The sequence below is a fragment of the Capnocytophaga sp. oral taxon 336 str. F0502 genome (assembly GCF_000411575.1).
GTDB classification, from domain to species: domain Bacteria; phylum Bacteroidota; class Bacteroidia; order Flavobacteriales; family Flavobacteriaceae; genus Capnocytophaga; species Capnocytophaga ochracea.
This window is the reverse complement of the sequence record NZ_KE150488.1, coordinates 408,701-466,371: the sequence shown is the minus strand read 5'-3', so window position 1 is coordinate 466,371 and position 57,671 is coordinate 408,701. Positions and strand designations below refer to the sequence as shown.

Here is a 57,671-nt window from a genome sequence, read left to right as displayed (position 1 = left end):
AATCACTGTATTTACTACAAGACCCGACACCCTCTTCGGTGTTACTTACCTTACCCTTGCTCCCGAGCACCCCTTAGTATTGCAAATTACTACTGAGGAGCAACGCGCTGAGGTAGAAGCCTATATCGCAGCTACTGCCAAACGCTCGGAGCGCGACCGTATGGCAGACACCAAAACCGTATCAGGAGCTTTCACAGGGGCGTATGCTCTGCACCCACTTACCGGAAAGCAAATTCCTATTTGGATAGGTGATTATGTGTTAGCAAGCTATGGTACGGGAGCTGTTATGGCAGTGCCTGCTGGCGACGACCGCGATTATGCCTTTGCTAAACACTTCAAAGGGGCTAAAGGAATGCCAGAAATGATTAACATCTTCGATAAAGATATTTCAGAAAACGCCTTTACCGACAAAGAGGGAATGACTTACCAAAATTCGGATTTCCTCAATGGTTGCAATAACTTTGACGAAGCGGTTGACAAAGTGTTAGCTGCCTTAGAAGCCAAAGGAGCAGGCAAAGCCAAAGTGAATTACCGTCTCCGCGATGCTGTCTTCTCACGTCAGCGTTATTGGGGCGAACCTTTCCCAGTATACTATGAAAACGGCTTGCCACAGATGATAGGAGAGGAGCACCTCCCTATTCTCCTACCCGAAGTAGAGAAATACCTCCCTACCGAAGAGGGCAACCCGCCATTGGGCAATGCAACCACTTGGGCGTGGGATACCGCAAACCATAAGGTAGTGAGCAACGAGTTGATTGATAATCAAACCATATTCCCATTAGAATTGAATACAATGCCAGGTTGGGCGGGCTCTTCTTGGTATTGGTTAGAGTATATGATGGAAAAAGACGCACGTGGAACCTTCCCTACCAAAGCCGTAGTAGACTATTGGCAAAGCGTAGACCTATACGTAGGAGGTAGCGAACACGCCACAGGGCATCTCTTGTACTCTCGCTTCTGGAATAAATTCCTCAAAGACCGCGGTTTTGCTCCTACTGAAGAACCATTTAAAAAGCTGATTAATCAGGGTATGATACAAGGGTTTATAGAAAGTTGTTTTAGAGAAACAAATAGCAATGGTAGAGTACGTGGTAATGATTATAAAATTTATAGCGATAGTGTTCCTGTTGTTCCAGATAAAGTAAAAGGATCGTTCACTATAATTTTTGACAAAAATAGTTTGGAGAAATCTTTTCAGTTTGATCTTGATACTAAAATATCTGAAAATATTCAGAAGTTACCAATACCTATTGAATATGTTTCAAACTACGAATATCCTGATAAGCCTTCCTATCTTGATATTGAAGGAGTTTCAGAGTATGCTAAGTGGATGAGATTTGAGTATCCTATCTTTGTAACAAAAGAAGGATTTTTACGCTTAACTGATAAGCAGTATTTGAATTATAATGGAGAACCATTACCTTTAGAAGATTTCAAGTTTTATACAGAAGAAGAATTAGGTAAAATTTCGAAATCCAAATACAATGTGGTAAACCCCGATGATATTTGCGAGCAATACGGTGCTGATACTTTGCGCTTGTATGAAATGTTCTTAGGTCCTTTGGAACAAGCCAAACCTTGGAACACGGCAGGTATTTCGGGGGTATATAACTTCTTGCGCAAGCTATGGCGTTTGTATTTCAATGATAACGGCTGGCAAGTAACCGATGAAGCCCCTACACCCGAAATGCTCAAAGCACTGCATAAAACGATTAAAAAGGTAAATGAAGATATCGAGAATTTCTCATTCAATACCTCGGTGAGTCAGTTTATGATATGTGTGAATGAGTTATCATCGCTAAAATGCCACCATAGAGACGTTTTAACACCTCTTGCGGTATTGGTAGCACCTTTCGCTCCACATATCGCCGAAGAGCTCTGGAAAAGGCTTGGAAATACTGAAAGCGTAACTTATGCACCTTATCCCGTACACGAGGATAAGTATTTGCAAGAGGACAGTAAGGAATATCCCGTATCGTTCAATGGCAAAGTACGCTTCAAACGCGCTTATGCTACCAGTATGAGTGTGGCAGAGATAGAGCAAGCCATCCTCGCCGATCCTCAAACCGCAGAACAGCTACAAGGCAACACCCCTAAAAAGATAATTGTAGTGCCTAATAGGATTATCAATATTGTAATGTAATAATACAAAGAGGCTTCTCCTCAGTAGAGAAGCCTCTTTTTTTGTTGTAGTCCTATTATTGAGGGTTTAAAAAATAAAACTTCGCTCTAAATTAAAATAAAAGTATATATACAATGAATTCCATAATCATTCTCATATTCGTACTTGTAGTTGTTTCGGTATATTTTATTGTGCAGTACAAAAGTAATTTCGAAAAACGCTTAGCCTATCATACCCCCCGCCTTCTTTCCTCCGAAAGACGGGAATATATAAAGGGTGCAGAACGATATATCAAAAAAGCGAGCGTAGTTATAGGCTTGTTTGTTAGCTTTCCGTTAATGGTTATATGTGCTTTTCTATTAGCTGATGTTGGTATTCCTATCATTTTTCTTCTTCTAATTTTTCTAATAGCAATAGAGTGTTTGGCTATTTATTTACTATATCGTATTTTAAAAAGAAATATAAAAAACCAGCAAGCACTCTTAGAACAAATGAGTGATAGCGACTTTCGGCTATTGCAGAGTGTACAAAAAGAATTATTTCTCTTCAAATACTTTCCTCCTTTTATACTTTGTAAAGATAAGCTGTACTTATTTGTTTCTCTTACCGTTGAGGAGATTGATCCTACAACAATAAAAGAAGTAAGTTTTGTTTATGCTAGGGGAGGGAGATTATTTCTACATATTAAATCGATAAAATCTATTCGAATTACTATGTATAGGAATATATACCCTCTCTTGGTAGAGATTATCGAGAAATACAATCCTAATGCTCAAATAAAAACTTTAAAATAACCTATTAACTAAATAAAAAAAAATGAACGATACTATCATCATTCCGTTCAGCAAAAAGAAAATGCTGAAACTCACAGGCATTTATGTTCTTATAATCCTTGGTGTAGCAGGTGTTATCGCTCTTATTTTATCAGCTGATACCCTAAACCTATACTATTTAGCATTCTTTTTAGTTTTATTGATAGTAACCATTATTCTCTTTTTTATGGGAATAAAAGGACTATTATCGTTAAAGAGAAGCAAAGGAGGTGTAATACTCACTCCTGAGTACCTCAAAAGCAATGTGAGTCTTGTAGGTAAATGGGTAGGTGAAATTCCTTGGAACGAAATAGCTGCTATAGGCAGAATGAAATTCTATGGAATACACATCCATATCAAACTCAAACACCCTGAAAACTACTTGAGCAGAATCAAAAGTGAAGAGATAAGGAATAGGTTTGAAGGAATTCAAATCGACAATAGCGAACTCAAAATCACTTTTGAGGAATTAGAAAGGCTTATCAATGAGTATTTTGCTAAATACGGCAATTCTTAATTCTTACCTAAAAAAATGGACACAGTTTACATTATCTGTTTGGTACCCTTAGTGATTTTTATAGGCTTCTTTCTGTACCTTACGATAATACGGAAAAACGCCTTTGAAGAACGATTAGTGCTTTTCCGTCCTACTCACCAGCTTTCACAAAAGCGTGAAACCTATATGCAGGGGGCGCACAAATACCGCAAATATGCTTCTATTGTTTTGCTGGTGCTATTTTCTTTTCTTTTATTAATTTTGATTTTTGTAATGTTCAAAGAGGATTTTGAGGAAATAGGCAGTGTATATATGGTAATCTTTAATAAAATTAAGAAACTCATATTGTTTGTCCTTCTTGTCCTTATACCTATTGTTCTGGCGTATTACCTTGCTACCTATGTGCTGAAGCGCAATGAAAAAGCTCAACGTATGTTTTTGGAACAAATGAGTGATACTGATTTTGAAACACTCCTCAAGGTAAGAGATAGTTTGTCATCTATCAGTAAGTATAGTCCTCCGTTTGTATTGTGTAACAATCAGTTGTATATTTTTCTCTTCTATGCAATTAGAAAAATTGACCTTACTCAAATAATCGAGATAAATTGGGAAAATAATAAGAATAGTATTTTTATACGCCTCAAATCTCCTAAGAGAACGATGTTTACCCTATCCCCCACAACGTTTTCTTATTTCTTGCCAATCGTTGAACAATATACAAAGTCCAAATAAATAACTCTTACTTAAAATTATGGACATAATTTATTTACTCTGTTTTATTTCGTTGGTGCTTCTCTTGGTTTTTATGTACTTTACGATGTTGCGCAAAAACGAATTCGAAGAGCGCTTGGCACTTTATCGTCCTCAGCACCAACTGTCACAAAAGCGGGAGGCTTATTTGAAAAAGGTACGTAAGTTCCGCTTGTGGGTTACCGGTATTATTATCGTGATTTTTTTAGCGCCTTTGTTTCTTTATCTTGTGCTGATGATACAAGAAGGTGTAGAGGTGCTACACTTGTTGTTTCCTGATGAAATAATAGGGGAAACCCTCCTTTCTTTACTTATTCCCTTTTTGGTGTATTACCTCCTTTCTTATGTGTTCAAGCGCAACGAAAAAGCTCTGCGTATGCTGGTAGAACAAATGAGCGATAGTGATTTCGACTTGCTGTTAAAAGTAAAAGATAGTCTATTTGTTCTCACTCGCTACAATCCGCCGTTTGTGTTATGCAACAAGCAACTGTACTTCTTTATCTTCTATGCAATTCGTGAAATTGACCCTGCTAAAATCACAGATATAGATTGGGGTTATAGCAAAAATGGTTTATATGTAAAAATCAAATCGCCTAAAGTCACAAGGATTACAATGTCGCGCGAGACATTGTCTTATCTCTTGCAAATCATTAAAAAATATAACCCGAAAATACGAACTTTCTAATTAGCAAATGAGGTGCGAGCTTGAATTAGAGGAATGAGGCTGTGCCTCAGAAATTAAACAAAAATCAAACAAAATTAAGGCTACGCCTTGTGAAATGGGAAGAGAGTTTGGTCGGAGTTTTCGGAGAGGGTTGAAGAGTTCCTGAATTATCAGAGAGAAACGAAAAACATCAAAAGAGAGTTGTAGGGAATTTTGGCGGTTGGGAATTAGTTTGTATTTTTGCGCATCAATCGAGATAGGACAGAGGGAAGAGAGAGGCTGGTGAGATTTAGAAACTAAAAAATAAAACAAACAAAAATGAATGATTTTTCGACTGCGGATTTTGAAGGACTCATTAAAGAGTGGATTACTGGACTTATTAAATTTGCACCTACACTATTGTGGGCAATTGCGCTTTATTTTATAGGGCGATACATTATTCGGTTTATTGCAAAACTCCTTAAAGGCTTGATGGTACGCCGTGGAGTAGACCTCGCTTTGCAGGGATTCCTCTTGCAAGTAGTACGGTGGATCCTCTATATTGCTCTGTTCCTTACTATCGTGCAAGTGATAGGTTTGCCTGCGACTCAGTTTATCGCGATTATTACCAGTGGTTTTGTAGCAGTGGGGTTAGCCTTACAGGGGTCGCTATCCAACTTTGCGAGCGGGATAATGATTCTTATCTTTAAACCTTTCCGCGTAGGCGATACCATTGAAGGTAATGGCGAAAAAGGGACAGTAAAAACCATTGGACTCTTTGCTACAACCCTTAACAAAGCCAACAACGAGCAGGCGATTATCCCCAATACCCAACTTTTTAGCAATAGTATTATCAATTACAGTAGGGAAGAGAAGCGCAGGGTGTACGTGTTAGTAGGCATAGGTTACAGTTCGGATATTCAAAAAGCTCGCGAAGTGCTCCTGCAAATTGCTAAAGAAGAGCCCAAAGCCTTGCCTGACCCTGAACCTGTGGTGTATGTAGAGGAATTGGCTGATAGCTCGGTGAACCTTTCACTGCGCTATTGGTGCTTGACTTCCGAGCACGCAGGGTGTATATTCCGTACTTTAGAGACTATCAAAAACCGCTTCGACGAAGCTGGTATAGAGATACCATTCCCACAAGTGCAAGTGCATCAGTAGAGAGGCAGTGATTAATGGTTAATGATTAGTGATTAATGGTTAATGATTAGTGATTAAAATTGTCTTTTATTCATTGTTAATTGTTCTTTATTTTATATTTTTGCAACGTAAAAACATAAAAGACTATGGACGCAGAGCTTATAGATAATATCTTAACTGAAGACGACCTCCTTCTTAAACAACAAAAAGAAGCGAAAAAGTATAGTATACAAAAAGGTTTGGAGGAAGATAAGGCAGGGTTACATATTCCTCAAGAAGATGTAGAACAAGAAATGAATGCGATATTATGGTCGTAGTTTGGACTTCTAAAGCAAAGGAGGAGCTGAAAGAAATTCTTGTTTATTGGAAAAAACGGAACAAAAGTAATACTTATTCAGTAAAACTGAATACAGAGGCACAAAAAGTAGTTAAATCTCTTATTGATAATCCATACATCTGGCCTATAGAACAAGGATATGAAGATGTCCGTTCTGTTTTAGTATTTTATAATTACTCTATTTTTTACAGAGTAGAAAACAATATTATTCGTATTCTTTCTTTTTGGGACAATCGAAGAAATCCTAATAGCTTAGATTTATTTGATTTTTAAAAAGAAAAAACATACAGATACCGGCTACAAAGATAGTCGGTATTTTTTTTGTGAATATTTCGTTGTTAATTGTTCTTTATTTAGTACCTTTGTGGCGTCTTTAACATCATAAAAATGATTTTACAATGAGAAAATTCTTCTTTTTTGCCTTCGTGGCTATTGCTTTGGTGAGTTGTCGTAAGAACGATGACAACGGTAACGAGGTAAACGTATCGCCTAATGACTACACTCTCAGTGCTGATGGTCTTACCTTAATAAAATGGACTAATAGTAGTACTATTTCTATTGATATGCAAGGGGATAGCAATTTGCGGAAAATAAACACTATTGCCGAAAATGCTTTTAAAGACCTTAAAAGTTTAAGAGCGATTACTTTTTCGGATAATTTAAAAGAAATAGGTTCTGAAGCCTTTTCAGGAACAAACCTCAGTGATGGCGTAAACTTCAACTCTTATTCAAACGTTGTTTTTGGCGAAAGGGTTTTTTATCGTTCGAATATTAGAAAAGTGGTGCTCCCTAATACTAAAGCGTTATCTAACCGGATTTTTGCTGATTGTAGAAACTTGAAAGAAGTTACTTTTAAAAGGACGGGTATTATAGGAGATGGGGCTTTTTCGTCTTGTGGAACTCTTGAATTAGTAGATTTAACAGATGCGGGAGTTACTCATATAGGGAAAGAGGCTTTTGCTAACTGTAAAGTTTTGAAAAAGGCAATCCTTTCGGTAACTATGAACTTAAAGACGATAGGAGATAAATCGTTTGCGAACTGTACTTCGTTAGAGAGTGTTACTATTCTTGCGCTTTACCCGCCATATTTAGAGGGAGATCCTTTTTCTGGGATAGCTAAAACTAAGTTTCCTACTTTTTATATCCCCAGAAAACCTAAGGATTTATTGGATATATACAAAGGGGATAACAATTGGAAAAATTTAGTTGATAAGATTCAGTTGATACCAAAATAATTAGGTGCGAGCCGCACAGGCAGTCGTAGCACGACGGGCGGTGTGAGCCACACAGGCGGGGGAGAAATGAGAGAATGAGAAAATGAGGAAATTAACAGATTAGTAAATGGAGTAAATGTCAATAATACCAGAAATGTTAATAATACCTACCGATAATCAACTTTGGCAAAGTTTAAAACTTTGCCAAAGTTTGAGATGAAAAAGTGATATACTGGGACTGTTAGGAGCTTTCGAAAGATGTCGGAAAAGAACGGAAGTGAGCTGAGAGAAGTTTTGGTGAAAAAAGGCTATAAGGAGGGTGGGGTTAGCTTATAGAGAGCTTATAGGAAGCTTATAGGAAGCTTGGACGATTGGTATAGAAAGGGTATATAAAAAGTTGATTAATAGTATAATACAACAAGGCTAAAAATGGTAAAAATAGGGTTTCGAGGCGAAAGAAAGAGGAATAGGTGATAGGCCTTAGGCCATAGGCACTAGGGGGAGTATGACGGAAAGGAAAAGGGATAATTAGAGAATTAACAAATTAGAAAATTAGCAAGGGAGAGCACGAGCTAAAAGCTCGCGCCAGCGGAGGGGAAGAAATGACGAATGACAAGAGACGAATGACGGAGGTAATGTGAGGTTATAGTGCGACGAGCTGATGGGAAATTAGTGGATTAGTAAAATTGAAAATGAGAAAATTAGTAACTTACAAAAATTGATAAATACGATAAAAAAATAATTATACAATGAGAAAAGTTTTATTATTGGCTTTGGCAATGGTTGCTTTTATGGGCTGTCGGAAGAGTGATGATGACAGCAATGGTAACTCTACCGCTGATTATGAGCTCAGCGCTGATGGGCGCACGCTTATCAAATGGAAAAATGCGAATACTACGGTGCTTGATATGCAAGCTGATGAGAAGCTCAGAAACGTAAACACTATCGGGAAAGGGGCTTTTAAAGAGCATCAGAACCTCCAATCGATTACATTCCCGAATAACTTGAAGGAGATAGAAGAGAGTGCTTTTGAGGATGCAAACCTCAGCGGTGAGGTTGTCTTTAACACGAAAACTACCGTTGATTTTGGCGAAAAGTGCTTCTACCACACTCATCTGAAAAAGATAACATTCCCCAATATGAGTGTGTTAGGTATCAATGCTTTTTCAGTTTGTAGGGATTTAAAAGAGGTTACTTTTAACAAAGTAAAGAAATTAGGTGATTTTGCGCTGAGAGATTGCAATGCTGCCTCGCTTACCTTTGAGGAAACGGGGCTTACTGAAATAGGACACGGCACTTTTGTGGGGATGTGGAAGCTAAAAGAGATTACTTTACCTGAGACGCTTGCCAGAATAGAATCGGATGCTTTTTGGCAATGCATAGTGCTGAAAAAGCTTACTATTAAAGCGGTAAATCCACCTGCCTTACATATTAACAGTATCTTTGGCACTAACGATAAAAGTGTGATACCTACTATTTATGTGCCTAAGGGTTCGGTAGAACAATACAAAAAAGCGGCAGGCTGGAAAGATTTCGCGGAGAAAATACAGGCAATTAATTAAATTAAAGAATGAGAAAATTAGGAAATTTAAAAATGAGAAAGGTTTTATTATTAGCTCTTATAGGGATTGCTTTGGTGGGCTGTCGGAAGAGTGATGATGACAACAACGGTAACTCTACCGCTGATTATGAGCTCAGCGCTGATGGGCGTACACTCATAAAATGGAAGAATGCGAATACTACAGTGCTTGATATGCAAGCTGATGAGAAACTCAGAAATGTGAACACTATCGGGAAAGAGGCTTTTAAAGAACATCAGAACTTACAGTCGATTACTTTTCCGAATAACTTGAAGGAGATAGAAGAGAGTGCTTTTGAAGAAGCAAACCTCAGCGGTGAGGTTATCTTTAACACGAAGGCTACGGTAGTTTTTGGTGAAAAAGCCTTCTTCAAGACAAAAATCAGAAAACTTATCCTGCCCAATGTAAAGGAACTGCCTTATAGCGTGTTATCAATGTCTTATAATCTCGAAGAATTACACTTCAATAAAGTAGAAATATTAGGATTTGGCGCTATTGGGTGGAATTATCTAAAAGAAATTAACTTAGAAAATACTGGACTCACTGATATAGAAACTGTGGGAATTTCGGGGTGTACGGAGATGAAGAGTGTTGTCTTGCCTGCAACACTGAAGACTATAGGGTATGATGCTTTTTGGTATTGCCAACAACTTAAAACAGTAACGATTAATGCAGTAAACCCTCCTGCCTTAGTGAATAACCCGTTTAGGGCTACTCGTATAGAAAAGATATACGTACCTAAAGGCTCGGTAGAGCAATACAAAAGAGCTACTTTTTGGAGTGCTTTTTCTGATAAGATATATCCCAAACCATAAGTATAAGTGTGAGCCACACAGGCGATTAATAGGGGTACAATTATACTATATTGAAGAGACGTTAATTATTAACACTATTTGAAAATTATGAACTTTACCACAGCACGTGAGCACCTCAAGAGTGTGCTCCTCCCTACACACCTTATTTATAGTCCGCTCTTCTCAGAAGAATCTAGCAACAAAATCTACATCAAGCCCGAAAACCTTCAAAAGACAGGAGCTTTTAAGATTCGTGGCGCTTATAACAAAATCCTTAAACTCACCGAGGAAGAGAAAAAACGAGGAGTTATTGCTTCTTCAGCAGGAAACCACGCACAAGGCGTTGCCTACGCAGCACGTGAATTGGGTATCAAAGCCGTGATTGTAATGCCTAAAACTACGCCTCTTATCAAAGTGCAATCTACCAAAAAGTACGGTGCTGAAGTAGTGCTCTACGGCGATGTATACGACGATGCTTACCAAAAAGCGAAAGAGCTAGAAGAGAAAGAAGGCTACGTGTTTGTACACCCTTTCAACGACCCTGATGTGTTGGAAGGACAAGGTACTATCGCCTTAGAGATATTGGAAGAACTGCCTAACACCGATGTGATAGTTGTACCTATAGGTGGTGGTGGACTTATCTCGGGGATTGCTTGCGCTGCTAAACAGCTCAAACCCGATATTAAGATTGTAGGTGTAGAACCCTCAGGAGCTGCTTCGGCAACTGAAGCGCTCAAGAAAAATAAGCTTGTTAGCCTACCCGAAGCCAATACCATTGCTGATGGCACTGCTGTAAAGCGCATAGGAGAGTTAAATTTTGACTTTATCAAGAAGTATGTAGACGAAGTGGTGACCGTAGATGACTATGAACTTACGGAAGTTTTCTTGCTATTGGCAGAAAAGCACAAGCTTATCGCTGAGAACTCAGGCGTATTACCTTTGGCTGCACTCAAAAAACTCACTGACCGCGGTAAGAACGTTGTCCCTGTAGTAAGTGGGGGCAATATAGATGTGCTAATGATATCTTCGATGATAGGCAAAGGATTGGTGAGTAGAGACCGAATTTTCAACTTCTCGGTAAGCATTCCTGACTACCCCGGTGAACTCGCTAAGATTACTCAAATTATTGCAGAAGTGGGAGCTAATGTAGTTAAACTCACTCACAACCAGTTTAAGAATCTCTCTCGTTTCCGCGATAAAGAAGTGCTTATTACGGTAGAGACCAACGGTACCGACCATATCCAGCAGTTGGTAAGAGCTTTTAAAGATAAAGGGTACGAAATTACCGCTAAGTAGTTGTTAGTAAGACAAACGCTTTTAGATTTACTAAAAAAGACTTTGCCAAAGGGTCGTAGCACGACAGGCTATTAACCCCTTGGCAAAGTCTTTTTATTTTCTGTTAAGCTATACAACTTATTGACTTCAGACTTTTCTCAAAGAGAATTCTGCTTTATATTCTTTGCCGTTTTCTTCTATGAGTACATAGCCTTTGGGCAGGTCTTTTAATAAATAGTCGTATTCACTATCAGATAGTCTACGTGTACTTACTGCTGCTGGATATCTAGTCATATTTTCTATTTTCAGATTAGGAAATACAATAGCTTTTATAGTGGCATTACCTATTTCTTCATTAAAGAAAATATTAATTTGTTTAGCGAAAAAAGAGGCGTCTTTGTCTATAAGTTCAGCAGTACCTTTAACTTTCAAGCGTGGAGGAGTTTCAGGGACAACTTTTTGAATAGTAACTTCTTGACCAAAGACCTCTGATTTCAGCTGTATTTGAGAGGACAACACTACCTTATAAGTACCTGACTCTACATTATTATCTATTTTAAAGGTTGCGGTGGCACCTCGGTGATTATAAGTACTTAAAGTTGCTTTTGTTTCTCCGTTTTTAATTAAAAGTAACTCGCAATATCTGTAATTAGTATTAAAACCTACGCTCATATAGGTAAAGTTTTCTCCTGTTATGGTTAATTCATCACCTGTTTTTAGGGTAGTTGCAGAGAGAGATTTGATTACTGGGGCATAGGTAGGCAATATGTTTATCGCTTGTCCGTCGCTGTTTACAAAAGGAAGTATTTGCTCTTTAGCACCCCCTTTTACTACAAACTTAAAGTCATTTCCTCCGCTGAAAGCTCCAGCAGGTGTATTGAACATCTTAAATTCGAGATTGTAACCAGATATTTCTGCAACTGTAAGCTGGTAATCTTGTCCGTTTTTACGTAGGTAATAGGTGTATTTCTTTAAGGCTTCAGCATTAGCGTATACTAGCACTTTAAAGACTTGCAAGTTGGTAGTTGCTAATGTTTGTACAGGACCTTCAAAAAGATTAATATCTAAAACATCTAAAACAATCTCACTACTATCTAAGGTAAAAACACCACTTTCCACTTCTTCTTTGTCGAAGGTTGCTTTAAAGCGATATTGACCGTTTTTATAAGTTGCAGGCAAGACCACATATACACGTCTTTCTTTTTTGTCTATCTTTTGTACTTTGAGGTCGTAAGAGAGTGCGCTTCTGTATTTAAGGAGCTTTACTTTTATTTGCTCTTTTTTGACGGGTAATGTATTTACCTCGAAGAAAATCACCTCGCCTCCTGCTTTGTTTACCGTATATTCATTAGGAACGTGCCCAATTTCTATTGGGACTTGCGGTTGTTCGGTTTTTTCGGTGGTAACCAATACTTTGTAGGTTTTAGTACTTTTGTTTTCGGCGGTTACAGTGTAGGTTACTTCCTTAGAGAAGTTTTGAGCTACCCCTGTATTGGGGCTTACGGTAGCGCCCTTAGAAACCGTGATGGTAGGAGTAAGGGTGGCAACATCGGTGTCTTCAGGTAATTGGGCGGTGATAGTGGTATTGCTGATAGTACCACTATAAGTGTTACCCTCTACGGTAAAGACAAACGAAAGAATGTCTTTTTCAGCGCTCAGTGGGAGCGTTTCATCATTGTCTTTCTTGCACGCAAAAGCGATGAGCAAGATGCATAAAACGTACAATTTTTTCATTGTAGATAAATTTTTTTGAATTGCTTGCTATTAGAAAGTGCAAAGATAAGACGTAATTAGCAAATGAGCAAATAAGGGAATGAGAAAATGAGGTACTACATCTCTCCTCGTTTCATCTTTTCGAGATTAGCTTTTACCTCTTGGCGTTGGGACTCAAATTCATCATTAGTTTTTGAAAGGAGTTTTACGGCTTTTTCTTCGAGCTTAATAGCTTCTTGTTTTTCACCGCGTATGTACAAGAGGTGAGCGAGGGTATCTAAGTAATAAGGATTTTCAGGTTCTAACTGTACTGCCGAGCTTGCCCACTGATAGGGTTCTGCTAATTTAGCGGGGTCGTTTTTATGTTCTTCGTACACTTTCCAAGCGATGTTATTAGCGCGGTTAGCAAAGCGCATTTTGTAATACTTCCAACTGTTTTCTTCATCGCTTTCGGAAAAAGCCTTATCGAGTGCTGCAATGAGATTACTATCTCTCTTCAATAGGCTTTTATAGTATTCGCCGAAATAAGCACTGGCTTCTTCTACGTTGTTTTCATAGAGAAAATCGATGTAATCATCAGCGGTAAGTACGTTCTTTTTGACACCTTCGATATAAACGGCTTTTACAGGTTCAAAAAGAGTTTTGTCGTTGAATACAAGGCGGTCGAGAAGAGTACTGAAGTGTCCATAGTTTGCTTCTATTACGCCTTTCTCTAAGCGTTGTTGATAGTCTGCATAGTCATCGTTTTTAGGAATGAGTTTTTCGTTATGTGCTTTAATTTCCTCGCTGAACTTCACCAAATAAGCGATTGCATCTACATCAGCAGGAGAAGCAGGCTTTTCGGCATTGAAAATTCGGTAATAATAATCGCTATCATTGCTATTAAGAGCGAGCAAGAAAGCATATGTGGAATCGAGTTTGCTATCGTTTTTATGAGCGTTTACGATGCGCTGCCATTGGGTAGTTACTTGCTCAGGGGTAAGTTGCATTTGGTAGATGCCTTTTTGGTTTTTAAAATCGGAGAAGTAATCTTCTTGCTCTTGCGCTATATAGTCGAAGGCTTCTTCCTCATTAGAGTCGCCTGTTTTTTGCACGGGACGATTTTTAGCTAACAAATACACACGCTGGCTGTCCTTTTTGAGGAAAGTGGTAAAAATAGCTTGTAGGTCTTTTACAGAAAGTTTAGGGTTACCCAAAGCTTTGTCGAGCGCACGAGCCATTGCTATTGTACCGAACTGCTGTCCGTAAGAATCACTTGTTACTATTTCGTCATTGGCAACCTCTTCGATAGTAGAGGGCTGATTGTAGAGCAGATTACCGGCTACGTCAAGCACAGCCATTTGGTTACCTGTAGGTACGCCTTTGGCTTTGAGGGTTTTCATATCTTTGGTAGTAGCCAAATAGAGTTCATACGGATAGCCATTGCTACCGTCTTCTTCTTTATATTTGGCAAAAAGGGCAGCGAATTGTTGTTGAGCCTCTTTGTTATCGGGTTGTTGGAAAACTATTACCAAACGGCTATATTTATCGGCTGAAGCAAGGGCAGTTTTCAAGTTCTTGGGTAGTGAAATATCTGCTTGGCTTTTCTGCTTAGCTCTTTTTTCAGGATTGTATTCGGGGATATCCTGTTCTTCCTCAAAAGCGATGAGATATTTCCAATTCTTTACATTTTCCTTATTGCTACGGGCTACTTTTGCTGGATTAGGAGTGCTTGCTTTGTTACTGAACAGAATTGCGTTATCGGAATCGCCTTCGGTAAGAGAAATCGTTCCTTTATTGGGGTTGTAAGTGCCTTTTAAATTAAGCATATTATTGGTTCCTAAAAATTCTACTTCGACGGCATTGGTTGTCTTTCCGATAGGATATTTCTCAATAATTACTTCTTTGGATTTATTGTTGAAAGCTACTGAATGGGCATTCACTAAGTAAAGGTTTTCAGTACGTGGCACTTCAAAACTTTCTAATACGTAGTAACCAACTCCATTGCTGTCTTTTGTTTTTTCTACATTTTCCAATGAAGTGATTTTGTTATGTACACACACATATTCCACTTCACCTTTGTTGTTTTGGTAACCTACATATAAGAAATGTGGGTCGCCAAAGAGCCCTGTTCCTATTTTAAAGGTAATTTGCAACTGAGAGCTATTGCTCTGTTTCTTCTCAACCAAAAAAGACGACGCATCGGAAGAGAACTCTATTTTTTTATCCTTTAAGGTATAGTTGCCCGAAGCGCCTACCAATTCGTAAGTGTTGTTATTACCAATCCTAAGCTCCAAAGCATTGCCAAGAGAGCTGGCTTTGTAAGAGCCAGCAGGAATAGGGTTTTGGGCTATAAGTGATAGCGGAAATAGTGCTAATAGGGGAAGTGCTTTCATTTGAGTAAAAAATTAAGAGTTAAAAAGCTGAGACTTGTGTAGCAAAAAGTGAGCCAGATCATTCTGTATACTTTTTGATAAGACGAATCATTAAGTCGCTGAGTTTTTCGACTTGATACTCCCCTACACTGGGTTCTAAATGGGCGTTACCTATACCGCTGTCGTCGGTGATAAAGACATAGGTACCATTGGTATATATTGCCATAAAACGCATTAAGAACTCGGTGGGCTTATCGATACCACTGGCTACGATAGGAATGAGTTTGATACCTTTCTCGGCAGCGGTTTTAACTGATGCTTGTACGCTTTTGAGTATCTTATCTTCGTGATGTGGAGGAGCATCGAGTACTAAAAAGGCAATACGTGTGCGTGCCTCGTTGTCCCATTGGAGTTTATTGAGCTGATTGACGGCTGAGTGTACTGCTTCGGGGAAGTCGCCACCACCATCAGCTTTTTGGTTATTAATAAACTGAATGGTTTTATTGATATCCTTAGTAAAATCGGAATGTTTGACTACATACTCATCGCCTTCGTCGCGATAAAAGACCGTAGCGGTGCTTATTTTGAGGTTTTTATTTCCTTCTTCTACCTTACTGATTACGTTCTTCAAGTCCATTTTTAGAAACTCTAACTCATCGCTCATTGAGCCCGTAGCATCTACCATAAAGGCAATTTGTACTTCGTTTGATGCTTTTTTTACTTCATTTTTAAGCGCAATACGGTTGAGTGTGTTTTCGCTAATTGCTTTTTCTGTGCTCACCCATTGGTCGTTTACTTTTAGGCGCAAATGCTCGGTGTTAAGCTCTTTTTCTTTTTGGAAGGCACTCACCCATAGTTCAGCTTTACCCGTGTTATCGGTTTTAGCTGTCCATAGCAGGGTATTGTTGCGATAGAGCGCAACGGTAATATTCACAGCAGGCTTACCATTAGCGGTTACAAGTACCGCTATACGGTGATTGGTGTACATTTGCCAATGTTCGGGGAAAGAAGCAAATTCATTTTTATTGAGCGTTTTTTGGTAGAAATCCCAACTATTGAGGTCGTTCCACTCGCCGGCAGTTACCAAGCCGGACTGAGGTTGGGGGTCGCTTTCGGGACGACGTTTGCGGTGCTTAGGTTCAGTGCGTTTTGCTGGTTTGCTGGTTGCTACATCTTTTGCTACCGACATTTTAGCTGACATCGTACTTTCGTCACTTCTGCTAACATCGCCTGTTACTTTAGAGGGTTTTCTCTTAGCGCTCTTTTCGCCGTAGCCAACTACGGCTATCTCGGCTAATTCGCCACTACTTTCTTCTCGGTAATCGGTGGCAGAGCTTTCATATGGGTATTCGGTGGTACTGCTTCCACGATCAACGGGTTTATAAGCGTTTCGGTTGCCACAAGCTCCTATGAGTAGGGCAAGGCATAACAATAAAAAATAAGATATGTTTTTCATTTTGGAATATAGTTTTTGTGTTTCTAAGAGAAAGTATACGAAAATAATGCCAAATTAGTGCAATGATGCCGGAAATGTGGATAAAAAAGATTATTAGTTGGCAAGTGTTAGTATAAGGCCCCCGAACCCCCGAAGGGGGACAAGCCACAAATAGGGTTACTTGTTTGAAAAGAAACATTCTCTTGTTACATACTCCGCTCTCGCGATGCACATACCCAGCTGTTACTGGCTACCTCAATGAGGGGGAATGTGGCGACGGAAAGGAGAAGGGATAATTAGGGAATTAGCAAATTTGGAAATTAGCAAATTAGCAGTGAGAGCACGAGCTAAAAGCTCGCTCCAGCGGAGGGCAAAGTTGAACCTCCTATAAAGCGACCTCCAATGTGGTCGGGCAGACAGAATGGTTCGGACTTGTGGGACGAGTGGAGGGAGAATAATGACGGAAAGGTGATTTTAGAGTGATGTGAAGAAGAAGTTTTATGGTTTATAGAAAAAAATCATCATTTTGAAACGTTAAAATTGTTTAGGTAGGGTTATTAAGATACGGTGTTTTTTACACATATGAAAAAACGCATCAAAAGCCGTTTTTAGCATTATAATCTTCATAAAAAAGCACAAATAGGCTATTTTTATATGTTAATTATTCACAAAACATAAAAATATAAAAAGCTGAAAAACAGCTTTAAAAATGTTAATAAAAATATAAATGTGTTAAATATGCACATTTTTTTTGTAAAAAAATAGTGCAGTAAAAAAATAATGAGTATATTTGCTGAAAATTTTGCACACCATAGCTACGTACTATATAGGTGTTGTGAGATAATTAGTAATTTTATAGCAAGAAAATAGTTTAAGTAAATTTTTATCGACAATGAAAAGAATAGTATTGTTAATGCTCGCACTATGCACTATGGGGGGGAAAGCTCTTTCGCAAGAGCTGAACTTGCCACAAATGAACCAATATTTGGCAGATAGCGAATTTCTTATTGCCCCTACCTATGCAGGTATTGGGGACTTTGTGAGAATACGTCTTTCAGCAGGTACTCAATGGGTAGGCGTTAAGGGCGCTCCTGATTATCAATCGCTTGCGGGAGATATGCGTTTAGGAGAACGCAGTGGCGTGGGACTTATGCTTTATAATGACCGCAACGGGAACACCAAGCAAATGGGGGGTAAAGCTACGTTTGCGCACCACCTTACACTTGACCGTTATGACAACCACTTTATTTCATTTGGTATTTCGTATGCCTTAAACACTTTTAGGATTGATATCGACAAGTTCGACAATATTCCTGACCCACAAGTTACTAACGACCGCTTTACTGTGAATCACAACTTTGATGTAGCGGTGCTTTACCGCTATAAAAGATGGTTCGTAAACCTATCTGGTTTAAACATCTTAAACAAGGATATTGAGCGTTTCTACAAAGAAGAGCCTAAGGCTTTGCGCAACTACCTTGTTTACGCAGGATACCGTTATAAAAAAGACAAGAACAGTCGTTTTGAAATAGAGCCTTCAGTACTCTATCAGTACTACGAAAGCGACGGGCGTTCTACTACTGATTTTAACCTTAAATTCCGCTGGATGGATTTAGACGATTATTATTGGGTAGGGGTGAACTATCGCTCGTTGAATGACCAAATCTTCAAACCACTAAACATTGGTCCTATGGCGGGGCTCAAACGCGGAATGGTGTACTTTGCATACTCTTACCAACTCCACTTAAACGAACTTATCAGATACAACTCAGGTACTCACGTAGTAACCTTAGGTCTTGACCTATTCCAAGGAGTAAGTAACTGTAAATGTGCACAGCGATAGTAGTATAACAATATAGAATGCAACATATTATCTTAAAGAACATACGCGTTCGCGCCAATCACGGGTGCCTTGCTGAAGAGGGCATTATAGGGAGTGATTACCGCGTGGATGTGAAGGTGAAAGTTCCTCTTGAAAAAGCTTTTAAGAGCGACCGACTTGCTGACACAGTAGACTATGTACACTTGAACAGGATTGTAAAAGAAGAGATGGCTATACGGTCGGAATTATTAGAGCACGTAGCGGGTCGCATTATAGACAGGATATTCAAAGAGCTTTCTGAGGTTCAGAAGATAACACTTGAAATTGCGAAAATCAATCCCCCTATTAATGGCGACGTAGCCTCGGTGAGTGTAAAAATAAAACAGAAAAAACTTGCTAATTAAAAAAAAGGTAGTAACTTTGCACGCTGATACTACAAAACATAAAAAGGCATCGTGGCCGAGGGGCTAGGCAGAGGTCTGCAAAACCTTTTACAGCGGTTCAAATCCGCTCGATGCCTCACTTTTTAACTAAACAATTAATCCACAAAATAAAAATTTCAAAAAGATGACAAACGTTTTAGACAAATTTATTCAGGATGTAAAAAACAACATTCCTGGGTTCGTTGCCGTTTCAGTAACTGAAGTACGTTCAGGGGTTTCTTACGGCGCAGAATCAGTAGATCCTAATTTTGATCCTAACTTAGCTTCTGCTTATAACTTAGAGGTAATAAAAGCTAAACAAAATGCGCTTCAAGCATTAGGATTGGCTACTAAAGAAAAAATAGATGAAATTATAATTGTTCTAACAGATCAACATCACATTATTGATGTGTCAGCAAATGGTAGTTATTTCATTTATTTAGTAGTAGACGCCACCAAAGCAAACTATGGTATAACAAGAGCTTTACTTTCTAAATACAAAAAAGATTTAGCAGCTATATTCTAATCACAGCTCTAATTCCCGCATAATTAAGTTAGTAAAAGAATGTAAAGAAGTTATTATTAAAAGAAAGCTACCGTATTGGTAGCTTTTCTTGTATCTTTGCCTAATTACAAAATATAATGGATGCTACTGCAAAGACCTATACCGTACAAGAGGCAAAAGAGCGATTGGAAGCCTATTGTGCCTACCAAGAGCGTTGCCACCGCGAGGTAGTAACGAAACTGCGTGCGATGGGTATGATACCTTTGGCTATTGATGATATAGTGGTACACCTGATACAAAACGACTTCCTAAACGAAGAGCGTTTTGCTAAAAGCTTTGCCCGTGGTAAGTTTCGCATCAAAAAATGGGGACGCCTGCGCATAGAACGGGAACTGAAGACCAGAGGGCTTTCGAATTACAATATTGAAGTTGGCTTAGAAGAAATTGACGAAGAAGAATACATAGATACTTTTGAGATAGTGGCTGAGAAAAAACAAGCTACTATTAAAGAAAAGAACCTTTATAAAGCTAAAGCTAAACTGGCTAATTACCTACTGTACCGCGGTTGGGAGCCAGATTTGGTTTATGAGAAAGTAGAAGAATTATATGAAAAGTAGAGCACAGGAATCAACGAACGCTATAGAGCGTATGTATGTAACGATGAGACACCTCTTTTCAAGGGGGTTCTATAAACCTATGGGTATCTCGGGCGAGGCACTACGCGAATCACTACTGGTATTGCGCCCAGAAATCTATGGCAGTATTGCTGAGAGCAAATCGGAACTGAACGGGCTTATTTACGTACTTGACCGTCTGCCGGAAGGGATTGAGCAGTGTAAATACATCAACCTAATTGCTGATGAGGGATACCGACAATCGCACTTCAAGCCTATTATCCCACCGAAACGTCGCCGCAATTGTTACCGTATAGATCCTGAGCAGATGAATATTGAAATCACTCGTGGTCGTTCGGATATTTACGACGTGCTTACGCACCTTACTTTCCTATTTATAGAGTCACACAAAATCGCTGACCGCATTCTGTTAGACGACAATAAAATTTCGCACGATTGGGCAAAATTAGAAGCCAATATACAAAAGAGTAAACTCACCCTTGCCGAGCGTGAGGCTACCTTTATACACATAGGCAACCTTTTAGGGCGCACTTTTGAAGAGGTGCTGGGGGCTTACAAAGCCTTAGCTACTCCTACCCTACCCGACCGCTTTATCCACATTATTTACTGGTTAGGCAAGCTCGCTCTGAACGAGCGCGTGAACGACGATAAGCGCACTATCACCTTTAGCACTGTATTGCGCGAGCGTATCGGGCATCACCTGCACGGAGAGATATGGGCGGAACACATCAAGCATATATTACTAAAAAATGGACTCTTAGAACGCCCGTTACACATCATCAGTGCCAATATGCACAGCGTGATGAACAGCTTGTTTGCTGAAAAAGCACTTGCCAAAGAAGTGGAAGTAAGCTCACGTGTAGAACTCTTCGAGCTCCTAAGTCTGCCCGAAAGTGAACCTTTACGCAAAAAAGTGAAGGAATACGCTCATAAACACGGAATGATTTCGGTAGACGATACTTCTGGCACGAACATCGACGTGCAACTGTTTGATACTGCCAAAATAGACTTTACAGATACACCATACGAAGTACATCATCTTGAAAAGGGGGAAAAACCTGTGATATTAGTAATGGACTACGCTTTTGGTGAACAAGCCTTTGAGACCATAGATGAACTCCTAAAACCTTATCACAAAGGAGGCAAGACCTATTTCTTAGACGTGCTTTCTATCTCAATTATGGGTAAGGCAGGCATCTTGGAAGGCGAGAAAGGAGACCTGATGATTCCTACTGCACACATCTTCGAAGGTACGGCAGATAACTATCCTTTCCACAACGAATTTACCAAAGCCGACTTTGAAGGCAATGGGCTGAAAGTGTTTGAGGGCTCTATGATTACTGTGCTGGGAACTTCACTACAAAACAAAGATATATTAAAATTCTTCCTACACTCTACGTGGAATGCAGTAGGCTTGGAGATGGAAGGTGTACATTACCAAAAAGCCATACAGTCGGCATCAAAAATACGCAAGAGCATACGTGAAGATGTGAAAGTGCGTTATGCTTACTACGCTTCCGACAATCCTTTGGAGACTGGTAGCACTCTTGCCTCAGGAGGCTTGGGCACTACGGGAGTAAAGCCTACCTACCTCATCACCTTTAAAATATTAGAGCAGATATTTAACAAAGTGCGAGCACACAGGCAGTCGTAACAGTACAAACAATTAGAGTGAGTGACACAAGTATTATTTTTAGAGGGTACGCTTTTTCAGAAAGCATTTGCTAATTTGATAATTAATTCCTACCTTTGTACCTTAAAATATTAGTGTCATCAAAATATGAAAAAAATAAGCTTTGTACTGATAGCGTTGTTGGTTGCTATCGCTTGTAAGAAGAATGTAAATTTCAACAGCGACCCACTAGCTTTTAAAGATTATATTTCAGGGTATACCTCAGGGCTTATCTCTGCTCACTCAGGAATAAAAATACTACTGAATGAACCCTTGTCGCAAGACAAAATGGACAAGGTGAGCGACCTTAACCTCTTTGAAATTTCGCCTAAGGTGAAAGGAAAAGTGGTGTGCGTAAACCCTACACTTGTAGAGTTTATGCCTGAAAAACCTTTGGCTCAAAACACAGAGTACCGCGTGTCGTTTCACGTGAAAAAGCTCTATGCAGTACCAAAAAAGGAACTGGAGATTTTCAACTTTACAGTGAAAACTTTTCAACAAGCCTTTCGAGTAAGGTCAAACGAGTTACAGTCGTACAACCGTGATTATTATTTTCTTAGTGCTGAACTCTTGGCTAATGACCAAATACCTTACGAAACCGCTAAAGAGATTTTAAAAGCGACTCTTGATGGGAAGAAAGTAGGAGTGAAGTTCCAGTCGCAAGGCACTAATAACAAGTTTGTGATTATCTTCGACAGCTTGCCTCGTCTCAACAAAGAACAAACTCTTCAAATAAAATGGGACGTTAAAGACATACCTAAAGAAAACCTTATACCTTTCTCTTATACTATTCCGCAAAAGGGGGTATTCAAGGCACTGAACGCTAAAACCGACGGTGCCAACCAGGCTTTTAGTGTAAACTTTTCTGACCCCTTAGAAAAAGAACAAGATTTTACAGGACTCATAAGCCTCAGCAATACCAATACAGCACTGAAATACAGCGTAAACGGCAACGTGGTGAAAGTCTTCCGCGAAGAGCAGAAAGAAGGCGACTACAAGGTACACGTTTCTAAAGGTATCAAGAATATCTACGGAGACCGCTTGGAAAAAGAAGCGTCTTTTGACATCAAATTTTTACAGCAGAAACCCGATATTCGCTTCCTTAAGAGCGGTACTATCCTACCGAGCTCACAGAATTTGAAAATCAACTTCCAAACTATCAACTTGCGCGCGGTGAATGTAACGGTATACCGCATTTTTGAGAACAATATCTTTCAGTTTTTACAAGATAACGATTTGGGCGGAGGCTCGTATATACAACGTGTAGGCAAGCCTATTGCACGGAAAGTACTCAAACTGAACGACAGTGCGCTCTATCCGCTGAACGAGTGGAATACTTATTCGCTCGACCTTGCTTCGGTGATTACACCCGAACCAGGCGCAATTTACCGCGTAGAATTAGGAATGACCAAAAACTATTCACTCTACGCTTGTGGTGCTAAAAACGAAGAACCTCTTGACCTTTCGTTTGAACAAAAACCATTAAATGACGACGATGTAACCTACTCTCAATACTATGATTACGACGAAGAATTCTATTGGGAAGAAGACGAGGATAGTCCTTGTAAAGACAATTATTACTACGGCAGAACGGTGGGTACCAATGTGCTTGCTTCCGACCTTGGGGTAATTGTAAAGAAAGGACAAACAAACAACTTTACCATAGTAGTAAACGACTTGCTTACTACCAAACCGGTAGTTGGAGCAATAGTAGAGGTATTCAGCTACCAACAGCAGAAAATACAAGAAGGCAAAACCGATAGTAATGGAATATTGCGCTTAGACCTCAGTAGCCGTGCTTATTTTGCGAAAGTGAAAAAAGACAAGTTCACTACCTATGTGAAGTTAGACGACGGCGCACCACAGTCGGTAAGCAAATACGATGTAGATGGTATGCGCTTACAGAAAGGACTCAACGGCTTTATCTATACCGAACGTGGGGTATGGCGACCCGGTGATAGCATTTATGTGGGCTTTATATTGAACGACTTTGCCCAAAAGACTCCTGAAAAACTGCCTATCAAACTGCGCTTTACCGACCCTTACGGAAAGGTGATAGCCGAGCGTATGCAGAGTAGCAACCCTACCAACCAGTATGTATTTGGACTGAAAACCAACTCCGATGCGCCTACGGGCAACTGGAATGTGAGTATCTCGGCAGGAGCTACGAAATTCAGCAAACGCATCAAGATTGAAACCATTAAGCCTAACCGCTTGAAGATAGAGAACAACCTCAACGGTAAACTTATCAGTCAAAAGGGCGACAATGTGCGCTTGCAAGTGTTGTGGTTACACGGCACTCCAGCAGGTAATACAGGTGTGAGCGTGAAAGCGAAGTTCTACCCCTTAGAAACTGCCTTCAAAGGTTATGAAAAATACGTGTTCAACAATCGCGCTTATCAGTTTGAGAGCGAAGAGATGAACGTATTTGAAGGGCGTACCGATAGCAACGGGAATGCGAATTTCTACTTCAGAACGAACGACTTAGATGCTCCTGGTATGCTAAAAGTGAACTTCCTCACCCAAGCCAACGAAAGTGGTGGCGATTTCAGTACCGATGTGAGTACCGCTTCTTTCTCACCTTATAGTGAGTACGTAGGTTTACGTTTGCCCGAAACCAACAAATACGATTATTACAACACCCAACAAAACCACACTTTCGATGCAGTAGTACTCAGCGAAGACGGCAAACCACTCAGCCATAAAGACGTATCGGTAACCGTGTATAAAGTAGGCTGGAACTGGTGGTGGGACGCTTCGAACCAGAATATCTCTACCTACAATAGCAGTAGTAGCAATGCTATTTACACCACTAAAAACATCACTACCGACAGCAGTGGTAAAGCACGTTTTACACTCAATATTCCGGATGCCGACTGGGGTCGCTATTTTATTATGCTGACTGATGACCAAAGCGGTCATAAGTGTGGCACAACTGCTTATTTTGATTGGGGTGACTGGACTGGCAAATCGCGTGGCAGTGAAGGTAGTGAAGCGGTAATGCTCGCTTTGGGTACTAACAAAAAAGAATACAGTGTAGGTGAAAAAGCTAAGATTAGTTTCCCGTCAGACAAAGGCGGTCGCGCGCTCATCTCGGTAGAAAACGGGAACGATGTACTCGAAACTCACTGGGTAGAGACCGCTAATAAAGAAACTACTTTTGAGGTACCTATCACCAATAAAATGACGCCTAATGTGTATTTCTATGTTACCCTCTTGCAACCGCACAACAAAACGCTCAATGATGCGCCTATACGGCTCTATGGGGTGATACCGGTGAAGGTGGTAGACAAGAATACCGTCCTCAATCCTGTCATTCAAATGCCCGACCGATTGACTCCTAACCAAAAAGTAAGTATCAAGGTAAGAGAGAAATCGGGTAAACCGATGACGTACACTTTGGCTATCGTAGAAGACGGACTCCTAAACCTCACCCGCTTCAAAACTCCTAACCCTTGGAATACTTTCTTTAGCAAAACTGCTCTTGGAGTAAAGACTTGGGACGTTTACGATGATGTAATAGGTGCTTATGGAGGTACTATCAATCAGGCGTTCAGTATAGGAGGAGACGAAGATTTAGGCGGTGCCGATGCACAGAAAGCAAACCGCTTCAAACCCTTTGTGATATTTAGAGGTCCGTTTGAACTGAAAAAAGGGGCAGGTAATACCCATACCGTGAAAATTCCTAACTATATGGGTTCTGCTCGTGTGATGGTAGTAGCCAGCGATGTAAAGGGCAATGCCTATGGTAGTGCTGAGAAAAAGGATATACCTGTGGTGAGTCCGTTATCGATTTTAGGTTCCTTACCACGCAAAGCAGTGCCTAATGAGAAAATCGTGTTGCCGGTAACCGTTTTTGCTATGGAAAAACAAGTGAAGAACGTATCGCTACAAGTAGAGACTAACGGTTTGTTTAAAGTAGTAGGCACACGCAACCAACAGTTGCACTTCGATAAAACAGGGGAGCAAATGGCTTACTTTGAACTTGAAACCACCTCGCAAACAGGTATCGGTAAGGTGAAAATTATTGCTACTTCGGGTAAAGAAAAAGCGACTTATGAGGTGGAAATGGATGTGTACAACCCTAATCCCGTTACTTATGTAGTACAAAACGCCGTACTACAAGGCGGACAGTCGCATTCTCTCAATATCAATCTCTTTGGTGAAAAAGCCAAGACTGTATTAGAAGTATCGAGCTTCCCAGGGGTGAACCTCACTCAGCGTTTGGGGTATCTTATCGCTTATCCGCACGGTTGTAGCGAGCAACTCACCTCAGGGGCGTTTCCTCAACTTTTCTTAGCTGACTTTGTAACCCTTTCTAAAGAAAAAGCCGATGAGGTAAACCGCAATGTAAGTGCTACCATTAGCAAATTGTATGAAAACCAACTCTCTAATGGAGGGTTTACCTACTGGAAAGGCGGCAAGTATGCCGATGATTGGGTAACCTCGTATATAGGTCAGTTTTTTGTAGAAGCCGAGAAGAAAGGTTATGTATTGCCTTCAGGTAGCAAACAGCGTTGGCTCGACTATCAGAACAATGAAGCGCGCCAATGGCGTTACGAGGTTAAATACCAAAACGATTTTGCCCAAGCCTATCGCCTCTATACCTTGGCTCTTGCCGGAAATCCTAACATAGGTGCTATGAACCGCTTGCGTGAACTCAGTGAGCTCACTCCTAACGCTAAACGCACTTTGGCAGCTGCCTACGCTCTTGCGGGACAAAAGCAAACTGCTGAAAAACTCTTCCAAACCACTTCCATAGACGACGATGCCGATAGCTATTACGGCTCGGTGTTGCGCAATAAAGCAATGGCAATGGAAACCGCTTTGCTTATCGGTAGGAAAGAAGATGCAGGACGTTGGGCATTGGAGATTGCCGAAAAGCTCTCGACTAACGATTGGCTCAGCACGCAAACTACAGCCTATTCGCTTTATGCAATGGCAAAATATGTACAGAAGAACAAGAGCGGTAGAAATATAGCCACTAGTTATACTTTGGGTGGTAAAACCGAAAACTTAAAATCTACGGAGCCAATACTACAGAAGACGCTTGCAGCCAAAGGCAATGAGACTTTACAAGTGAAGAACAACGGCAACCAAACCCTCTATGTACGCCTCATTACCAGCGGTATATTACCTGTAGGCAAAGAACTCGCTATGCAAAACGGACTGGCTCTTAACACAACTTACCGCGATAACAACGGACATACACTTGATGTGACCAATTTGCGCCAAAGCACTCAGTTTGTAGCTACTATTGAGATTACAAACCTCACAGGGGAGAGAGTAGACAATGTAGCACTCACCCAAATTATCCCTTCGGGCTGGGAGATTGTAAACACCCGATTTACTGACTATGATGAAGGTGATGGCAACGGCTATATAGACTACACTGATTTCCGTGACGACCGTGCGAATTTCTACTTATCGTTAAAAGCCAAACAAACGAAGTATATCAAGCTCAAGCTGAATGCTTCGTATGCGGGACACTATTATCTGCCGGGTACTTATGCTGAGGCAATGTACAGCAACCGCTACAACACCCGTACCAATGGTAAATGGGTGGAGGTAATTAGGAAATGAGAAAATGAGATAATTAGAAAATGAGATGTGATATAAAAACTGCCTGCAGTAATGTGGGCAGTTTTTTTATTTGAAAAGTTTCTGAGAAGCTCGGAGGTGCGAGGTCGTAACACGGCAACCGTAGCACGGCAGGCGGGGAAAAAATTAGCAAATGTGGAAGCATTGAGGGGTTCGGAAGATTTCGGAGGAGTTCGGAAGAGAGGAGGGAGAGTTTTTGATGAAAAAAGGGTATAAGGAGGGTGGGGGTAGCTTATAGAGAGCTTATAGGAAGCTTATACGAATCTTGGACGATTGGTATATGAAGGGTGTATAAGTGGTTGACTCATAGTACAATACAGCGATGCAAAAAATGGCGAAAAGAGGGTTTCGAGGCGAAAGAAAGAGGAATAGGCCTTAGGCCATAGGCACTAGGAGGGAGTGTGACGGAAAGAGAATAGATGGTTTGGGATAATTAAAGAATTAACAAATTTGGAAATTAGCAAAGGAGAAGTGTGATTAATTGGAGAATCTCTGAAAGAGGTCGGTTTTTTTGTTATTGTGTAAAAGTTTAACATTACTTTAATAGTTGAGAATAAAAAAAAGCATTACTTTTGCCCCAAAATTTAAATACATACAACATTATGAAGAAATTTTTATTGAGCCTTTTGGCCACAGTTGCCCTCGTAAGTTGTGGCGACAAAAACGATGATGCTCCTGCATATTCTGCAGAGGAAGCAAAAGCAGCGGTAACCGCTACGATGAACAGTTTTTATGACTGTCTTAAAAAAGCAAATGACGGCAGTTTTGCTGACTTCTTTTACAATACTGTTTTCAAAGAAGCAGGTAGAGACCAATATGATCAAAAAGAAACGTGGTTTGACCAATTAGGTGACCAATTCGACCGTCAGTTTGACTTGAACAAAGACAATGGTTTTAACTACCAAGAGCTCAAAGGTACCTACACTTGGAATAGCACTACTAAACAATGGGACAAAACGGCTAATACTACCAATAACATCGTTTGGTTGTTCCCAGCTACGGCTAGCAGTACTACCAACAATGCCCGTGGGGTAGTAGAAAATTATGAAGATTTTAAAGCTACTTTTGAAGGAGGAGATGTAAGTAAACTTCCTATAAAAGGTCACGCTGTTGTTACGGTAGATAACGTAAAAATGCTTGAAGTAACAATTGGCAATGTGAGATATGAACAAAACGCTAATTTTGCAGTGCCTACTTCAGCAGATATTACTATTTTTACCAATCCGTTTACCACTACTATCAGACTTACCAAACAAACCGCTGAGAACTTTATCTTTGACTTTGCCTTTAGTTCTCCTCAAGGCTGCACAACTGGATTAAAAGCCAATGTAAAACTTACTTCTGGCAATTATGATAGCTTTGCTACTTTTGAAGAAGCAGTTGATAACATTCACGTGTTAGCTATTCAAAATGACTTTCAAATTATAGCACAAGCAGATGTAAAATCAGTGCATAAGTCAGGTAAAAAAATAGGAGACTTAACAGTGGAAGAAGCAAATACTTATGTAAAAGCAGAGCTCTATAAAAATGGTCGCAAAGTAGCTGATGTGAAATTCGATAAAGAAAACGACGAAGAGGTAGTTTACTTTATTTTCTCTGACGGTTCTAAAGAAAAAGCAGAAAAATACGTATCGGACTTTGAAGAGAGAGTAACCGAAATATTCAAACGTTTTACTAAAACTAAATAAGTAATGAGAAAGTTCTTATTATTCATTTTAACTATAATTAATGGCATTGCTCTCGCTCAAGAGGGCAATGTTCTTTTTAGGACTACTGATAGTATCATCGCCACTACCTCTCCTACGACAATTGTGAATGATATACCAGAATGTAAGCATCAAATAGGCATAGGGCTTTCCAAATTTGTAAATGCTGCTTTCCCCAGTGATAGCAATGCTTTCCTATTGGAATACCGTTACCTAAAAACACCTTCTTTTGCCTATCGTATTGGGGGAGATTATCGCGCAGAAACTGCTAAGGATAGCAGTTATGAACTTGCTTTGAAGATAGGTGTTGACAAACTCTTCAAAGACTATAAGAAATGGCAATTCTACTATGGAATTGATGTTTGGGGGCGTTATCTTTATTACAAAGACCGCCAACAACACTTTACTAATTTTGCTCTTAATCCTTTTTTCGGGGTACTATTTCGCTTGAGCAAGAATTTTTCGGTAGCTACCGAGCCAGGTTTTTTTGTGAAATACAGCATTCGTCGCGATCGCCGAAGCTTCGACCCCGATGCTCAAACCGAGTGGTTTGAGAGTCGTTTAGCTAAAATAGGCTTTGTACAGCTGAATTTCCATTTTTAAGCGTGAACCACAAAATTATTCTTATCTTTGCCCCCTGAAACTAACAACAGATGCGAACAAGAAGTATAAAGAAAAACACTATAAATGTCGTAACCCTTGGGTGTTCTAAAAATGTGTATGACAGCGAAGTGCTGATGGGGCAACTCAAAGCGGACGGTAAAGAGGTGGTGCACGAACAAAAAGGCAATATTGTGGTGATTAACACTTGTGGGTTTATCAACAATGCCAAAGAGGAGAGTATCAACACTATTTTGGACTATGTACAACAGAAAGAAGCAGGATTGGTAGATAAGGTGTTTGTGATGGGGTGTCTCTCTGAACGCTATAAGCCCGATTTGGAGAAAGAAATCCCTGATGTAGACCAATACTTCGGCACTAGTGAGCTCCCTGCCCTTTTGAAAGTACTCGGTGCCGACTATAAACACGAGCTCATAGGCGAGCGTCTCACTACTACCCCTAAGAACTACGCCTATCTGAAAATATCGGAAGGTTGCGATCGCCCTTGTAGCTTTTGTGCAATTCCGCTAATGCGCGGGGCGCACCTATCGACCCCTATTGAAGCTCTCGTAACCGAAGCGGAGAAGTTGGCTGCCAAAGGGGTGAAAGAGCTCATTCTCATCGCCCAAGACATTACCTACTACGGTCTCGACCTCTACAAGAAACGCGCTTTGGCTGACCTATTGCGTGCTCTTGTGAAAGTAGAAGGGATTGAATGGATACGCATACACTACGCTTTCCCTACCGGCTTCCCGATGGACGTATTGGAGGTGATGAAGACTGAACCTAAAATCTGTAACTATTTAGACATTCCGCTTCAACATATTTCTGACTCTATCCTCGCAAGTATGAAGCGCGGTACTACCCAAGCGAAGACTACTAAACTGCTGAAAAAGTTTCGCGAAGCGATACCCGAAATGGCTATACGCACTACCCTTATTGTGGGGTACCCTGGAGAAACGGAAGAAGACTTCCAGAAGCTGAAAGACTTTGTAAAAGAGATGCGTTTCGACCGTTTGGGTTGTTTTACTTACAGTCACGAGGAAAACACTACCGCCTATGCGCTCGAAGATGATGTGCCGGAAGAAGTAAAGCTTGCACGTGCTAATGAGATTATGGAGATACAATCGCAAATATCGTGGGAGCTCAACCAAGAGAAAGTAGGGAAGAGTTTTCGTTGCCTTATCGACCGCAAAGAAGGCAACTACTTTGTAGGTCGCACCGAATACGACTCGCCCGATGTAGACAACGAGGTGCTTATCGATGCTAAAAAACACTATGTAAAGATAGGTGATTTTACAGATGTAAAGATTATTGATGCTACCGATTACGATTTGTATGGAGAGCCTTGCTAATCAACAAATTGGCTAATTCGCAAATTATTACTACCTTTGCACTATGAAGAAATATTTAATAGCCTGCCTCGGCAATATAGGGGCTGAATACGCCAACACTCGTCATAATATAGGATTCCTTGTAGCCGACACATTGGTGAAAGACCATAATGCTTCTTTTACTACTCAGAAGCTTGGTGACCTCGCCGAAATTAAAGTGAAAGGGCGTACCTTTATATTGTTGAAACCCTCCACGTATATGAACCTCAGTGGCAAAGCGGTGCGCTACTGGATGGAAAAAGAAAACATTCCTTTGGAAAACCTTTTGGTCATTTGCGACGATTTGAATATCCCGTTTGGCACTATCCGTATCAAAGGCAAAGGTAGCGACGGGGGGCACAACGGACTTAAAGATATTCAGGCTCAACTGAACACCCAACAATACGCACGTTTGCGTTTTGGTATTAGCAGTAATTTTGAATCGGGCAAGCAAATAGACTATGTACTCGGCGAATGGACTCCCGAAGAGCAAACCCTCCTCCCCGAACGCTTAGAAAAATGTGCCGAAGCCGTCCTTTCTTTTGGCTTAGCAGGGCTGAATATTACAATGAATACGTTTAATAACAAGTAACCCACCCCCTAATACCTATGTACACACATCACCTCATTCTCATTCTGCACCTCATTGCTGCCACTATTTGGGTAGGCGGACACTTAGTATTGGCTATTGGCTTTTTGCCAAAAGCTCTTAAACGCAAAGATTTTAGCTATATAGGCAATTTCGAGAAGACTTACGAACCTATCGGAATGCCCTCTCTTGCCGTATTAGTTATCACAGGTATTTTGATGGCTTACGACTACAACGCTGGCTTCAGTTCTTGGTTTTCATTCGCTTCTCCTATTGAGCGCGTGGTATCGCTGAAACTCACTTGCTTGCTCACCTCTATTTGTTTTGCTATTTCGGCACAAACGCGCGTTTTGCCCAAACTGCGCAAAGGTCAGCTCAACAAGTTACCCGAAATGGCAGTGCATATTATCTGTGTAACCCTCATAGGGGTAGTAATGGTAATACTCGGTAGCTTAGTAAGAATAGGAGGAATACAATAATATTAGAGAGCTAACTAATAAACTTCCATTAGCCCTCTTTCCTTTAAGATTTAAACGCGGTTTGTTTCTCTTCAAACTTCCCGACTGGTTAAATTCTGCTTTTACTTCTCTTAACTTTCCATTTTCACTCACACCTAAGGTTTTTAGCTGATTCCGATTATAAACCAATTGTCGAAGTTAGTTGTTATGGGTTACACCAGCTCTTTAAGTTGCATTTGTATCATAACAAAAAAATATCTCTTCTTTATACAGCTTCCTATCAGCTAAGCCCACCCATTTCTCTCCTTATCTTTTACCTTTTACCTGAATTACCTCTTCCGAACCTCTCCAATTTTCTAATTCTCTCATTTTTTAATTTGCTTATTTCCCACCCTCGATTGGTTTTAGTAACATTCTAAATCCAATCAGTGTTCATTTAGTATTCAATTAATCTTCGGTTAGTCTCCATTGTAGAGCCACTGTAGACCCACTGTAGAGCCACTGTAGAGCCACTGAAGACCCACTGTAAAACCTCTATTTGTTTATTTATTTTAAAATATGTAATATTGCACTTGTTAAAGAAAAAAGTATTTTGTTATAAACCTTTGATAAACACAATATAACAAATACCTAAACATTTCCTTTACTTTAATATTTCTTACAGTAGATAGAATTTGATAAATAAACGAAAAGAAATGATAACAACCCTTTAACTATAACACCCTACCTTTGCCCCAACGAAATAAGACATTTTCCATATAACTAAAATTCCAAAATTATGGATAGATTACATTCATACAAAACCAAACTACTGATGCTCGCTTGGCTGTTCGGGCTATGCGTAGGAGCACAATCCCTGTTTGCCCAAACAGTAAAAGGGAAAGTAGTTGATGAAGACAATATGCCTCTGATGGGTGCTACCGTATTGGAAGCAGGTACTAAAAACGGCGTAACCTCCGATTTCGACGGTAACTTCCAACTCAGCTTGAAGAACGGAAATGCTACCTTAGAAATATCCTTTATGGGATATAAGAGTACCAAAGTGCAGGTGCAAAACCGCAACAACATCACCGTAAAGCTCTTGCCCGAAACCACCGAACTAAAAGAAGTGGTGGTGGTAGGGTATGGTACCCAAAAGAAGGAAACTGTAACGGGTGCTATTTCTTCTGTGAAAGGTAACAAACTCGTAGAAAATGCAGTTGCCAACGTATCCAATGCGCTGGTTGGGCGTATGCCAGGTATTACTTCCACTCAGTCCAGTGGTGAGCCCGGTAGGAACGCTACTACCATTCGTATTCGCGGGGTGAGTACCTTCAATGCAAGTAGCCAAGAACCTTTGGTAGTAGTAGATGGTATCCAAAGCTCTATGAATGCCGTAAATGCGATGGACCCTTACGAAATTGAAAGTATTAACTTACTGAAAGACGCTTCGGCAACAGCTGTCTATGGTGTGAAAGGAGCTAACGGGGTGGTGGTAGTAACTACCAAAAGAGGTCGTTCTGGCGCTCCTAAGGTGAGTCTTACTTATAACTTTGGTATGAGTGAGTTGGCTACTCAGTTAGACCTGCTCAGTTCTTATGATTATGCTCGTTTCCGCAACGAAGCTATTCGTAATGACAACGACCCTAGTAACTTCGATAAGCTGTTCAGTGAAAGCGGTTTCCACAACGAGTTGTGGAAGTTCAAGAACAATCGCGACTATACGCCCCAAGAGGTAGAAGCGATGAACCTCACTCCTGAACAAAAACAAGCCCTACTGAATAGCCCCGCACTTTATTACACAAGTCATAACTATTTCAAAGAGGCTTTTGGCGGGGTATCTCCTCAAACGCAATTCAACTTAAACGTATCAGGAGGAAGTGAGAAAACACGTTACTTTACTTCTTTGGGTTATTTCTATCAAGGAGGTACTTTCAAAGAAACTAACTACCACAACGCCGATGTAAACTCTAAATACCAGCGTTACAACTTCCGCTCTAACTTCGATTTTGAACTTACCGACCGCACCAACCTCACGCTCGACCTTGCTGCTGTATCTTCAAAGGTAGGTGGTATTTTGGGTAGTGAGCAAGACGGCGATGTAAACAGCGAAACAGCACGCAAAAAGTCGATGTTAGTACACATTTTGGCGAATACACCTTTTGCAGGTCCTGGTATTGTAGACGGACGCTTAATCGATGGATATGTAGATGGTGTAAATCCTTTAGTAGGCAAAGGAGGTACAGGTTATTCGGTGTTGTCAAGCTTGCTCTGGCGACCTTATCTTACTACCTATCAAACCGACTTGAACCTAAACTTAAAACTGAAACACAAACTCGATTATATCACTCAGGGTCTTTCTATTTCAGGTACTTTTTCTTACAACGATTTGTATAGAAAAGGTGTGAAAAGAGAACGTTCTATCCCTTCGTATAGCGTAACTCGCAACCCTAAAAACCCTGCTGAACTACTCTTCTTTGGCGGCAGACTCAAACGCACTACTCTTACCGACCGCTTTAAATCAAGCAAGTGGCGTCGCCTCTATTTTGAATTAGCGACTAACTACGACCGCTCTTTCGGAAAACACAATATCACTGCCTTACTTTTGGCTAACGGACAAAAAACGTATGACCCTGGTTTTGAGTTCAACGTGCCTGCTGGTATTATGGGGCTCGCGGGTAGGGTTACTTACGACTACGACCGCCGTTACCTTATTGAAGGCAATATGGGTTATAATGGTACCGAAAACTTTGCCCCTGGCAAACGCTTCGGGTTCTTCCCTGCTTTCTCATTAGGTTGGGTGGTTACTAACGAAAAGTTCTTCCCTAAAAACAATATTCTCACCTATCTAAAACTGAGAGGTTCTTATGGCGAAGTAGGGAATGACCAAGTAGGCGGTCGCCGTTTTCTATACTTGCCTAGTACTTGGGGCTATGGCTATGAAGGTTACCGCAACGATGGCTATGGTGCAGGAGGTTACTATTTCGGTAGTAGTGATGGTACTACCAAAGACCCTTTCTATACCGGTGCTTGGGAAACTCGTGTAGGAAACCCCAATGTTACTTGGGAACGCGCCAAAAAAAGCAATGCAGGTATCGACCTGAATATGTTTAAAGATAGACTTACCATCAATGCCGATGTATTCCAAGAAAAACGCGACAACATCTTGTGGAACAGAGGTACAGTGCCTGGTATTGTAGGTTCTGACCTTCCTGCTAGCAATATAGGTAAGGTAACCAATAAAGGTTACGAACTACAAGTGCACTGGGGCGATAAGATAGGCGATTTCACTTATGGTATCGGGGGTAATGTATCGTATGCTAAAAACAAAATAGACTACCGCGACGAGCCTAACAATCCTCACCCTTGGATGAATGAAACGGGCTATTCTATCGGGCAGTATAGAGGTTATCTCACCAATGGTTTCTACAACACTTGGCAAGAAGTAATGCAACGCCCTTATTCGCGTTTTGATGGCAATAAAGTACAACCTGGTGACCTCCGTTATGTAGATGTGAATGGCGATGGTATCATCGACGAGAAAGACCGCGTACCTATTGGCTATGCAAACTTCCCTCGTTATACCTTTGGGGCAAACCTCAATGTAGGCTACAAAGGATTTGAAATATCAGTGCTCTTCACCGGTACGGCTCAAGGTTCTATGCCTTTAGATTTCTATACGCGCAACCCTTTCTATATGGGTACAGGGGCTGCTTTCCAACATCAGTACGACGGACGTTGGACTCCTGAGAAAGCCCAAAATGGCATTACCCCTACCTTCCCGCGTGCTTCTATGCGCACAGGTGATAACATCAACGGATTGTTTAGCGACTTCTGGTTGCTCTCTACCGACCATATCAAGCTGAAAAACGTAGAGGTAAGCTATCTCTTGCAAAAGAAAATGTGGTTAGAAAAAACGGGTATCTCATCGGTGAAGGTATCGGTGAGTGGTAACAACCTCTATACGTGGTCAAAAATGCACGATGGTTATGACCCCGAACAACAAGATTCTAATGGCGCTGCCTCTGGATATCTCTACCCTATGACCCGCACTTATAGCGTAGGGCTCAACGTTCAATTCTAAAAAATACAACCAATGAAAAAGCTCATTTATACCACCTTAATTCTCGTCTTTTTCTCACAAGTATTTTCTTGTAAGTTAGAAGACCACTTCCTCGAAAAGAGTTTAGGAAGCGATGTGAATGTCGATTCTATCTTTTCGAGCAAACAGAAATCTCTCTCGGCTATCGCTCAAGCCTACGTTATGAGCCTACAATCGGGTATTACCTTGCGTTTCGACAACGGGCGCATTAGCGGACTGAAAGCAGGTACACTCTCTCACCTATCAGGAGAAGTGAACGATGTGAAATTCAGTTGGGAAGACACCTATAAAATTCAACGTTCTGGAATGGTAGCCAGCGACTCCGATGGCAAAGCGCTTAGCTCCGATGGTTTCGTGTTCAACTACCAATCCATTCGTCAGTGCTATTTGGTGATTGAGAACATCGATAAAGTCCCCGATCTTACTGAGGTACAAAAGAAAAGTATCAAAGCCGAAATGTATACCCTCATCGCTTACCGATATGAGGAAATGTTCAAACGTTATGGAGGAGTGCCTATTATAGAAGGTACACTTTCGATAGATTCCGACCTGAATATCTCTCGCGCCACCTTGCACGCTACCTTAGACCACATTATTGCCCTTTGCAACAAAGCTATTATCGACCTGCCCGATAGCTACAATGCTTCGGAAAAAGGACGTGTAACCAAAGGTATCCCGATGTGTATCAAAGCCGAAGCGTTGATGTACGCCGCGCGTCCGCTGTTCAATAGCAATACACCTTATATGAGTTTGGGAGGTAATAACAACCTGATTTGTTTTGGTACGCAAGACGCTTCGTTATGGCAAAAAGCTATAGAGGCAAATGAACAAGTGATACGATGGGCAACTGCCAATGGTTACCAAATCATCAATACGGGAAACCCTTTAGTCGATTACGGTACAGCGGTAGCAACCCCTAACAACCGAGAAGTGCTCCTCGCCTTTAAATCACAACAGTATATAGAGGCTTATAACCCTCACAGCCAACCAGGAGGAGCAAACTCTATGAGTTACCTGCAGCTTACTCAATACTACAAAACTGATGGTACCAACCAAACGTGGACAGGTGAAAATTGGGAAAGCTACGCAACTTATGTAAACAAGTGCAATGAGTTAGAAGCCCGCTTTAAAGCCTCAGCAGCGATTGCAGGACAACAAGCGTGGAACAACCCGAGCTCTCATTATTGGTCGAGTGAAACTTTGGCAAATGCTTCTACTTGGGAAAAGAGAGCTGGTAGTGAAGGCGCAGGACGCCGTGTAAAATTCTTCTATATGGCTGATACCCGTGATTGGTTTGAATTTCCTTTGTACCGTTTGGCTGAGTTCTACTTGAATCTCGCCGAAGCCTATAACGAAGCAGGCAATCCTGCTCAGGCTTTGCAAAACCTAAACGTTATCCGCTCGCGTGCAGGGTTGCCCAATGTTACTGAAACAGGACAAGAGGCTTTGCGCAAACTCGTACAAAGAGAGTGGGCGGTAGAGTTCTACGAAGAAAATCACCGTTACTTTGATGTAAAACACTGGAAACTCACCGATATTGCTAATGGTATCATTGGAGGGGAAAAGAAAGGAGTAGTTTTTGAGTACGCCCCAGGAAAATCGGAAGGGTGGAATGCGTGGGATTACGCTTCTTATGCTGTGAAACCTGTCTATACAGGGTATTGGGACAACAGTCAGTACTTAGAGCCTTTCCCTCAATCGGAAGTGAACAAAGGCTACTTGATACAAAACCCAGGGTACTAATAACCAATTAATAAAACAACTGAAATGAAATATAAACATAACATATTATTTTGTAGCCTTGTGGGCTGTATGCTCTGGGCTGGTGCTGTGCAGGCACAAAGCCCTCTGAACGTACCCGAAGAATTGTCTACGCTTTCTACCTCATCAGTAAAAGGAGAACAACTCTTGAAAATGCCCACAACTAACTTTACCAACAGTTTGTTTGGGTTGCTACCTGGGCTCACTGTATTGCAAGGCGGAGGAATGGACAATGCCAGCCTAAATATCCGTGGGTTGGGTTCGTATAACTACCCTTCGGTTACCTATTTTATCGATGGTTACCAAAGTGATTTTATACTGCTATCGCCTTCCGAAATCGAGTCGATTACAGTTTTGAAAGATGCGGCTGCCTTAGCACCATTTGGTATGAAAGGAGCGCACGGCATCGTGTGGATTACCACCAAACACGGTACAGAAGGCAAGCCTGTGGTAGGGGTAGATTTCCAAACGGGTTTGCAAATGCCTACGGTACTGAGCAAACCGCTATCGGCTACCGAGTATGCTCAGCTATACAACGAGGCTTACAGTAACGATACAGGGGCTTGGACGAGCTTTTACAATATCCCTAACGATGTGAAATACAACACCGATTGGTACGACAAAGTGCTCAAAAATTTGGCTTTGTTTGATAGGCAAGATGTGAGCATACGCGGAGGCTCAGCTACTACTAAGTATTTTGTGCTATTAGGGCACGCTGGCAACAGTGGTTTGTACGCCTCTAAGAACGACGATTCGCATTCCAGCGGAAGATTTGACCAATATCTCGTAAAGGCAAATTTAGACTTCAGTATGCTCAAAATATTTGAAGGAAATGTAAATATCAACGGGCGTATAGAAGACCGTAAATCGCCTAATTACAACGAGTATAAGCTCTGGCAAAACTTGGCGAGCTACCCTAATATCATTTATCCGGCGCAAAACCCCAATGGGTCGTTCCCTGGTACAGCCATCCACCCCGATAACCCTTACGCCTCTATCCGAGCCTTAGGTATCAAAACCCTACACGACCGCACTTTAGGGGCTAATTTCAACCTAAAAGAGAAATTAGACTTCATCACCCCTGGTTTGTACATACAACAAGGAGTATCGCTCAGTTCGTGGACACGAGGTACACGCATTGTAAGCAGAGATTACACTCGTATGTTCAATGGGGTAGCACAAACCACCCATCGTGATAGCAACTACAAAGTAAACGACGACTGGGGTACCAACCAATGGAACCGTTTGCAGTTTCTGTTGGGTGCAGCTTATGCCCGTGAGTTTGGACAAAACACTTTCCAAACAGCGGTAAATTACCTTCAATATGTTTATAATATAGACGATAATCTCAACGGAAAAGCGGGTTTGAACAACAACTACGCCTATCAGAACATCGGCGGACGTGTGTTCTACGATTGGAACAAACGCGTATCGGCAGAATTTGGTTTTGCTTTCGGTGGCTCGGATAACTACAAAAAAGGCAATCGGTTTGGTTTTTATCACGCCCTTTCAGCAGCTTATCAGGTTTTCAATGAACAACACCCTTCGGCGAATGCCAATATCAATCGATTGAAATTGCGCGCTTCGGTAGGTACTACGGGTAACGATGTGTACAACGAAGGTCGCTACTTATACGAACGCTATTACGGTTCTTACGGAGGAGGCGGTTTTGCCACAGGAAACGATGACCCGTCGTGGCATAGTGCCATCGGACTAAAATACGTGCCTAATGAGCGTATATTTGCCGAAAAAGCCTATAAGTACAACATAGGCGTGGAAGCTAAATTCTTCAACAAATGGGACGTGATGATAGATGCTTTCCTCAACAAACACGAAGGTATTATCACCCCTGATTACAGTATTTCGGATATCTTTGGGGCTACCCCTCCCTATAAAAATATAGGAAAAGTAACTAACCGAGGTTTTGAAGTGAGTACGCTTTACAGCAATGCAGCAGGAAAACTTACTTATAGTATAGGCGCTAATGCTTCGTATGCTAAAAACAAAATAGACTATATGGCTGAGTACGATGCTAGTAGCGAGAGTTCAGCTCAAACAGGCCGACCTATCGGCACACGCTTTGGCTATGAAGCTACTGGGTTTTACGACATAAACGATTTTGACAACAATGGCAATCTGCTACCTTCACTCCCTAAACCTTCGTTTGGAAACGTTGCCCCTGGTGATGTGAAATACCGCGACCTAAATGGTGACAACCGTATAGACCCTGCCGATAAAACCGAAATAGGCAAAAGCTACCTCCCTACACTCACTTATGCTGGTACAATCAACCTCGGTTATGAAGGATTTGACCTTGGAGTGCTCGTACAAGGAGTACAAGGCAGAGAGGTGAATTTATTAGACGATGCACGCCAAAAAACAGTTGCTTTCGAGAACAACGGCAATGTGTATGCTATCGCCAAAAACCGCTGGGCTTACTATCCTGCACAAGGCATCGATACCCGTAGCAGCGCACAGTACCCACGTTTGTCGTTATTGAGCAACAACAATAACACCCAGCCTTCCACCTTGTGGATAAAGAAAGCTAATTACCTAAGAGTACGCTACATAGAGTTAGGTTACAGCGTTCCTAAACGAATGCTCGACGAGATAGGCGTTAGCAAATTGCGCATTTACGTAAATGCTACCAATCCATTTACTTTCTCATCACTGCTTACCGATTACGACTTAGACCCCGAAGTGTTATCGGGTTACCCTGCCCTCAAATCGGTTACTATGGGTGTGTCTTTAAAGTTTTAAACAAATGAACTACCGAAAATATATCGCTATGTTAAAGAGTAATAAACCGAGTAGAACAATCTTTGCAGTGAGCTGCATTGCGCTGATGAGTGCACTCATCGGGTGTAATGTGTTAGACACCAAAGAAGATATTTACGATACCGACGAGCAGATAAAAACCAATTACCAAGTGTTGTACGACTTTGGTTATGCTGCCTATACGCGTTTGCAAAACCGCTTTGATGCCATCGATGGCAATCTGTTTGCGGCAGTGAGCGACGAGGCTGAATATACGCTTTCGCCTTCAAACACTCAAGTTTTTAACGAAGGAAGCTGGAATAGCACCAACAACCCCGATAATACGTATGCTTACAACTACGAGGGCATACAAGCGGCTACTTATTTCTTGGAAACTTTCCCTAACTATGCTTCTTTCTTAAAGCAGAACCGCAACCTCATCACTCAAAACGACATTAACAACTACAATCGCGATGTGAAGAGCATAAGGGCTTTGCGCTTTGAAAACCGCGTGTTGCGAGCTTATTTCTATTTTGAACTACTGAAACGCTACGGAGGGGTGCCTCTTGTAAAAACAAGACTTTCCGCCGATAGTAACACGCATTTGCCTCGCAACACAGTGGATGAGGTTGTGAACTATATCGTGAGTGAAATCGATGCTTCCAAAGATAGCTTGATTACCAATTGGGGAAGAGATTTTGATATAGGCTTAGATGGGCGTATTACCAAAGGAGCTGCCTTAGCTCTCAAATCCAGAGTGTTGCTTTATGCGGCAAGTCCGTTGTACAACCCCACTAACGATGTAAACAAGTGGAAAGCAGCTGCCAGTGCGGCTAATGAGCTTCTCAGCTTAAATCTCTACAGCCTTGATAATAGTTACCGCGATTTGTTCCTCGGCGACAGAACCGCTAAAAGCACTGAGACCATTCTGGCAATTCGCCAAAGTGCCACCAATGATTTGGAAAGAAAAAACTACCCCATTGGCACGGCAGGGGGCAACAGCGGCATCACGCCTTCTCATAATTTGGTGAGTGCTTATGAGTACAAAGGCACCCCCGATCCTAATGATATATACGCCAATCGCGACCCTCGACTCGGCTATACGATAGTAACCAACAACAGCCAATGGAACGGACGCACAATAGAAATATACGCAGGTGGCGCTGACAACTACAACGCCAAAAACGCTTCACGCACGGGCTACTACCTCAAAAAGTTTTTGAACGACAATCTCGATTTAGTGCAAGATGAAAAAAGACTCCGCTCTTGGGTAGTTTTCCGTTTGGCTGAAATTTACCTCAACTATGCCGAGGCGATGAATGAAGCTTACGGACCCGATGCTAACAACGGTTATGCACTCACTGCCAAAGAGGCTATCAATTTGGTGAGAGGCAGAACGGGTGTGGAAATGCCTGCGATTACTACGGCATCAAAAGAGGAGTTCAGAGAGAAAGTAAAACACGAACGCCGTATAGAACTCGCCTTTGAAGAACACCGCTATTGGGATTTGCGCCGTTGGAAAGACGCTACTACCGTGCTCAATGAGCCACTTACGGGAGTGCAAGCTACCAAAAACGGTAATAATTTTAGCTATCAAGTAAAAGAAGTAGAAAAGCGCACTTTTACCGAAAAAATGTATTACTACCCTATCCCTCATAGCGAAATCAATAAATCTAACGGAATTGTAAAACAAAACCCAGGTTGGTAGTGTGAGCCACACGGGCGATTAGCCCTCGAACTACCGAAGGGGACAAGCTGAAAAAAAGAATATAAATAATTAGTATAAAACCTCATCGCTTTTGCGGATTCTCTCCCCCTTCCCTTGGGGGAGGGGGAGAAGGAGGGGGTGAGAACAAACTCTTATATATGAAAACAAAGAACATTACATTATTGCTACTCCTATTCGTAGCCTTCATCGCTTGTAAAAAAGACGATGTATTTGAAGACCCTGGTATAAACAATATCTATATGCCACAAGCCTCCTTGAACAACGGAGGTAATGAATACAATGTGCCTTTCGGCGGAAACTCCGAAAACTACACTTTCGACGAGACTACTAAGAAATTGAAAATAGTGCTCGGCGTGAAGAACTCTGGTCTCTCTACCGATGGCTTTGCTGTAAAAGTAAAAGTTGATGCACAAGCTACTAATGCTTATGTAGAAAAGTACAAAAACGACGAGAAAAAACCGGCTGTAGTACTACCCGAAGGCTCTTACACTTTGCCTGAAAGCGTAAGCGTTGCCTCTGGTAAAAGTGAAGAATCGTTTTACTTGGACGTAGATGTGCAAAAGCTCCTTACCGACCACCCCGATTACTACAAGAATCGCATCGCTTTGGCAGTAAGCATTTATGGCAATGAGAGAATCCTCCAAAACAAAGCGACTACTATTGTAGTGATTGACGGGGCGAAGTTCTTGCCTACTCCACCTGAACCTCCTAAGCCTCCTGTGGAAAATATGCTCAAAAAAGACGCTTGGAAGATTCTAAAACAAGGTATAGACGGAAAAATTACAGCCGATGCTAAGATTAATGTCGTAGATGGTAATATCCAATATTCATCTGGTAAAGTAGGTGGTAAGTTCAACCACGTGATTTACCAACCGGTAAATGTGGAAAAAGGACAAACTTACACTTACGATATGCACGTGGAAATCAAAGGACAAGCGTGGGGTTGGATACAAGCGTATGTGAGTGAACACGAACCCGAAGAAGGCAAAGACTTCGGCGATGGCAAGGTATTAGAGCTCCAAAACAACATCACCTCTCCTATGAGTGGCTCATTTGCCGAACTTTCAGCTATCCAAGACCAAAAAACCTATACCGCTGGTAAAACCGGTACGCTATACTTTGTAATAAAGATAGGTAGCTGGGATAACAACTTTGAGGATTTAGCCCTCTCTGACATCGTATTCAAGAAAGATAATAGTCCTAAGCCTCCTAAACCTCCGGTAGAGACTAGCATCAAAAAAGACGCTTGGAAAATACTATTGCAAGGCATCAATGGAGGTCTTTCAGAAAAAGCTGATATCACCATTACCGACGGTAATATTCATTATACTTCGGGTACCGAAGGAAAGATGTTCAACCACGTAATTTATCAGCCTATTGAAGTAAGCGGAGGAGAAACTTATACTTACGATATGACACTCACCGCCAAAGGCAAAGCGTGGGGCTGGATACAAGTGTATATAAGTCAGTGGGAACCAGAAGAAGGCAAAGATTTCAACGACGGTAAGGTGTTTGACCTATCGGGAGAAATTAAAACACCTAAAAGCGGACTGATGTCGGAATTAGCTTCAGGGGAAAAGACTTATACAGCTACTAAAACAGGTAAACTATACTTTGTGATAAAGATAGGTAGCTGGGATAACAATTACGAAGACTTGACCTTTTCAGATATTTTTATTAAAAAAGCACCTTAAATAAATTTATTAAATAGATAATTAAAAAACACATGAAAAACGCAACAACCTTTAGTTTTATTACAATGTTATTGTGCGGGTTTACAGCCTGTAACAAATCGGGAGGAGACGCTCCTATTGAAGACAACCCTATGCCTGAAACCCCTACTGAATGGGTGTTAGACTTCCAAGACAACTTCGATGGCAATGCCTTAAACACAGATAATTGGGCTGTATACGACAATGAATACCTCGAAAAAGAAGGTAAACTCAAACCTGAGAATACGCGCCGTACCTATGCCATAGAAGTGAAAGACGGCTTCTTGAATTGCCTTATCGACAAAGATTATAAACGCGAAGGAATGTTTATAACAGGTGGAATAGCTCATAAGAAGAACTACAAATACGGCAAGTTTGAGTTCAGAATACGTATGGACGAAGACCCTCATAAGTCTTCCAGCGGTTTAGGACTTACTTGGCCTGAGAGTGAAAAATGGCCTGACGATGGCGAAAACGATATCTATGAAACAAATCACGAGGACAACGCTTGGAATACCTATATCCATTACGCAGTATCTGGTAAAGACCAACAGTATCAACAGAGCTTCCGCAACTACAGCAAAACCGATTGGCATATTGTAGCAATGGAATGGGCTCCTGAGTACATAAAGATTTACATCGACGGTAAACTCGAATGGACTCTTAAAGACCCTGTAGCAATGGCTAAAGCACCTCACCATTTATGCTTTCAAACTGAAAAAGACATTAACAAACCTTTTACCAAACAACTCAAACTACAAGTAGATTGGGTAAAGGTATACAAATATGTACCTAAAAAGTAAATGAGATATCCATACAAGTTTCTTCCCTTTCTCATCGGTATGCTCCTATGGCTTGCTCACCCCATCTATGGGCAAGCCATTAGGGAGCATATATTGTTAGATAACGGTTGGAAATTCAGCTTAGGGCACGCTACCGACCCTACTAAAGATTTGTTTTACCGCGTGTATAACGACTTCTCTAAAACACTTTCCAAAGGCATTAACTTTTCGAGCACAGACTACGACGATAGCGCGTGGCAAACCGTAGACCTCCCTCACGATTGGGCAGTAACTCTCCCTTTCAGTGAAAAAGGTGATTGGTCACACGGATATAAAGCCTTAGGCAGTACCTTCCCCGAGCATAGTATCGGTTGGTATAGAAAAACCTTTGACCTCAGTAAAGCCGAAGCGGGCAAACGCATCGAACTGCAATTCGACGGTATTTTTAGAGACAGTAGGTGCTGGGTAAATGGCATTTATGTAGGGCAACACCTCAGCGGGTATACAGGAATAAAGTACGATATTACCGATTTGGTGCATTTTGGCAAGCCTAATGTGATTACCATAAGGGTAGACGCTACCCAAAACGAAGGTTGGTTTTACGAAGGTGCAGGTATCTATCGGCACGTGTGGTTGAACTCTTACAACTCTGTTCACTCTTCCCCCGAAGAGGTTTTTATCTATACCAAAAGCATTGGCAAACAAGCCGAAATGCACGCCGAAGCCACTGTGCATAACCGAGAAACAAGCTCACAAACTTTTCAGGTAGAATGGACTATTCTTAACCGTGAAAAGAAAGTAATAGCTACTCACAAATCTGCAAAAACTACTTTTGTCCCTAACGAAAAAGTAACTGTAAAAAGTAACCTTAACATTCCTAATGCACAGCTTTGGGACACTGAGCACCCCTATCTGTACATCTTAACAACGAAAATCATTTCCAACGGAAAGACCACCGACCTTATTCACACCCGCTTTGGGATACGCACTTTTAGTTATCAACCCGACGGCTTTTACCTCAACGGCAAAAAAATGAAAATAAAAGGCGTGTGCGTACATCAAGACCACGCTGGCGTAGGTACTGCACTATTAGATGAGTTGCAGTATTATCGTATTGGGTTACTCAAAGCAATGGGTGCCAATGCTTACCGCACTGCCCATCACCCTCATAGCCCTGCCGTGCTACAAGCCTGCGACAGTTTGGGTTTATTAGTAATGGACGAAACCCGACTCTTAAACAGCGGGCGAGAATACCGTCAACAATTTGAAGACCTTATCAAGCGCGACCGCAATCACGCTAGCGTCTTTATGTGGTGTATCGGGAATGAAGAAGAAAAAATACAAAGCACCGAAACTGGTGAGCGCATCGCTCGTACGTTGGTGAGTTTACAAGAGCATTTAGACCCTTCACGCGTGAGCACTTATGGCGCCAACGTAGGTAATGAAAATGAAGGCGTGAGTGCTGCCATACCTGTACGAGGCTTCAATTACAACCTCTATGGTCTTACCGATTATGAGAAAGCGCACCCCAATCAACCTATCATCGGTACCGAAGTAGCCAGCACCGTGGGTACTCGAGGGGTGTATCTGCCGGAAATAGTGCTCGACAAAGCCGGGGGGTACAGTGGTCATTTTGTAGCCGATACCCTACGCGCCTATCTGCTCGACCAAGACAAAAGTTACCCCAGTTGGGCATCACAAGCACAGCAATGGTACAGCACGACTGCTAACGACCCTCGTTTTATGGGAGGTTTCGTATGGACGGGCTTCGACTATCGCGGAGAGCCTACCCCTTTTGCGTGGCCTAATATCAGTTCGCATTTTGGGGTAATGGACGTGTGTGGTTTCCCTAAGAACGTGTATTACTACTACAAAGCCCATTGGAGTGAATCGCCTGTATTGCACATAGCCCCTCATTGGAATCTGAACCTGCCCCAAAACACTGTGGTAAAAGTGTGGGTATATAGCAATACCGAAGAAGTGGAACTTTTCTTGAACGGAAAGACGCTCGGCAAACAAAAAACACCTGCTTTTGGACACTTATATTGGGAAGTACCCTACGAAAAAGGTACGCTGAAAGCGGTAGGCACTAAGAATGGGAAGCGGATTATCTCCGAAATAACTACTACCGAAAAACCCTTTGCGATTGCGCTTTCTCCTCATAAAACAGAACTGAAAGCCGGTAAGCAAGATGCCGTAGTAGTGAACGTGAGTGTAGTAGATAAAAAAGGACGTGAAGTACCCAATGCCGATGCCCTTATACAGTTTCAGCTTACAGGAGATGCTCGCATTATAGGAGTAGGAAACGGCGACCCCAGTTCGCACGAGAAAGATACTTTTGCTGAAGGAGAGCGTGTAGAGCGCAAACTTTTCAATGGCAAATGCCAAGTGATTATCCGCTCAGGTGAAAAAGGCGGAAAGGTACAACTACGCGCTACAAGTAACGGACTGAAAGAGGCGGTGGTGAGAATGAATTAAGGTAAAAGGTAAAGCCAGAGAGAGTTCACAGCTGGGTACGTCAGTAAAAAGTAAGTTAAGGCTTGAACGAAGAATAAATAAAGGGAAAAACTGACTTAGAGTGAAAAGAGAGAGAGCATATTGCTGTATTGACAAATATTTTATAACTTTGTGGTGTGAATTAGCAGATTAGAAAATGAGGGAATTAGAAAATGGGTAATGATAAAAAAGGGGGGTTGACAGGTATAACTTCTAGGACAAATCAGGCTGGTTAGGACTTTCGGAAGGAAACGAAGCTTTTCAGAAGGAGGCTAAGAGACTTTTTGATGAAAAAGGGCTATGAGAAGGGTGGGGTTAGCTTATAGAGAGCTTATAGGAAGCTTATACGAATCTTGGACGATTGGTATAGGAAGGGTATATAAGTGGTTGACTCATAGTATAATACAGCGATGCAAAAAATGGTAAAAACGGGGTTTCGAGGCGAAAGAAAGAGAATCCTCACCCCAACCCTCTCCCAAGGAGAGGGGGATATAGCGACGGAAAGAGAATAGGCAGGTTGGGATTAGAAAATTTGAAAATTAGCAAATGGAGTGGGAGGTGCTAGGCCTTAGGCCTTAGGCCATAGGCACTAGGGGGAGTATAACGAAAAAGGGGGAATATAGTGACAGGAAAGATGAAGGTAATGTGGTGAAAACATCTCCTTATATACATACTCGGTTGTTGCCGACACTCCCGAAAGAGGACTTTCTGCCAAAGAGTATTTTTATAATAGAAAATGCTTTGGTGTAGGAATTGAAATGAACAGTAAGTAATCTTAAAAACAATTATATATGAAGACAAAAGCTTTTTTAGCAATGTTGTTATTGGTGATAACAGCTTGCGGTTGTTCTAAAACAGAAGAGGAAACGACATTTCCTGAGGCTGTAATGGTTAAGAGTTTTGCGACTGTAGCAAATACACCTGAGCATAGTTTTGTGAATTTTGCCCTTACCCAAGATGGTTACCGAGTTGTCCAAAATAAAGAAGCCCTACAAGCGCTCTTTCCTAATACTGACCTCAGTACTATAAAGGAATTTAAGGATATTGATTTCGGTACACAGACTCTTATCATAGGAAGAAAAGGGCTTTCTGAAATGGCACAGGCGAAATGTAGGTTTAGCAAGAAAAACAATAATAGCTACGTGCTTACGGTAGACCTCGACTTACTTGGACTATTTGGACCAGTAGTGTTATACTACGGTGCGATAGTACAAAAACTACCTGAAAACGCTACTGTATCCGTAGAAGTGTTGCCTCTTGAAGTGAACAAAGATATTTAGGCACGAGGTCGTAGCAAGACAGGTGGGAAAATTAGAGAATTAGGAAATTTGGAAAAGAGCAAATGAGGGTGTGAGTCACACGGGATTATTAGCAGATTTGTTGGAGGGACTCTGAGAGGCTCATCAGAAGAACCTGCCTGCTTTCTGTACGATTGAATTTCGTAAGACAAATAAAAGCATCACTTATAAAAATAATGAATAATTTTAAAAATAGTTTCATATATAAAAACAAAAACGTTTTTAAAACCTGTTACCTATTTTCTATTACTTGATTTAAAATGAACATAACCCTACATAAAACACTAAGAAACGCTTTGTTTTTAATGCTTTGCCTAGGCAGTCCGCTATGTTTGGCACAAGCAAATATAACGGTAAGCAAAACCCACCCGCGCTATTTTGAAAAAAATGGTGCGACGTGGATTCCTATTAGCACCAATTATCTACCATCGCATAATTTTGAAGAGGTAGAAAAGTACTTTAAACACTTTGCCGAGAATGGTGGAAATGCAATGCGCATTTGGATAAGCACTGAGTTTTTAGAAATAGAAGACCAAAGGGAAGGAAAATACAATCCCGAGAAGTTAGCGCGTATAGAACAGTTGCTACAACTTGCAGAAAAGTATCATATTTACCTTAAATTCACCCTGCATCACTTGCGTACTATCTCTAATAACATCTCACCTGAGGCTTCTTGGTGTAACAGCTATTCACTAGCTACCAAGTTCAAGAATGTAAGCGAGTATGTAAGTACTAAAAAAGGCAAAAAGTCCTACTTAAAACGCCTCAGAGCGATTGCTAAAAAATGCCAAAACCACCCGTATGTATATGGCTGGGAGTTGTGGAACGAAATGGATTCAGCAGTACCCGAAGCAGAGTGGCTACCTTTTACCGAAGAGATGCTCAGTAAGGTGAAAAAGTTATGCCCTGAGCAATTGGTTACCCAAACCTTAGGCAGTATGCACGCCTCTTATATGGACGACTACTACAAGAAGTTAGCAGTAATACCTGACAACGAGTTTTTGAGCATTCACCGTTATCTGGACGAGGGCGACAAGTGGCATCAATACCCGATAGTGAAAGGAGCTGTGAGTGCTTTAGCAACCGATGCCGTAGCTATGGGCTTGACATTTACCAAAAACGACCCCAAGCCTGTTATCATCAATGAGATAGGAGCTGTAAACCCTAACCACGCAGGACCTTCGTCACTTTATCCGAAAGACGCAGAGGGCGTTTTGTTACACGATTTTATCTTTGCTCCTTTCTTTGGAGGTAGTGCAGGTTCGGGCAACACTTGGCATTGGGATCATTATATCGAGCCTAACCAACTGTGGTATCACTTTGGGCGTTTCAAGAATGCCATTGAAGGGATTGACCCCGTGAAAGAAGCGATGCAACCCTTCTATTTCAAAAGAAATACCGTAGCCTGTTACGGACTAAAAGGCAAAACAAAAACGATATTGTGGTGCAGAGACCTCGCTAACAATTGGAAAACAGAGTTGCGTGAGGGGCGTCCTGCCCAAATGAAACGAGATTTCGAAATACCACTTAACCTCATAAATATAAAATATACTCATTACAGTGTTTACGACCCTTGGACGGATAAATGGGAACGACATATGCCTATGTATGACGGAAAGGCATTGATTCCAGCCTTCAAGCGTTCGATAGTAGTGGTATTAGAAAACCCATAGCATCTTCCTGTCTTCTTTCCTTAGTTTTCTTACTGCCCTAATAGATGAGCAAAGGGCAAAATTGTAAAAACAAAGCAATATGTAATTCTCATTTCAAGGGAAGGGTACAGGCAGGAAGGTGTTTTTTATAAAAACGTTAATGTATCTATGAGATATAGCAAACACATCTTTAAAACGCTTATTTCGTTACTTATGATAGGTTGCGCAGCACCCGCTATTCTAAAATCTGATAATGAAAAATTCACCCAAAAGAGTTTCAGTGGCGATAAACACATAGAACAGCGTGTAGATTCGGTTCTACATTTGATGACTCTTGAAGAAAAAATCGGACAAATGACACAATTCTCAGCCGATTGGTCGGTTACAGGTCCTGTAATGGCTGATAAGTACCAACCTTACCTCGAAAAAGGCTTGGTAGGAAGTATTTTTAACGCTACTTCGGTTGCAGGTATACGAAAATTACAAAAAATAGCGGTAGAACAAACGCGTTTGGGTATTCCTATCCTCTTTGGTCAAGATGTGATACACGGCTATAAAACTATCTTCCCTATTCCGTTAGCTGAGTCTTGCTCGTGGGATTTGGCATTGATGCGCAAAACAGCTGAACTCGCTGCCCGTGAAGCTAGTGCCGATGGTATCAACTGGACGTTTGCCCCTATGGTAGATATTACCCGCGATGCTCGTTGGGGACGCGCAATGGAAGGCGCAGGCGAAGACCCTTATTTAGGAAGCCTTATTGCCGAAGCGCGCGTAAAAGGATTTCAAGGGGGAGACAATTGGCAAACGTTGAGTAGCCCTCACACGCTTTTAGCTTGTGGTAAACACTTTGCCGGCTATGGAGCTGCCGAATCAGGCAAGGACTATAATACAGCTGAACTCTCTATGCACACCTTGCGCAATGTATATTTACCTCCTTATGAGGCGACCCTAAACGCAGGTGTAGGCAGTATAATGGCTTCTTTGAACGAGATAAACGGTGTACCTGCTACCGCCAACAAGTGGTTGCTTACTGAGGTGCTTCGCAAAGAATGGGGCTTTAACGGCTTGTTAGTGAGTGATTACACAGGCATTAACGAGTTGGTGCGACACGGGGTAGCCAAAGATGATAAACAAGCGGCAAACCTCTCAGCCAATGCAGGAATAGAAATGGATATGAACGGGGCAACCTTTATTAAATACCTTAGTGCCTTAGTGAAAGAAGGCAAAGTAACCGAAGCTCAAATTGATAAAGCAGTAAGGCATATATTGGAAATGAAGTTCCTTTTAGGTCTTTTTGATGACCCCTACCGATATTTAGATGAAACCCGTGCCAAAGAAAATACTTTTACTGAGGAATATCTGAAAGTAGCGCGACAAGCTGTTACTTCCTCAGTAGTACTCTTGAAAAATGAAGCTGAAGTGTTACCCATCAAAAAAGATAGCGGTAAAACGATTGCTGTAATAGGCCCTATGATGAACAACACAAGTGATATTAACGGCAGTTGGACGTGCTTAGGCGACGGCAAACAAAGCGTGAGTTTACTCACAGGGCTTACCGAGAAATACAAGGCTACAAACGTAAAACTTCTCTATGCCGAAGGCTGTGGTTTTACAACTATTTCAACAGAACAACTCAAAGAAGCGGTTGCTATAGCTCGCAAAGCCGATAGGGTATTAGTAGCCGTAGGTGAACAGAGCAACTGGACAGGAGAATCGGCGGTGCGCACTGACATTCGTTTGCCTCAAGCACAACGCCAATTGCTCGAAGCACTAAAAGCCATAAACAAGCCTATAGCTATCATTACTTTTAGCGGACGACCACTCGACTTTTCTTGGGAAAACGAGAATGTACAAGCTATTTTGCAAGCGTGGTTTCCTGGTACGCAAGGGGGCAATGGCATTGCCGATGTGATAGCAGGTGATGTAAATCCTTCGGGGCACTTAACGATGTCTTTCCCGCGCAGTGTAGGGCAAATTCCTATTTACTACAACTACAAGAGTACAGGGCGACCTGTATATACAAATAATGAAGAAGTAGACCACCGCCCTCATTATAACGCAGGGTATTTAGATAGTTCCATTACGCCTCTTTATCCTTTTGGTTACGGACTCAGCTACACTACCTTTGCTATTAGTAATGTGCATCTGAATAAAAAAAGTATCAAACGCTATAACGATAGCATTATAGTAAATGCCTCTGTGCAGAATACAGGAACAACCGAGGGCGAAATAGTGGTACAACTCTATACCCGACAGTTAGTAGCAAGTGTTAGTCGCCCCGTAAAGGAATTGAAAGGGTTTCAGAAAATATCTCTCAAAGCAGGTGAAAGCAAACAAGTCCGTTTTGAACTGCCTTCCGAAGCTCTTGCTTTTTACGGCATCAATGGGAAAAAAGACACTGAGCCCAGCGAGTGCTTGCTGTGGGTGGGCTTACATTCTGCCGATAATAGTAATGAACAACATTTTACAATAGAAGAATAACAAACCATAAAATAGTAAACGATTATGAGAATACAACGTACCTTATTCTTATCAGTACTTGCTTTGGCGAGTAGCCTCGGCATAGCGCAAACCCACGATTGGGAAAACTTAGCGGTAAGCAGTATCAACACCGAAAAAAGCCATAGCCACTATGAGCCGGCTGGAAAAGTACTCCTCAACGGCAATTGGCAGTTTGCCTACTTCAAGCACCCTTCACAAGTGCCTGCCGATTTCTTTTTGGGCAAAAGCATTACCCAATGGGACGCTATAAAAGTGCCTTCAAATTGGCAACTGCAAAGCAACCGATATGACCCTCCTGTTTTTACCAATATCAAATATCCGTTTGAGATGAACCCTCCTTACACCCCTAAGGAGTACAACCCTACGGGAGTGTATAGAACGCAATTCACTTTGCCCAGCAAATGGAAAGGCGAACAAGTGTTCATTCACTTTGCGGGAGTGCAATCGGCGATGTATTTGTTCATCAATGGCAAGCAAGTGGGCTATCACGAAGATGCAATGCTACCTGCCGAGTTCAACATCACTTCTTACCTAAAAAAAGGCAAAAACGAGCTATATGTAAAAGTCTTGAACTGGTCGGACGGCAGTTATATAGAAGACCAAGATTTTTGGCGACTCAGCGGTATCTATCGCGATGTATACCTATTTGCTACCCCCGAGTTGCGTATGCGTGACTTTTCAGTATATCCTCAGCTCGATGCGCAATACCGCGATGCTACCTTGCAGGTGCAAGTAGAGGTACAGAATTTAGGCGAAAAAGTAAGTGATGCCCTTGTGGTACAAACCACCCTTAAAGACAGCAAAGGCAATGTGATAGGCGCTGAAAAAGCCTCTATTGCGGATATTGCTGCGGGAAAAGAAGCTACCGTTAGTTCCCAAATAGCCGTAAAAAATCCGTTGAAATGGACTGCCGAAACCCCTAACCTCTACAAAGTGGAACTCAGTTTACTCACCGCCAAAGGCAAAGTGTTACAATCGTTTACTCAAAATATAGGGTTCAGGAAAGTTGAACTAAACAACGGATTGCTCCTTGTGAATGGCAAGCCTGTGAAGTTTAAAGGAGTGAACCGCCACGAGTTCGACCCTTATAATGGTCGCACCATCACCCGCCAATCGATGATTGACGATATTATCCTGATGAAAACGCACAACATCAATGCGGTGCGCACCTCTCACTACCCCAATCAGCCTGAGTGGTATACCCTCTGCGACGAATATGGTTTATATGTGGTAGACGAAGCTAATATCGAGAGCCACGGATTGTGGGAGAGTGGCTACTACATAGGCGAACGCCCCGAATGGCAAAAAGATATCGTGGAGCGCAATGTGAATATGGTTGCCCGCGACAAGAACCACCCTTGTATCATCTATTGGTCGATGGGGAATGAATCGGGTTGGGGTAAGAACTTTGATGCAGCTTATGAGGCGATAAAAGCACTCGACCCTCAAAAGCGCCCCGTACACTACGAGTCTAAAAATCCTGCTTATGCAGGGGTGCTCTCGCATTACGATATCATCTCTAATATGTACACCGAGCTCAACCACCTGAACAATCTCTTTACCGAAGACCCAAAACGCCCTGTGATTATTTGCGAATATGCCCATTCTATGGGTAACAGCTTAGGCAACTTCCGCAAGTATTGGGAGCTTTTTGCTACCAATGAGCGCTACCAAGGTGGTTTTACGTGGGACTGGAAAGATCAAGCGTTGCGTTGCAAAGATAAGAACGACAAAGAGTATTGGAACATCATCAATCATATCGACAAGGCGAATGTGAACGACGGATTGGTAAATGCCACAGGCGTTCCTCAACCCGAAATGCACGAACTGAAAAAGGTATATCAGTATTTCAATGTAAAGGATATTGATATCAACACAGGTTTAGTGCTCATCAGCAATAGCAAATACTTTGTAAATAGCGATGAGGTGTATTTGCAATGGGAACTTATCGAAAATGGCAAGCCTATCGCCAATGGGGTAATCAACGACTTGAACATCGCCCCACAAAGCCAAAGAGCCCTACAAATACCTTTCAAAACAAAATTAGTACAAAACGGCAATGAATACTTTATGAACTTCCGTTTTAAGAATAAAAAAGCTACTGCTTGGGCTTCAAAAGATTTTGAAGTAGCCAAAGAACAACTCGCCTTTCCTAACCGTGTTGAGAGAGAACTCACCAAGCCTTCCGATAAAAAACTAACCTTTACTGACGAAGCGACAAACTTCACCGTAAAAGGCGACAATTTTACAGCTGTATTCAGCAAAAAAACGGGCGGTTTAAGTCAATTTACACATAAAGGGAAAAACCTACTTTCAGAAGCGATGGTACCCTCTTTTTGGCGTGTGCCTACCGATAACGATGAAGGTGGTTTTGAACAATCATATGCCTCAGCTTGGCGCAAAGCGGGATTAAAAGAAGCTGTGGTAACAGCTACCGAAATGAAAGCTACGCCCATAGGGGAAACCCAACTGAAAATAGTAGCACACAACCACATTGAAACCAAAGCGGGCAATATCAGCCAACAAGTAACTTACCTCATCAATGGCGACGGGCGTATTGATATCAGCACAAATGTGGAAGTACCTGCCTCTGTGCCTCCTTTGGCAAGAGTGGGAATGCTCCTAACACTCGACAAGAGTTTTAACAAAGTGGAATGGTACGGCAAAGGTCCTTATGAAACTTATGCCGATAGAAAAGAATCGGCTTTTGTGGGTATTCACAGTAGTGCAGTAAAGGATATGTACTTCCCTTATGTGATGCCTTCTGAAAACGGCAACCATATCGATATCCGTTGGCTCAAACTCCTTTCGGGCACTACCGAACTGTACATCAGTGCTCCTAAACTCTTTAATTTCAACGTGCAAGACTATTCCGATGACGCGCTGAACCAATCCAAAGAAACCCAAGAACTGCACCGTGGAGACCACACTTATTTGCACATTGATGAGGCTCAAATGGGTGTAGGAGGTGACGACAGCTGGTCACCACGCGTACATAAAGAGTTTTTGCTCAACCAACCTTATTATCATTACGAATTTAGCATTCAGGTAGGGGGGAAATGAGGAGGCCTTAGGCCTTAGTCCATAGGCACTAGGAAAGCGACGGTCATTATCGTTATATAAAAATCCTCTTAGTTTTGTATAAACACCCCCTTGGCACATACTCCGCTCTCGCGGTACACATACCCAGCTACGCCAGCTTGCTGGCTATCTTCAAAGGGAAAATTAGTGACGGAAAAGAGAAATTAGCAAATGGGAGGGTTGAGGAGTTCGGAAGGAAACGGAGGTTTCCAAAAGGAGAGTGGGAGAGATTTTGGTGAAAAAAGGGTGTAAGATGGGTGGGGTTAGCTTATAGAGAGCTTATAGGAAGCTTATACGAATCTTGGACGATTGGTATAGAAAGGGTATATAAGTGGTTGATTCATAATATAATACAACAGTGCTAAAAATGTTAAAATCGGGGTTTCGAGGCGAAAGAAAAGGAATCTTCACCCCGTCCCTCTCCTTGGGAGAGGGGGATGTAGGGACGGAAAAGGGGAAGAAAAATTAGATAATTAGCAAATTTGGAAATGAGAAAACTACTCTACATAATATGGGTGTTATTTCCTGCGTTGCTCTCAGCGCAGGACTGGGCGTATCTATCCAAAATCACTACCCACAACGGATTGGTGAGCAATGAGGTAACCAGTATGTTGCAGGACTCAAAAGGCTTTATATGGATAGGCACTGATGACGGATTGCACAAGTTCGACGGCTATGATATCACTGTGTATAAGTACAATAGCACCCAGAAGAACAGCCTTGCAGGGAACTCTATCAGGTGTTTGTTTGAAGACAGTCAGCACAACCTTTGGATTGGCTTAAAAGGCGAAGGACTCAGCAAACTGAACCTGCGCACGGGTATCTTCACCACCTACAAACATCAAAAAGGCAGTAAAAGCCTTAGCTATAACGATGTAGCGGGCATAGTAGAGGACGAAGCGGGTATGATTTGGATAGCCGTAGACCGTGGCGGACTGGATATGCTCAACCCCAAAACAGGTGTTTTCACTCATTATGACATTCGAGAAAAAGGTACTTCCAAACCTCTGAACAACGCCCTTACGGGTATGGTGGCTACCAATGGCACGCTCATACTCAGTTCGTGGGGTGGCGGGGTGTATAGCTTTAACCGCAAAGAAAAACAATTTGAGCTACACCCTTACTGGCATACAAACGGCACTGATGAGAAGGTATGCAAGCACATTTTCAACCTCTACAAAGACCCAGAAGGCACTGTTTGGGTATCATCAGCTCACGGTGGTTTGTATAGCTTAAATGAAAAAACGAAAAACTACCAACGTTATGCCGTATGCGACGCGACCCATTGCACGCACAATGTGAACGTGCTTTCGGTAGCCGATGACGGTCAGCACAACATTTGGATAGAGACCAACGAGGGCATCAAACTCCTCAACAAAAACACTCACACCATTACCGACTTGCAAAACCCGCAACTCGCTAATGAAAGTGTGAATCACATCTACCGAGATAAAAGCCAACTGATGTGGGTGAGTACTGCCTCAGGGATTTACTATTTTAGCCCTACCCCTGCCCAATTCAAATGGGTGAGGTACAAGAATTTTCTTTCGGAAAAGCAAGTGCGCGCTATCTTTAAGGACAGCAAAGGCAACCTCTGGATAGGTGGCTTAAACCATATTGATAAACTCAACCCCGACAGAAAGACACTCACCGCTTTTAGCAACCAGTCCTACAACCCTAATACCCAGCTCTATCAGGCTTTTTGTGAAGATGCCGAAGGCAATATTTGGATAGGCAACTACGCCAATTACCTCATTAAGTACAACCCTTCG

At 41.6% G+C, this 57,671-nt stretch carries 38 protein-coding genes and 1 tRNA gene (2 of these 39 running past the window's edge); 36 read left to right on the top strand and 3 right to left on the bottom strand.

Annotated features, from left to right (window positions below):
* From HMPREF1528_RS02090 to ilvA, 12 genes are all read left to right on the top strand, one after another.
* Positions 1-2,143: the 3' portion of a class I tRNA ligase family protein gene (locus tag HMPREF1528_RS02090; protein WP_016478445.1), read on the top strand. Its footprint begins 893 nt before the window's first position; only the last 2,143 of its 3,036 coding nucleotides appear in the window; its start codon lies off the left edge, out of view; its stop codon occupies positions 2,141-2,143.
* A gap of 113 nt (positions 2,144-2,256) precedes the next feature.
* Complete coding sequence (locus HMPREF1528_RS02085; protein WP_016478444.1) at positions 2,257-2,916, top strand: hypothetical protein; 660 nt, start codon at positions 2,257-2,259, stop codon at positions 2,914-2,916.
* Positions 2,917-2,938: 22 nt separating this feature from the next.
* Positions 2,939-3,451, top strand: coding sequence for an STM3941 family protein (locus tag HMPREF1528_RS02080; protein ID WP_016478443.1), 513 nt, complete (start codon positions 2,939-2,941; stop codon positions 3,449-3,451).
* Positions 3,452-3,466: 15 nt separating this feature from the next.
* The gene (locus HMPREF1528_RS02075) at positions 3,467-4,162 is read left to right on the top strand and encodes a hypothetical protein (RefSeq protein WP_016478442.1); all 696 of its coding nucleotides are present in this window, start codon (positions 3,467-3,469) and stop codon (positions 4,160-4,162) included.
* A gap of 19 nt (positions 4,163-4,181) precedes the next feature.
* Positions 4,182-4,865 carry a hypothetical protein gene (locus HMPREF1528_RS02070; protein ID WP_016478441.1) on the top strand — a complete coding sequence of 228 codons (684 nt, stop codon included), beginning with the start codon at positions 4,182-4,184 and terminating at the stop codon, positions 4,863-4,865.
* Positions 4,866-5,162: 297 nt separating this feature from the next.
* Positions 5,163-5,984: a mechanosensitive ion channel family protein gene (locus HMPREF1528_RS02065; RefSeq protein ID WP_009420349.1), complete on the top strand. Its 822-nt coding sequence runs from the start codon at positions 5,163-5,165 to the stop codon at positions 5,982-5,984.
* 125 nt (positions 5,985-6,109) lie between these two features.
* Positions 6,110-6,280, top strand: a complete 171-nt coding sequence (locus HMPREF1528_RS02060; RefSeq protein WP_009418193.1) for a hypothetical protein — start codon at positions 6,110-6,112, stop codon at positions 6,278-6,280.
* Positions 6,271-6,573, top strand: coding sequence for a type II toxin-antitoxin system RelE/ParE family toxin (locus HMPREF1528_RS02055; protein ID WP_016478440.1), 303 nt, complete (start codon positions 6,271-6,273; stop codon positions 6,571-6,573). Before HMPREF1528_RS02060 ends, HMPREF1528_RS02055 begins: the two co-directional genes overlap by 10 nt.
* A gap of 125 nt (positions 6,574-6,698) precedes the next feature.
* The gene (locus tag HMPREF1528_RS02050) at positions 6,699-7,535 is read left to right on the top strand and encodes a leucine-rich repeat domain-containing protein (protein ID WP_016478439.1); all 837 of its coding nucleotides are present in this window, start codon (positions 6,699-6,701) and stop codon (positions 7,533-7,535) included.
* 728 nt (positions 7,536-8,263) lie between these two features.
* The gene (locus HMPREF1528_RS02045; RefSeq protein ID WP_016478438.1) at positions 8,264-9,076 is read left to right on the top strand and encodes a leucine-rich repeat domain-containing protein; all 813 of its coding nucleotides are present in this window, start codon (positions 8,264-8,266) and stop codon (positions 9,074-9,076) included.
* Positions 9,077-9,084: 8 nt separating this feature from the next.
* On the top strand, positions 9,085-9,909 hold the full coding sequence (locus HMPREF1528_RS02040; protein WP_016478437.1) for a leucine-rich repeat domain-containing protein: 825 nt from the start codon (positions 9,085-9,087) through the stop codon (positions 9,907-9,909).
* An 87-nt stretch (positions 9,910-9,996) separates the two neighbouring features.
* Complete coding sequence (ilvA, locus tag HMPREF1528_RS02035; RefSeq protein ID WP_016478436.1) at positions 9,997-11,184, top strand: threonine ammonia-lyase; 1,188 nt, start codon at positions 9,997-9,999, stop codon at positions 11,182-11,184.
* Positions 11,185-11,310: 126 nt separating this feature from the next.
* Here ilvA and HMPREF1528_RS02030 read toward each other — a convergent pair whose 3' ends face one another.
* The 3 genes from HMPREF1528_RS02030 to HMPREF1528_RS02020 form a co-directional block, all read right to left on the bottom strand.
* Entirely contained in the window at positions 11,311-12,897 is a 1,587-nt protein-coding gene (locus HMPREF1528_RS02030; protein WP_016478435.1) for a DUF5018 domain-containing protein, read from the bottom strand.
* A gap of 95 nt (positions 12,898-12,992) precedes the next feature.
* Positions 12,993-15,251: a hypothetical protein gene (locus HMPREF1528_RS02025; protein ID WP_016478434.1), complete on the bottom strand. Its 2,259-nt coding sequence runs from the start codon at positions 15,249-15,251 to the stop codon at positions 12,993-12,995.
* A 58-nt stretch (positions 15,252-15,309) separates the two neighbouring features.
* A complete protein-coding gene (locus HMPREF1528_RS02020) occupies positions 15,310-16,686 on the bottom strand; it encodes a hypothetical protein (RefSeq protein WP_016478433.1) in 1,377 nt (458 codons plus the stop codon).
* Positions 16,687-17,557: 871 nt separating this feature from the next.
* Between HMPREF1528_RS02020 and HMPREF1528_RS02015 the strand changes: the two genes are divergently transcribed.
* The 24 genes from HMPREF1528_RS02015 to HMPREF1528_RS01895 all read left to right on the top strand — a co-directional run.
* Positions 17,558-18,508 (top strand): type IX secretion system membrane protein PorP/SprF, encoded by a 951-nt coding sequence (locus tag HMPREF1528_RS02015; RefSeq protein WP_009417025.1) that lies wholly within the window; start codon positions 17,558-17,560, stop codon positions 18,506-18,508.
* Positions 18,509-18,525: 17 nt separating this feature from the next.
* Positions 18,526-18,891, top strand: coding sequence for a dihydroneopterin aldolase (gene folB, locus HMPREF1528_RS02010; protein ID WP_016478432.1), 366 nt, complete (start codon positions 18,526-18,528; stop codon positions 18,889-18,891).
* Between the two features lie 45 nt (positions 18,892-18,936).
* A tRNA-Cys gene (locus HMPREF1528_RS02005) sits at positions 18,937-19,007 on the top strand.
* A 47-nt stretch (positions 19,008-19,054) separates the two neighbouring features.
* Positions 19,055-19,435, top strand: a complete 381-nt coding sequence (locus HMPREF1528_RS02000; protein WP_002674747.1) for a hypothetical protein — start codon at positions 19,055-19,057, stop codon at positions 19,433-19,435.
* Positions 19,436-19,551: 116 nt separating this feature from the next.
* Positions 19,552-20,031, top strand: coding sequence for a regulatory protein RecX (locus HMPREF1528_RS01995; RefSeq protein WP_016478431.1), 480 nt, complete (start codon positions 19,552-19,554; stop codon positions 20,029-20,031).
* On the top strand, positions 20,021-21,703 hold the full coding sequence (locus HMPREF1528_RS01990; protein ID WP_034567765.1) for a DUF6909 family protein: 1,683 nt from the start codon (positions 20,021-20,023) through the stop codon (positions 21,701-21,703). The genes HMPREF1528_RS01995 and HMPREF1528_RS01990 overlap by 11 nt, the downstream gene beginning before the upstream one ends.
* A 126-nt stretch (positions 21,704-21,829) precedes the next feature.
* Complete coding sequence (locus tag HMPREF1528_RS01985; RefSeq protein WP_016478429.1) at positions 21,830-27,304, top strand: alpha-2-macroglobulin family protein; 5,475 nt, start codon at positions 21,830-21,832, stop codon at positions 27,302-27,304.
* 620 nt (positions 27,305-27,924) lie between these two features.
* Entirely contained in the window at positions 27,925-29,010 is a 1,086-nt protein-coding gene (locus HMPREF1528_RS01975; RefSeq protein WP_016478427.1) for a hypothetical protein, read from the top strand.
* A 3-nt stretch (positions 29,011-29,013) separates the two neighbouring features.
* Positions 29,014-29,631: a hypothetical protein gene (locus tag HMPREF1528_RS01970; RefSeq protein WP_016478426.1), complete on the top strand. Its 618-nt coding sequence runs from the start codon at positions 29,014-29,016 to the stop codon at positions 29,629-29,631.
* A gap of 50 nt (positions 29,632-29,681) precedes the next feature.
* On the top strand, positions 29,682-30,983 hold the full coding sequence (rimO, locus tag HMPREF1528_RS01965) for a 30S ribosomal protein S12 methylthiotransferase RimO (protein ID WP_016478425.1): 1,302 nt from the start codon (positions 29,682-29,684) through the stop codon (positions 30,981-30,983).
* 43 nt (positions 30,984-31,026) lie between these two features.
* The gene (gene pth, locus HMPREF1528_RS01960) at positions 31,027-31,593 is read left to right on the top strand and encodes an aminoacyl-tRNA hydrolase (protein WP_016478424.1); all 567 of its coding nucleotides are present in this window, start codon (positions 31,027-31,029) and stop codon (positions 31,591-31,593) included.
* Between the two features lie 17 nt (positions 31,594-31,610).
* Positions 31,611-32,069: a CopD family protein gene (locus HMPREF1528_RS01955; protein ID WP_016478423.1), complete on the top strand. Its 459-nt coding sequence runs from the start codon at positions 31,611-31,613 to the stop codon at positions 32,067-32,069.
* A 757-nt stretch (positions 32,070-32,826) separates the two neighbouring features.
* Positions 32,827-36,111, top strand: a complete 3,285-nt coding sequence (locus HMPREF1528_RS01950; RefSeq protein WP_016478422.1) for a SusC/RagA family TonB-linked outer membrane protein — start codon at positions 32,827-32,829, stop codon at positions 36,109-36,111.
* Positions 36,112-36,123: 12 nt separating this feature from the next.
* Positions 36,124-37,872: a RagB/SusD family nutrient uptake outer membrane protein gene (locus HMPREF1528_RS01945; RefSeq protein WP_016478421.1), complete on the top strand. Its 1,749-nt coding sequence runs from the start codon at positions 36,124-36,126 to the stop codon at positions 37,870-37,872.
* 24 nt (positions 37,873-37,896) lie between these two features.
* Complete coding sequence (locus tag HMPREF1528_RS01940; protein ID WP_016478420.1) at positions 37,897-40,650, top strand: SusC/RagA family TonB-linked outer membrane protein; 2,754 nt, start codon at positions 37,897-37,899, stop codon at positions 40,648-40,650.
* A gap of 4 nt (positions 40,651-40,654) precedes the next feature.
* Positions 40,655-42,355: a RagB/SusD family nutrient uptake outer membrane protein gene (locus tag HMPREF1528_RS01935; protein WP_016478419.1), complete on the top strand. Its 1,701-nt coding sequence runs from the start codon at positions 40,655-40,657 to the stop codon at positions 42,353-42,355.
* Positions 42,356-42,513: 158 nt separating this feature from the next.
* Positions 42,514-44,070 (top strand): DUF1735 domain-containing protein, encoded by a 1,557-nt coding sequence (locus HMPREF1528_RS01930; protein ID WP_016478418.1) that lies wholly within the window; start codon positions 42,514-42,516, stop codon positions 44,068-44,070.
* A gap of 32 nt (positions 44,071-44,102) precedes the next feature.
* Entirely contained in the window at positions 44,103-44,891 is a 789-nt protein-coding gene (locus HMPREF1528_RS01925) for a glycoside hydrolase family 16 protein (protein ID WP_016478417.1), read from the top strand.
* Positions 44,892-47,348, top strand: coding sequence for a beta-galactosidase GalA (gene galA, locus HMPREF1528_RS01920; protein ID WP_016478416.1), 2,457 nt, complete (start codon positions 44,892-44,894; stop codon positions 47,346-47,348).
* An 809-nt stretch (positions 47,349-48,157) separates the two neighbouring features.
* Complete coding sequence (locus tag HMPREF1528_RS01915) at positions 48,158-48,646, top strand: hypothetical protein (protein ID WP_016478415.1); 489 nt, start codon at positions 48,158-48,160, stop codon at positions 48,644-48,646.
* A 278-nt stretch (positions 48,647-48,924) separates the two neighbouring features.
* On the top strand, positions 48,925-50,337 hold the full coding sequence (locus HMPREF1528_RS01910; protein WP_016478414.1) for a cellulase family glycosylhydrolase: 1,413 nt from the start codon (positions 48,925-48,927) through the stop codon (positions 50,335-50,337).
* Between the two features lie 147 nt (positions 50,338-50,484).
* Positions 50,485-52,797 carry a glycoside hydrolase family 3 N-terminal domain-containing protein gene (locus tag HMPREF1528_RS01905; RefSeq protein ID WP_016478413.1) on the top strand — a complete coding sequence of 771 codons (2,313 nt, stop codon included), beginning with the start codon at positions 50,485-50,487 and terminating at the stop codon, positions 52,795-52,797.
* Between the two features lie 24 nt (positions 52,798-52,821).
* Complete coding sequence (locus tag HMPREF1528_RS01900; protein WP_016478412.1) at positions 52,822-55,881, top strand: glycoside hydrolase family 2 TIM barrel-domain containing protein; 3,060 nt, start codon at positions 52,822-52,824, stop codon at positions 55,879-55,881.
* Positions 55,882-56,387: 506 nt separating this feature from the next.
* Positions 56,388-57,671 carry the 5' portion of a hybrid sensor histidine kinase/response regulator transcription factor gene (locus tag HMPREF1528_RS01895; RefSeq protein WP_016478411.1) on the top strand. 2,760 nt of this gene lie beyond the right edge of the window, so only the first 1,284 of its 4,044 coding nucleotides appear in the window; its start codon is at positions 56,388-56,390; its stop codon lies off the right edge, out of view.

Coding starts and splice junctions, on each gene's coding strand:
- HMPREF1528_RS02085 (WP_016478444.1), top strand. CDS start 2,257: ATGAATTCCATAATCATTCTCATATTCGTACTTGTAGTTGTTTCGGTA.
- HMPREF1528_RS02080 (WP_016478443.1), top strand. CDS start 2,939: ATGAACGATACTATCATCATTCCGTTCAGCAAAAAGAAAATGCTGAAA.
- HMPREF1528_RS02075 (WP_016478442.1), top strand. CDS start 3,467: ATGGACACAGTTTACATTATCTGTTTGGTACCCTTAGTGATTTTTATA.
- HMPREF1528_RS02070 (WP_016478441.1), top strand. CDS start 4,182: ATGGACATAATTTATTTACTCTGTTTTATTTCGTTGGTGCTTCTCTTG.
- HMPREF1528_RS02065 (WP_009420349.1), top strand. CDS start 5,163: ATGAATGATTTTTCGACTGCGGATTTTGAAGGACTCATTAAAGAGTGG.
- HMPREF1528_RS02060 (WP_009418193.1), top strand. CDS start 6,110: ATGGACGCAGAGCTTATAGATAATATCTTAACTGAAGACGACCTCCTT.
- HMPREF1528_RS02055 (WP_016478440.1), top strand. CDS start 6,271: ATGGTCGTAGTTTGGACTTCTAAAGCAAAGGAGGAGCTGAAAGAAATT.
- HMPREF1528_RS02050 (WP_016478439.1), top strand. CDS start 6,699: ATGAGAAAATTCTTCTTTTTTGCCTTCGTGGCTATTGCTTTGGTGAGT.
- HMPREF1528_RS02045 (WP_016478438.1), top strand. CDS start 8,264: ATGAGAAAAGTTTTATTATTGGCTTTGGCAATGGTTGCTTTTATGGGC.
- HMPREF1528_RS02040 (WP_016478437.1), top strand. CDS start 9,085: ATGAGAAAATTAGGAAATTTAAAAATGAGAAAGGTTTTATTATTAGCT.
- ilvA (WP_016478436.1), top strand. CDS start 9,997: ATGAACTTTACCACAGCACGTGAGCACCTCAAGAGTGTGCTCCTCCCT.
- HMPREF1528_RS02030 (WP_016478435.1), bottom strand. CDS start 12,897: ATGAAAAAATTGTACGTTTTATGCATCTTGCTCATCGCTTTTGCGTGC.
- HMPREF1528_RS02025 (WP_016478434.1), bottom strand. CDS start 15,251: ATGAAAGCACTTCCCCTATTAGCACTATTTCCGCTATCACTTATAGCC.
- HMPREF1528_RS02020 (WP_016478433.1), bottom strand. CDS start 16,686: ATGAAAAACATATCTTATTTTTTATTGTTATGCCTTGCCCTACTCATA.
- HMPREF1528_RS02015 (WP_009417025.1), top strand. CDS start 17,558: ATGAAAAGAATAGTATTGTTAATGCTCGCACTATGCACTATGGGGGGG.
- folB (WP_016478432.1), top strand. CDS start 18,526: ATGCAACATATTATCTTAAAGAACATACGCGTTCGCGCCAATCACGGG.
- HMPREF1528_RS02000 (WP_002674747.1), top strand. CDS start 19,055: ATGACAAACGTTTTAGACAAATTTATTCAGGATGTAAAAAACAACATT.
- HMPREF1528_RS01995 (WP_016478431.1), top strand. CDS start 19,552: ATGGATGCTACTGCAAAGACCTATACCGTACAAGAGGCAAAAGAGCGA.
- HMPREF1528_RS01990 (WP_034567765.1), top strand. CDS start 20,021: ATGAAAAGTAGAGCACAGGAATCAACGAACGCTATAGAGCGTATGTAT.
- HMPREF1528_RS01985 (WP_016478429.1), top strand. CDS start 21,830: ATGAAAAAAATAAGCTTTGTACTGATAGCGTTGTTGGTTGCTATCGCT.
- HMPREF1528_RS01975 (WP_016478427.1), top strand. CDS start 27,925: ATGAAGAAATTTTTATTGAGCCTTTTGGCCACAGTTGCCCTCGTAAGT.
- HMPREF1528_RS01970 (WP_016478426.1), top strand. CDS start 29,014: ATGAGAAAGTTCTTATTATTCATTTTAACTATAATTAATGGCATTGCT.
- rimO (WP_016478425.1), top strand. CDS start 29,682: ATGCGAACAAGAAGTATAAAGAAAAACACTATAAATGTCGTAACCCTT.
- pth (WP_016478424.1), top strand. CDS start 31,027: ATGAAGAAATATTTAATAGCCTGCCTCGGCAATATAGGGGCTGAATAC.
- HMPREF1528_RS01955 (WP_016478423.1), top strand. CDS start 31,611: ATGTACACACATCACCTCATTCTCATTCTGCACCTCATTGCTGCCACT.
- HMPREF1528_RS01950 (WP_016478422.1), top strand. CDS start 32,827: ATGGATAGATTACATTCATACAAAACCAAACTACTGATGCTCGCTTGG.
- HMPREF1528_RS01945 (WP_016478421.1), top strand. CDS start 36,124: ATGAAAAAGCTCATTTATACCACCTTAATTCTCGTCTTTTTCTCACAA.
- HMPREF1528_RS01940 (WP_016478420.1), top strand. CDS start 37,897: ATGAAATATAAACATAACATATTATTTTGTAGCCTTGTGGGCTGTATG.
- HMPREF1528_RS01935 (WP_016478419.1), top strand. CDS start 40,655: ATGAACTACCGAAAATATATCGCTATGTTAAAGAGTAATAAACCGAGT.
- HMPREF1528_RS01930 (WP_016478418.1), top strand. CDS start 42,514: ATGAAAACAAAGAACATTACATTATTGCTACTCCTATTCGTAGCCTTC.
- HMPREF1528_RS01925 (WP_016478417.1), top strand. CDS start 44,103: ATGAAAAACGCAACAACCTTTAGTTTTATTACAATGTTATTGTGCGGG.
- galA (WP_016478416.1), top strand. CDS start 44,892: ATGAGATATCCATACAAGTTTCTTCCCTTTCTCATCGGTATGCTCCTA.
- HMPREF1528_RS01915 (WP_016478415.1), top strand. CDS start 48,158: ATGAAGACAAAAGCTTTTTTAGCAATGTTGTTATTGGTGATAACAGCT.
- HMPREF1528_RS01910 (WP_016478414.1), top strand. CDS start 48,925: ATGAACATAACCCTACATAAAACACTAAGAAACGCTTTGTTTTTAATG.
- HMPREF1528_RS01905 (WP_016478413.1), top strand. CDS start 50,485: ATGAGATATAGCAAACACATCTTTAAAACGCTTATTTCGTTACTTATG.
- HMPREF1528_RS01900 (WP_016478412.1), top strand. CDS start 52,822: ATGAGAATACAACGTACCTTATTCTTATCAGTACTTGCTTTGGCGAGT.